The organism is Streptomyces sp. NPDC045287, from assembly GCF_056432325.1.
Genome location: NZ_JBWKJG010000011.1, coordinates 171160 through 228830, shown reverse-complemented (window position 1 = coordinate 228830; position 57671 = coordinate 171160). Strand labels below are relative to the sequence as shown.

48 protein-coding genes (2 of these 48 only partly in view) are annotated in these 57671 nt (G+C 74.7%); 33 read left to right on the top strand and 15 right to left on the bottom strand.

What is annotated here, in order from left to right; genetic code table 11:
* Positions 1–525 carry the beginning of a helix-turn-helix domain-containing protein gene (locus AC07D6_RS20030; RefSeq protein ID WP_479046114.1) on the bottom strand. It extends 690 nt beyond the left edge of the window, so 525 of the gene's 1215 nt are visible here — the first part of the coding sequence; the start codon lies at positions 523–525; the stop codon falls past the left edge of the window.
* A gap of 437 nt (positions 526–962) precedes the next feature.
* Between AC07D6_RS20030 and AC07D6_RS20025 the strand changes: the two genes are divergently transcribed.
* The 5 genes from AC07D6_RS20025 to AC07D6_RS20005 all read left to right on the top strand — a co-directional run bounded on the left by AC07D6_RS20025 (position 963) and on the right by AC07D6_RS20005 (position 8207).
* Positions 963–1235 carry a hypothetical protein gene (locus tag AC07D6_RS20025; protein ID WP_479046112.1) on the top strand — a complete coding sequence of 91 codons (273 nt, stop codon included), beginning with the start codon at positions 963–965 and terminating at the stop codon, positions 1233–1235.
* An 89-nt stretch (positions 1236–1324) separates the two neighbouring features.
* A complete protein-coding gene (locus AC07D6_RS20020) occupies positions 1325–2242 on the top strand; it encodes a helix-turn-helix transcriptional regulator (RefSeq protein WP_479046109.1) in 918 nt (305 codons plus the stop codon).
* A 109-nt stretch (positions 2243–2351) separates the two neighbouring features.
* Entirely contained in the window at positions 2352–3383 is a 1032-nt protein-coding gene (locus AC07D6_RS20015; protein WP_479046107.1) for a DUF6528 family protein, read from the top strand.
* A 945-nt stretch (positions 3384–4328) separates the two neighbouring features.
* The gene (locus AC07D6_RS20010; protein ID WP_479046104.1) at positions 4329–7730 is read left to right on the top strand and encodes an ALF repeat-containing protein; all 3402 of its coding nucleotides are present in this window, start codon (positions 4329–4331) and stop codon (positions 7728–7730) included.
* A 99-nt stretch (positions 7731–7829) separates the two neighbouring features.
* Positions 7830–8207, top strand: a complete 378-nt coding sequence (locus AC07D6_RS20005) for a hypothetical protein (RefSeq protein WP_479046102.1) — start codon at positions 7830–7832, stop codon at positions 8205–8207.
* 368 nt (positions 8208–8575) lie between these two features.
* Here AC07D6_RS20005 and AC07D6_RS20000 read toward each other — a convergent pair whose 3' ends face one another.
* On the bottom strand, positions 8576–9244 hold the full coding sequence (locus tag AC07D6_RS20000; protein ID WP_479046210.1) for a MerR family transcriptional regulator: 669 nt from the start codon (positions 9242–9244) through the stop codon (positions 8576–8578).
* A gap of 154 nt (positions 9245–9398) precedes the next feature.
* On the opposite strand from AC07D6_RS20000, the gene AC07D6_RS19995 reads away from it, so the two are divergent.
* The 4 genes from AC07D6_RS19995 to AC07D6_RS19980 all read left to right on the top strand — a co-directional run bounded on the left by AC07D6_RS19995 (position 9399) and on the right by AC07D6_RS19980 (position 13086).
* On the top strand, positions 9399–10946 hold the full coding sequence (locus AC07D6_RS19995) for a flavin-containing monooxygenase (RefSeq protein ID WP_479046100.1): 1548 nt from the start codon (positions 9399–9401) through the stop codon (positions 10944–10946).
* Positions 10943–11920, top strand: coding sequence for an alpha/beta fold hydrolase (locus tag AC07D6_RS19990; protein WP_479046098.1), 978 nt, complete (start codon positions 10943–10945; stop codon positions 11918–11920). Before AC07D6_RS19995 ends, AC07D6_RS19990 begins: the two co-directional genes overlap by 4 nt.
* Positions 11917–12798: an SDR family oxidoreductase gene (locus tag AC07D6_RS19985; RefSeq protein ID WP_479046096.1), complete on the top strand. Its 882-nt coding sequence runs from the start codon at positions 11917–11919 to the stop codon at positions 12796–12798. The genes AC07D6_RS19990 and AC07D6_RS19985 overlap by 4 nt, the downstream gene beginning before the upstream one ends.
* Before the next feature lie 96 nt (positions 12799–12894).
* Positions 12895–13086 (top strand): hypothetical protein, encoded by a 192-nt coding sequence (locus AC07D6_RS19980; RefSeq protein ID WP_479046094.1) that lies wholly within the window; start codon positions 12895–12897, stop codon positions 13084–13086.
* A 336-nt stretch (positions 13087–13422) separates the two neighbouring features.
* On the opposite strand, the gene AC07D6_RS19975 is transcribed toward AC07D6_RS19980, so the two are convergent.
* Together AC07D6_RS19975 and AC07D6_RS19970 are read right to left on the bottom strand one after the other, a co-directional pair.
* Positions 13423–13671 (bottom strand): hypothetical protein, encoded by a 249-nt coding sequence (locus AC07D6_RS19975; protein ID WP_479046091.1) that lies wholly within the window; start codon positions 13669–13671, stop codon positions 13423–13425.
* Positions 13672–13752: 81 nt separating this feature from the next.
* Positions 13753–17466 carry a S41 family peptidase gene (locus AC07D6_RS19970; protein ID WP_479046088.1) on the bottom strand — a complete coding sequence of 1238 codons (3714 nt, stop codon included), beginning with the start codon at positions 17464–17466 and terminating at the stop codon, positions 13753–13755.
* 156 nt (positions 17467–17622) lie between these two features.
* Between AC07D6_RS19970 and AC07D6_RS19965 the strand changes: the two genes are divergently transcribed.
* Both AC07D6_RS19965 and AC07D6_RS19960 read left to right on the top strand, forming a co-directional pair.
* Entirely contained in the window at positions 17623–18198 is a 576-nt protein-coding gene (locus AC07D6_RS19965; RefSeq protein ID WP_315880746.1) for a TetR/AcrR family transcriptional regulator, read from the top strand.
* Between the two features lie 169 nt (positions 18199–18367).
* Positions 18368–20668 (top strand): MMPL family transporter, encoded by a 2301-nt coding sequence (locus AC07D6_RS19960; protein WP_479046085.1) that lies wholly within the window; start codon positions 18368–18370, stop codon positions 20666–20668.
* 337 nt (positions 20669–21005) lie between these two features.
* Here the strand turns inward: AC07D6_RS19960 and AC07D6_RS19955 are convergent, their stop codons facing one another.
* Positions 21006–21467 carry an SsgA family sporulation/cell division regulator gene (locus tag AC07D6_RS19955; protein WP_315880744.1) on the bottom strand — a complete coding sequence of 154 codons (462 nt, stop codon included), beginning with the start codon at positions 21465–21467 and terminating at the stop codon, positions 21006–21008.
* A gap of 498 nt (positions 21468–21965) precedes the next feature.
* Between AC07D6_RS19955 and AC07D6_RS19950 the strand changes: the two genes are divergently transcribed.
* A complete protein-coding gene (locus AC07D6_RS19950) occupies positions 21966–23141 on the top strand; it encodes a serine hydrolase domain-containing protein (protein WP_479046082.1) in 1176 nt (391 codons plus the stop codon).
* A gap of 33 nt (positions 23142–23174) precedes the next feature.
* Here AC07D6_RS19950 and AC07D6_RS19945 read toward each other — a convergent pair whose 3' ends face one another.
* Together AC07D6_RS19945 and AC07D6_RS19940 are read right to left on the bottom strand one after the other, a co-directional pair.
* Positions 23175–24026, bottom strand: a complete 852-nt coding sequence (locus AC07D6_RS19945) for a helix-turn-helix domain-containing protein (RefSeq protein ID WP_479046080.1) — start codon at positions 24024–24026, stop codon at positions 23175–23177.
* Between the two features lie 17 nt (positions 24027–24043).
* A complete protein-coding gene (locus tag AC07D6_RS19940) occupies positions 24044–24793 on the bottom strand; it encodes a DUF6879 family protein (protein WP_479046077.1) in 750 nt (249 codons plus the stop codon).
* Between the two features lie 172 nt (positions 24794–24965).
* On the opposite strand from AC07D6_RS19940, the gene AC07D6_RS19935 reads away from it, so the two are divergent.
* The gene (locus AC07D6_RS19935; protein ID WP_315880741.1) at positions 24966–25163 is read left to right on the top strand and encodes a hypothetical protein; all 198 of its coding nucleotides are present in this window, start codon (positions 24966–24968) and stop codon (positions 25161–25163) included.
* Between the two features lie 353 nt (positions 25164–25516).
* On the opposite strand, the gene AC07D6_RS19930 is transcribed toward AC07D6_RS19935, so the two are convergent.
* A complete protein-coding gene (locus tag AC07D6_RS19930; RefSeq protein ID WP_479046074.1) occupies positions 25517–25894 on the bottom strand; it encodes a DUF4180 domain-containing protein in 378 nt (125 codons plus the stop codon).
* A gap of 84 nt (positions 25895–25978) precedes the next feature.
* Between AC07D6_RS19930 and AC07D6_RS19925 the strand changes: the two genes are divergently transcribed.
* Positions 25979–26641, top strand: coding sequence for a class I SAM-dependent methyltransferase (locus AC07D6_RS19925; protein WP_479046072.1), 663 nt, complete (start codon positions 25979–25981; stop codon positions 26639–26641).
* A gap of 107 nt (positions 26642–26748) precedes the next feature.
* Positions 26749–28482: a fibronectin type III domain-containing protein gene (locus AC07D6_RS19920; RefSeq protein ID WP_479046070.1), complete on the top strand. Its 1734-nt coding sequence runs from the start codon at positions 26749–26751 to the stop codon at positions 28480–28482.
* A gap of 338 nt (positions 28483–28820) precedes the next feature.
* On the opposite strand, the gene AC07D6_RS19915 is transcribed toward AC07D6_RS19920, so the two are convergent.
* Positions 28821–30449 (bottom strand): penicillin-binding transpeptidase domain-containing protein, encoded by a 1629-nt coding sequence (locus AC07D6_RS19915; protein ID WP_479046068.1) that lies wholly within the window; start codon positions 30447–30449, stop codon positions 28821–28823.
* Between the two features lie 121 nt (positions 30450–30570).
* On the bottom strand, positions 30571–32382 hold the full coding sequence (locus tag AC07D6_RS19910; protein WP_479046066.1) for a dolichyl-phosphate-mannose--protein mannosyltransferase: 1812 nt from the start codon (positions 32380–32382) through the stop codon (positions 30571–30573).
* Between the two features lie 72 nt (positions 32383–32454).
* Here AC07D6_RS19910 and rsmI point away from each other — a divergent pair, with 72 nt between their 5' ends.
* The 7 genes from rsmI (at position 32455) to AC07D6_RS19875 (ending at position 39757) form a co-directional block, all read left to right on the top strand.
* Complete coding sequence (rsmI, locus tag AC07D6_RS19905) at positions 32455–33333, top strand: 16S rRNA (cytidine(1402)-2'-O)-methyltransferase (protein ID WP_315881727.1); 879 nt, start codon at positions 32455–32457, stop codon at positions 33331–33333.
* A 72-nt stretch (positions 33334–33405) separates the two neighbouring features.
* Positions 33406–33870, top strand: coding sequence for a hypothetical protein (locus AC07D6_RS19900; RefSeq protein ID WP_315881728.1), 465 nt, complete (start codon positions 33406–33408; stop codon positions 33868–33870).
* Positions 33871–34018: 148 nt separating this feature from the next.
* Positions 34019–34888, top strand: a complete 870-nt coding sequence (locus tag AC07D6_RS19895; protein ID WP_479046062.1) for a TatD family hydrolase — start codon at positions 34019–34021, stop codon at positions 34886–34888.
* A 187-nt stretch (positions 34889–35075) separates the two neighbouring features.
* The gene (locus AC07D6_RS19890) at positions 35076–36644 is read left to right on the top strand and encodes a ubiquitin-like domain-containing protein (protein ID WP_479046208.1); all 1569 of its coding nucleotides are present in this window, start codon (positions 35076–35078) and stop codon (positions 36642–36644) included.
* Positions 36641–37498 (top strand): 16S rRNA (adenine(1518)-N(6)/adenine(1519)-N(6))-dimethyltransferase RsmA, encoded by an 858-nt coding sequence (gene rsmA / locus AC07D6_RS19885; RefSeq protein WP_479046060.1) that lies wholly within the window; start codon positions 36641–36643, stop codon positions 37496–37498. Before AC07D6_RS19890 ends, rsmA begins: the two co-directional genes overlap by 4 nt.
* Positions 37495–38388 carry a 4-(cytidine 5'-diphospho)-2-C-methyl-D-erythritol kinase gene (locus AC07D6_RS19880; RefSeq protein ID WP_479046058.1) on the top strand — a complete coding sequence of 298 codons (894 nt, stop codon included), beginning with the start codon at positions 37495–37497 and terminating at the stop codon, positions 38386–38388. Before rsmA ends, AC07D6_RS19880 begins: the two co-directional genes overlap by 4 nt.
* Positions 38389–38440: 52 nt before the next feature.
* Positions 38441–39757: an acyltransferase family protein gene (locus AC07D6_RS19875; protein ID WP_479046055.1), complete on the top strand. Its 1317-nt coding sequence runs from the start codon at positions 38441–38443 to the stop codon at positions 39755–39757.
* A 199-nt stretch (positions 39758–39956) separates the two neighbouring features.
* Here the strand turns inward: AC07D6_RS19875 and AC07D6_RS19870 are convergent, their stop codons facing one another.
* A complete protein-coding gene (locus AC07D6_RS19870; RefSeq protein ID WP_479046053.1) occupies positions 39957–41081 on the bottom strand; it encodes a hypothetical protein in 1125 nt (374 codons plus the stop codon).
* Positions 41082–41163: 82 nt separating this feature from the next.
* Positions 41164–41880 carry a lipoprotein gene (locus AC07D6_RS19865; protein ID WP_479046051.1) on the bottom strand — a complete coding sequence of 239 codons (717 nt, stop codon included), beginning with the start codon at positions 41878–41880 and terminating at the stop codon, positions 41164–41166.
* Positions 41881–41992: 112 nt separating this feature from the next.
* Here AC07D6_RS19865 and AC07D6_RS19860 point away from each other — a divergent pair, with 112 nt between their 5' ends.
* The 8 genes from AC07D6_RS19860 to AC07D6_RS19825 all read left to right on the top strand — a co-directional run bounded on the left by AC07D6_RS19860 (position 41993) and on the right by AC07D6_RS19825 (position 53733).
* Complete coding sequence (locus tag AC07D6_RS19860; protein WP_315880833.1) at positions 41993–43804, top strand: ABC-F family ATP-binding cassette domain-containing protein; 1812 nt, start codon at positions 41993–41995, stop codon at positions 43802–43804.
* A gap of 265 nt (positions 43805–44069) precedes the next feature.
* Positions 44070–45965: an outer membrane protein assembly factor BamB family protein gene (locus tag AC07D6_RS19855; RefSeq protein ID WP_479046047.1), complete on the top strand. Its 1896-nt coding sequence runs from the start codon at positions 44070–44072 to the stop codon at positions 45963–45965.
* Between the two features lie 47 nt (positions 45966–46012).
* Complete coding sequence (locus AC07D6_RS19850) at positions 46013–47830, top strand: outer membrane protein assembly factor BamB family protein (RefSeq protein ID WP_479046045.1); 1818 nt, start codon at positions 46013–46015, stop codon at positions 47828–47830.
* A gap of 218 nt (positions 47831–48048) precedes the next feature.
* Positions 48049–48741, top strand: coding sequence for a helix-turn-helix transcriptional regulator (locus AC07D6_RS19845; protein WP_315880836.1), 693 nt, complete (start codon positions 48049–48051; stop codon positions 48739–48741).
* 718 nt (positions 48742–49459) lie between these two features.
* Positions 49460–50509, top strand: coding sequence for a galactose-1-phosphate uridylyltransferase (gene galT / locus AC07D6_RS19840; RefSeq protein WP_315880837.1), 1050 nt, complete (start codon positions 49460–49462; stop codon positions 50507–50509).
* On the top strand, positions 50506–51480 hold the full coding sequence (galE, locus tag AC07D6_RS19835; protein ID WP_479046042.1) for a UDP-glucose 4-epimerase GalE: 975 nt from the start codon (positions 50506–50508) through the stop codon (positions 51478–51480). The genes galT and galE overlap by 4 nt, the downstream gene beginning before the upstream one ends.
* A complete protein-coding gene (galK, locus tag AC07D6_RS19830; RefSeq protein ID WP_479046039.1) occupies positions 51432–52661 on the top strand; it encodes a galactokinase in 1230 nt (409 codons plus the stop codon). Before galE ends, galK begins: the two co-directional genes overlap by 49 nt.
* 304 nt (positions 52662–52965) lie before the next feature.
* Positions 52966–53733 (top strand): LuxR C-terminal-related transcriptional regulator, encoded by a 768-nt coding sequence (locus tag AC07D6_RS19825; protein ID WP_315880839.1) that lies wholly within the window; start codon positions 52966–52968, stop codon positions 53731–53733.
* On the opposite strand, the gene AC07D6_RS19820 is transcribed toward AC07D6_RS19825, so the two are convergent.
* Positions 53692–54189, bottom strand: a complete 498-nt coding sequence (locus tag AC07D6_RS19820; protein WP_315880840.1) for a MarR family winged helix-turn-helix transcriptional regulator — start codon at positions 54187–54189, stop codon at positions 53692–53694. The genes AC07D6_RS19825 and AC07D6_RS19820 overlap by 42 nt on opposite strands.
* Before the next feature lie 131 nt (positions 54190–54320).
* On the opposite strand from AC07D6_RS19820, the gene AC07D6_RS19815 reads away from it, so the two are divergent.
* Positions 54321–55148 (top strand): trans-aconitate 2-methyltransferase, encoded by an 828-nt coding sequence (locus AC07D6_RS19815; protein ID WP_315880841.1) that lies wholly within the window; start codon positions 54321–54323, stop codon positions 55146–55148.
* Positions 55148–55510 carry a VOC family protein gene (locus AC07D6_RS19810; RefSeq protein WP_479046036.1) on the top strand — a complete coding sequence of 121 codons (363 nt, stop codon included), beginning with the start codon at positions 55148–55150 and terminating at the stop codon, positions 55508–55510. Before AC07D6_RS19815 ends, AC07D6_RS19810 begins: the two co-directional genes overlap by 1 nt.
* A 196-nt stretch (positions 55511–55706) precedes the next feature.
* Here AC07D6_RS19810 and AC07D6_RS19805 read toward each other — a convergent pair whose 3' ends face one another.
* Positions 55707–56378 (bottom strand): TetR family transcriptional regulator, encoded by a 672-nt coding sequence (locus tag AC07D6_RS19805; RefSeq protein WP_315880872.1) that lies wholly within the window; start codon positions 56376–56378, stop codon positions 55707–55709.
* Entirely contained in the window at positions 56378–57352 is a 975-nt protein-coding gene (locus tag AC07D6_RS19800) for an acyl-CoA desaturase (RefSeq protein ID WP_479046033.1), read from the bottom strand. The genes AC07D6_RS19805 and AC07D6_RS19800 overlap by 1 nt, the downstream gene beginning before the upstream one ends.
* Positions 57353–57655: 303 nt before the next feature.
* On the opposite strand from AC07D6_RS19800, the gene ppc reads away from it, so the two are divergent.
* A protein-coding gene (ppc, locus tag AC07D6_RS19795) for a phosphoenolpyruvate carboxylase (protein WP_315880844.1) crosses the window boundary here: on the top strand, positions 57656–57671 show its start. It continues 2714 nt past the right edge of the window; only the first 16 of its 2730 coding nucleotides appear in the window; the start codon lies at positions 57656–57658; its stop codon lies beyond the right edge, outside the window.

Here is a 57671-nt window from a genome sequence, read left to right as displayed (position 1 = left end):
CAGCCGGATGGCCAGGTGACCGGCGAGCTGGAGGGTCTTTCCGAGCGCGGCCTGTCCCGCCGCCCGTTGATCGACGGTTCCCACAGCCGCCAGCAGCCGGGCATCCGCGATGATGCCGGGCAGCAGTCCTGTGAGGCGGGCGAACTCGGCGGCGTGGTACAGCGTCCAGGCGTCGGCCAGCTCGGCACGCAGGAGGGGGAGCGACACCTTCTCGGGACCCGTGGGTTCGGTCGGCGGCGCGAAGATCGGTGGCATGATCGCCCGCCGGACGGCGACCAGTTGCGGCGGGTCGGCGTCGCCGCTCGACGGCACGCCCGGCGGGTCGCCCAGCAGGGCGGTCAGTTCCACACCGAGCCCCTTGGCCAGCGAGTGCAGGGTGGGCAGACGAGCGCTGTGCTTCCTGTGCTGCTCCAACTTCCGGATCACGTCCACGGAGACCCCGGACCGTTCGGCCAGGCCCTCTTGCGTGAGGTCGGCCAGGCACCGCAGCTTCCCGATGCGGTCACCCAGATGCTCAGTGGCCATGGCTCCGAAAGTACGCCCGGCCGGGTGCGGCCGGCAGCTCGTCGGCTCGATGGACGCGACGGCTGTTCAGGTCGGGTGCGGGGCGGGACGATCGGCCGAGCGGCGGTGCGGGCGGACGGCTGCCGACGCGTCGGCGCGTCAACTGATGGCGGTCACAAGGCGATGTCCACCGTAAGGTGGAACGCCGATGGTCGTGGCGATGACGTGGGGTCCCCCATCTGGAGTATCGTACTGGTGGCTGAGTGTCACCACTCCGTCACGTAAGTGATCTTGCTCGCGGGGAGTCCCGTTCCTCGCGCGGCCGGCACTGGAGGAGCGCGAACCCCCGTGGTACTTGTTCACCCCCCGCCTCGCTCTGGTGCGGGTTGTAGGTCCCTGCTCCCGTGGGGGCGGCGGATATCGCGTGGCGGCCACCCGCGAGCGGGGGCGGTGGCCGGATGGTAGGTCGCGACCTCAACCCCTCCGACCATCCGAAGAAGGAGGTCCGCCGGGTCCTGGAAAGGTGGGCCGAGCGCGGCTGGAAGCTGTGCAAGGAGGGCCACTGGGGCAAGCTGTACTGCCCGTGCGGGGCCGCGTGCACCACCATCCCGGTCTCCGGGTCGCCCCGCGACGACGGGGCCCACGCGCGCAGGATCGACCGCCTGGCCTCCCGCTGCCCGCTCCCGTCGGACGCGCCGAACCGTAGCCTCACCGGACGGTCACGCGACTAGACAAAGAATATTTGTCCATATTTAACCCCTTTTGTCTGTTGACGAATGTCAACAGCTCTGCGACTGTGGTGAAGGACTAGGGGGCCAACATGGACTACGACTTCACCTTTGTCGTCTCCGGCGTGGACGTGGACGACCAGGCTGCCGTTGACGCCTTGCTGGAGAACTGCGACGCGTTGTTGGCCCGGGCCGGGGGCGTGGACCTGCTGAGCATGACCGGTTCCGGGGGCTCCGCCCTCGAAGCGGCGTTGACCGCCGTCTCCGCCGCCCGCGCGGCGGCGCCGCAACTGCGGGTGTGCCGACTGGACCGCGACCTGGTCGGCGTCCACGAGATCGCCGAGCGGACGGGGCGCTCGCGGCAGAACGTCAGCCAGTGGATCGCCGGCGACCGCAAGGCGCACGGGGAGCCCTTCCCCGCCGCCGAGGGGACCGTGGGCAGGTCACGGGCCTGGCTGTGGAGCGAGGTCAACCGGTGGCTCGCCGCGCACGGCCTCGACGACGGGGCCGCGTACCCCACGCGCGCCGAGATGGCCGAGATCGACGCGGCGCTGGCCAACGCGGTCTCCGTGACCCTCAACTTCACGGCCGCCGGGACGCCCGGCTTCGAAGCGGGGCGCGACAAGGTGGTCGAAGAGCTCCGAAACAAGCACATCCCGGGGTTCATGGAGTTCCTGGCGGGGGTCGCCCACACGACGGACGGGCGGGGGGCCCACGCCGTGGTGGTCGCCGACCCGGACGAACCCGCCCGCGGGGTGATGGAGCACGTGTCGAGCTTCGGGCACGACGTCATCCTCATCACGGCGACGGACCAGTTCATGGCCACCGTGCTGTCCACGCGCGCGCCCCTGGGGCCGGCGCGCATCGTCACCGTGCCGCAGGAGTCCACGGTCGGCGACTGGCTCCGCCTGGTACAGGAGAACCCGCAGGCGGCGTTCGGCCTGGAGGCGTCGGAGACGCTGGAGGAGGAAGTCCCCCCGATCCAGCGCCGCCTGGCCATCGCCGCGTAGCGTCCCGGGAGCCGCGGCCCTGGGCCGTACGGGCCGATGTGGCGCGGGCGGGGGCGGCGGGCGCGCGCGTCGTGTCCGCCCGGGCGGCGGCCGGTGGCAGCGTGGCGGGGTGCTCTTCGCGACTCTCCCCGTGACTCTCGCCGCGCTCGTCGCCCTCGCCTCCGGGGCCTCCTCCGTCCCTCCGGGCGCCTCGGGTGCCCCCGGTACCGCCAGTGCCTCCAGTACCGCCGGTGCTCCCGGCGCTTTTGGTGCCTCCGACGTCGTCGTGACCGAGCAGGCGTCGCGGCGGGTCGTCGTGTTCGACGGGGGGCGGCGGGTGTGGGGCCCGGCGGCCGAGCGGTGGGCGTTCTCGCCCGTGGGGGACCCCAGGTACGCCGACCTGGCGCCCGAGCGCAGTTGGGTGCACCCCGACGAGGCGAAGCCCCGGCGCTGGCGGGGCCGCACCTACCTGCTGACCACCGCCTCGTACGGCTTCGCGGCCGTCGTCGCGTACCCGTCCGGCGACCGCTACTGGGCCGCCGCCCTCGCGCCCGGCACCACCCGGATCAACCCGCACAGCGCCGAACTGCTCCCGGACGGCTCCGTCGCGGTCGCGGGCAGCACCGGCGATGTGGTCCGGCTGTACGAGCCGCCGCCCGGCGGGCGGTACGCGGCGTTCGCGCTGGACGACGCGCACGGACTGGAGTGGGACGAGCAGCGCGGCGTCCTGTGGGCCCTCGGCGGCGACCGGCTCGTGGCGCTGCGCCCGGGCAGCCGGGGCGGGCGGCCCGTGCTGCGGCGGGTGGACGAGGTGCCGCTGCCCGACCGGGGCGGCCACGACCTGGGCCAGGTCGCGCGGCACCCGGACCGGCTGTGGGTGAGCACCGGCACGGCCGTGTACCAGTACGTCAAGAGCCGCCGCGCCTTCGTCCGGGACTACCCGGGCGCCGCCGCCGTGAGCCGCCCCCGCGTGAAGGCCGTGGGCGACGAGCCCCGGACCGGCCGGATCCTGTCGACCGCCCCGGAGCGGGGCCTGGCGGAGCCCTGGTGGACGACGACCGCGGCCGTCCACCGCCCCGCGGGCGCGTACCGCCTGCCGGGCGGCGGCATCTACAAGGCCCGCTGGTGGGACCTTCCCCCGCGTCCGCGACCCGCCCGCTGACGGTGCCCCCGCTGGCGGCGCCCCCGCCGACGCGCCGGCCGCACGGCCCCGGTTCCGGTTTCGACCCCGGCCGTACGGTCCCGGTCCCGGTTCCGGTCCCGTCCCCGGCCGTACGGTCCCGGTCCCGGTTCCGGTCCCGTCCCCGGCCGTACGGTCCCGGTTCCGGTCCCGTCCCTGACCCCGACCCCGGCCGCACGGTCCCGCCCCTGACCTCGACCCCGGCCCCAACCCCGGTCCCCGTCCCGGCATCTGCGCCGGTGACCGGGGGTCCCGCCGGGTGTGCGGTCCCCCCCCCCGGCGGTCGTCGGGCGAGCCGGAGGGCCGGAGAAGTGGACCAACTCCCTCCACTTCCCGGCCATTTCGTAATGTGATCGATAGGGAATTCCGTACAACCATTCCGCCGATGTGGCGAGGCTCACGATCTCGTTCTTCGAGTGTCGTTCATGTCGTTCATTTCCTCCTTGCCTTCACGGGCGGGGGGCTGCTGGAGTGATCTCTTGGGGAAGGCCGCAGGGGGGCCGGAATCCGGCAGGGCAGATCCGGCGTGACGAGCGGAAAGCCCGTCAACTCCCTGCCGTTTGACGCTGGAAGGGGCTGGAGTGCAGGGCGACCGCTTCGGTGGGCTGACCGCTGCCGCCGATGCCGCTCCGACCGGCTTCGGCTCCGGAACCGCGCGCAGGTCCTTCCCGCCCGGCGTCCCCGGGGACACCGGCCGCCGGGTCGCCCCGGGCGGCGACGCCCTCCCGCCCGGCGCTTCCGGCGGGTTCGCCACCGCGTACGGGCCGGGACAGGGCGGCCCGCCCACCGCGGGACCCCCGCCCGGGACCCCGCCCGGCACCGCCGTCCGGTGCCGCTTCGGCGCGCGCGCCCACGGCACCCGGGCCCGTGCCACATCGCCGTCGTGCTTACCGAATCCCTCGTCTTCGTCACGAAAGGACCCAGGTCATGCCACCCACCCTGTGGAGCAGACGACGTCTTCTCACCACCCTGGCCGCGGTGACCGCGGCTCCCGCGCTGCCCGGCGTCCTCACCCTGGCCGCCACCCCCGCGCGCGCGGCGGACGGCGTCACCGGCATACCCGACCGGCTGCCGGACACCGACCGCGCCCGGGCCGTGTGGGCCTTCCGCATCGGTGGCCGTTCCGTGCGCGAGGCCGCCGCCGCCGCGCTGGCCGGCGGTGACGCCCAGATCGCGGCGTTCCTGAACGGTGGATACGCCCAGGCCCAGGCCGAGGACAACCGTTTCGCCGTGTTCCAGGGCCTCGCCTGGGCGGGCAGGTCGGTCCAGGCGTCCGCGCAGCAGGCGTTGGCCGGCGGCGACGAGGCGATCGCCGCGTTCCTGAAGGACGGCTACCAGGCGTCGCTCCAGACCGACCTGCGGGTCGAGGTCTTCCGCGTCATGAACAGCGGCGGCAGGGCCGTGAAGCGGGAAGCCTCCGCGGCGCTGGAGACGGACACGCGGGAAGCGCTGGAGACCTTCCTCAACGAGACCCGGTACACCGCCCAGGACGAGGACGAGCGGGCCGAGGTCTTCACCATCCTCGCCACCGCCTCGCCCGAGGTGAAGAAGTACGCCGAACGCGCGCTCTCCGACGGCTCGCCGAAGGCCATCCACTGGTTCCTGACCACGGGTCAGCACATCGCCCGCGCCCGCGACGAGGAAACCGCCACCATCGACCAGCTCGTGGCGATCGTCGAACGCGAGGGCAAGCAGGCCAAGCTCAAGACGGACAAGGCCGTAGCCGCCTCCAACCAGGCCAAGGAGGCGGCGGAGAAGGCGAAGGAAGCCGCCCTCACGGCCGCCGCCGAGGCGAAGGCCGCGCAGCAGGACGTCCGCAAGTCGGCGAAGGCCGCCGACAAGGCCGCCGACGCCGCACGCGGCGCGGCCAGGGCGGCGCAGACCGCGATCAGCGCCTCCCGCGCCGCGCAGTCCGCCTCGCAGCGTGCCGCACGGGCGGCCCAGGCCGCCGCCGCGGCGGCGGCGCAGGCGGGCCGGGCGGCCTCCCGCGCCTACAACGCGGCCATCGCCGCGTCCGCCGACGCCTCGAAGGCGTCCGCGGCACGCCAGGCCGCCCAGGGCGCCCGCGACGCGGCAGCCAAGGCGCGCACCGCCGCGGCGGCCGCGCAGCAGGCGTCCATCGCCTCCTCGCAGGCCGCCACCGCCGGTGCCGCGGCGGCCTCCGCGGCGGGCAACGCCGCCGCGGCCGCCAACGCCTCCGCCGACGCGGCCGCCGCCGCCGGTGCCGCCACCGACCAGGCCCGCCGCGCCCGCGAGGCCGCCGCGGAGGCCAACGCGCAGGCGGCCCGCGCCAGCAGCGCCGCGGCCCTGTCCCAGCGCCTGGCCAACACGTCCGCAGCCGCCGCGGCCGAGGCCCACCGGGCCGCCAACTCCGCGGCCGACCACGCCGACGCGGCCGCCGCCGCGGCCGAGGAAGCGGCCAAGTACGCCGGGCAGGCCATCGAGTACGCCAAGCGGTCCACCGCCTACGCCGACGCCGCCTACAAGGCCGCCACCGCCGCCGCCGACGCGGTGAAGAAGGCGCAGGAGGTCGAGGCGGCGGCCCGCGAGGCGGAAGCCGAACGGATCCAGCAGGACACCGAGGTCGGCATCGTCGCCGCCCGGCTCAAGGCCGCCCAGGAGAAGGAGGCCCTGGAGCGGCTCACCCGGCAGCGGACCCAGAGCGAGCAGACGTCGCAGGAGACCACCGACCTCATCGAGCAGGCCCAGAGCGCCCTCGCCGCCGGAGACGACGCCCGGGCCGTGGAGCTGGGGCGCAAGGCGGCGGTCAAGCTCCTGGACAGCCACGGCACCTGGACCCGCGAGGCGGCCGAGTTCGCCCTCGCCGGCAGCGACTACGACGTCCTCAACTGGATCGACGCCGACCGGCTCGCGGCCCAGCAGCAGGACGACCAGGAGACCGTCCTCGCCGTCGCCGAGGTGGCCGCCCCGGACATCGCGGCGGCGGCGCAGCGGGCCCTGGAGAGCCAGGACACCGGCGCGGCCAGCCGCTTCCTCGCGCAGGGCATGACCGAGGCGGCCGCCACCGAGAACCGCGTCACCGTCTTCAAGATCCTGAGCCAGAACCCCGGCCCGGCGGTCAAGGCCAAGGCGGAGGCCGCTCTCAACGACGGCAGCCCGGAGGCGCTGTTCCGCTTCCTGAGCACGGAGTACGCCGAGGCGCTCAAGGAAGACGACACCGTCGAGATCTTCAAGATCCTCAACACCGGTGGCGCCTACCTCCAGTCCGCGGCGAAGGTCGTGCTGGAGGGGTCCGCCCTGATGCGGCGGTCCTTCATCGCGCACGACCAGTACAACGTCGCCCGCCTCGACCAGGACGCCGAGGCCCACGTCGCGGCGATCCGGGCCTCCATCGCGCACGCCGCCCAGATCGCGCAGAAGGCCCTGGAGGACGCCGCGTACGCCTCCAAGGCGGCGGCGGAGGCCCGGAAGGCGGCCGAGGAGGCGTCGAACTGGGCGGCCAAGGCCCAGGGGTACGCCACCGCCGCGGCGAACGCGGCCAAGGAGGCCCGGGACAACGCCGCGGCGGCCGACGCGTGGGCCGCCAAGGCCGCGGCCTCCGCGAGCCGGGCCAAGGAGGCGGCGGCCGTGGCGCGCACCGCGGCCCGCACCGCGAACTACTCCGCGAACCAGGCCTACGCCTCCGCCGCCCGGGCCCAGGCCTCGGCCGCCGCGGCGGCCCGGTCCGCGGCGCAGGCGCGCGCCGCGGCGACGCAGGCGGGCCAGGACGCCCGGGCCGCCGCGGCGGCGGCCAGCGACGCGCGCCGCATCGTGCAGCAGAAGCGGCAGCAGGAGATGGCCGCCGCGGCGGCCGAAGCGGCGCGCAGGGCCCGGGAGAACCAGCAGAACGGCACCAACCCGGCCGACACGCCCGACAACGACACGAACAAGGCCGAGAAGGACGGCGAGTTCCTCGGCCTGACCGCGGACCAGTGGGCGACCTGGTCCGGCCGCGTCAGCACCGTCGCCGGGACGATCTCCGCAGCCGCCGGTGGCGCGGCGCTGATCGCCGCGATGATCCCGGGGGGCCAGCCCGTCGCGGCGTTCCTCGGTGGGGTCTCGGTCGTCGCGGGAGGGGTCTCCCTGCTGGCCGGCGGCGTGAACGTCATCGCCACCGGGTTCTCCGCCGGCTGGGGGAGCAGCGCCTTCAACACGTCCGTGGGCACGTTCGCGCTGAGCGCCCTGTTCTTCGGCAAGGGCCGCGCCCTCAGTTGGGCCTCCAAGAGGGTCGAGGGCCTGAAGGGGGTCGCGGACGAGGTCGGCGCGAAGGTGTCCGGCTTCCTGGAGGACACCGCCACGGCGGCCATCGGATGGCTGAACTGGAGCTGACCGGGCAGTAATCCCGGAAAACCGCCGCAGGAGGGGCGGGTGGCACCGCACCGGTCGCCACCCGCCCGCGGCAGCCACCGGAAGGACGGGAGACAGGGCGTGGTCGCGGAACGCTTGACGGTCGGGCAGTGGTGGATCGTGGCGCTCGCCGTCTCCGCGCTGGTCCCGGCGGCGTTCTACTTCTGCCTCAGGAGCGGGAAGGGCGCGGCGTACTCGCTGGTGGCGCCCGCCCTCGGAGCGCTCGCCGTCCTCGGGCACGGCCGACTGCGGGGCCACGCGGAGAAGGAGGCCCTGGTCATCTTCTCCGTCGCCCTCCTCTCGGTGGCCCTCCTGCTCGTCGCCATCAGGCCGGACGTACGGACGTACGCGGAGAAGGCCCGGCGCGGCGAGGAGCACGTGATCCCCAAGTGGAAGGTCAACCTGTACGCGGTGCTGACGCTGGCCTTCGCGGTCGCGGTCATGGTCCTGCTGCTGTAGGCGTCGGCCGGCCGCCCGAACCCCGCGCGGCGGGGCCGGTACGGGGCCCGTCCGGCACCGGTACGGCTCGTCCGGCGCGGGTACGGCTCGTCCGACGCGGGCGCGGGTACGGCTCGTCCGGCACGGGCGCGTCCCGTCCGGGGCGGCGCGGATGCCGGCGGACGGCTCCACCGGCGTGGCGTACCGGCGCGTCCCGTCCGGTGCCGGCCACCCCGCCGGTCCCTTGTCGCCGGCCCGGCCCGCAGGTCCCGGCCCGCAGGCCCGCCCAGCCGGCCCCGGCCCGCCGGTCCCGCGCCGCGGCCGTCTCCCAGGGGAAACGGCACCCCGCGGGCCCTCCCGCGGCACCCCGCGGGCCCTTCCGGGGGCGCCTAAGCTCCCCGCGCCGCGCCGTCGCGCGCCTCGTGGCCCTCGCGCGCCTCGTCGCTCCCGCGCAGGCGGCGGTCCAGCGCCATCGACAGCTCCGCGTCCACCACGCTCTTGGCGAGCGGGCGCAGCCGGTGCGCGTCCTCGTCGCGCGCGTGGGTGTGGAGCAGGTCCGTGAACAGCTTCGCGAGGGCGTCCGCGTGGACGCGCACGTCGCGGGCGGCGCCGAGCACCGCCGCCAGCGGGACGCCCTCCCGCACCAACGCGGACGACACCTCCAGCAGTCGGCGGCTGACGTGGACGATCTCCTCGCCGTCCGTCGCGAGGTAGCCCAGGTCGAGGGCGGCGGCGAAGTTCTCGGCGCTGACCTGGTCGCCGAAGTGGTCGGCCAACTGCTCCGGGGTGAGCCGTACGGGCTCCTCCTCCGTGGGCTCCCCGAGGCCCAGCACCTCGCCCACGTCCCGGCCGCTCTCGAAGGCGGCGGCCAGGTCCGCGATGCCGTTGAGGGTGTGGCCGCGCTCCAGCAGCGCCGCGATGGTGCGCAGCCGGGCCAGGTGGTGGGGGCCGTACCAGGCGATGCGGCCCTCGCGGCGCGGGGGCGGTATCAGCCCGCGCTCGCGGTAGAAGCGGAGCGTCCGGGGGGTGATGCCGGCCGCTTCGGCCAGTTCCTCCATGCGGTATTCACGGTCCTCACCCTCGTTCGCCACGCCGGCAAGCCTATAGACGTACCAGGGGTAACTTCCTCGCCCCGCCCTCTACCGCCGGGTAGGGAGCTGCTCTACCCTCCGGACAGTGCCAGTGATTGCTGGCAGAGTCTTGGGAGGCGGCATGAGCGACCACGCGCGCGAACACGTACGAGTGGCGGTGATCGGATCCGGCTTCGGCGGCCTCGGTGCCGCCGTCCGGCTGCGCCGCGAGGGGATCACCGACTTCGTCGTCCTGGAGCGGTCCGACGCGGTCGGCGGCACCTGGCGCGACAACAGCTACCCCGGCTGCGCCTGCGACGTCCCGTCGCACCTGTACTCGTTCTCGTTCGCGCCCAACCCCGACTGGCCCCGCACCTTCTCCGGGCAACCGCACATCCGCGCGTACCTGGAGCGCGTCACCGACACCTTCGGGCTCCGGCCCCACCTGCGCCTGGGGCACGAGGTGCTGACGGCGCGCTGGGACGCGGACGCCGTGCACTGGGAGATCGAGACCTCGCGGGGCACCCTCACCGCCGACGTGGTCGTCTCCGCGACCGGGCCGCTGTCCGACCCCAAGATCCCCGACGTGCCGGGCCTCGACGGCTTCCGCGAGGCGGGCGGCAAGGTCTTCCACTCCGCCCGCTGGGACCACGACTACGACCTGACCGGCAAGCGCGTCGCGATGATCGGCACCGGCGCCTCCGCCATCCAGATCGTCCCCGCCATCCAGCCGGAGGTCGGCCGCCTCTCCCTCTTCCAGCGCACCCCGCCGTGGGTCATGCCGCGCGTCGACCGCGCCGTCACCGGCGCCGAGCGCTGGCTCCACCGGCAGCTCCCGTTCACCGGCAAGGCCCGCCGGGGCCTGCTGTGGGGGATCCGCGAGCTCCAGGTCGGCGCGTTCACCAAGCGGCCGGAGGCGCTGGGCCTGGTCGAGGCGCTCGCCAAGGCCAACATGCACCGCGCCGTGAAGGACCCCGCCCTGCGCGCCAAGTTGACCCCGTCGTACCGGATCGGCTGCAAGCGCATCCTGCTCTCCAACGACTACTATCCGGCCCTCGCCCGCCCCAACGTCGACGTCGTCGCCGCCGGACTGACCGAGGTGCGCGGCCGGACCGCCGTCGGCGCGGACGGCTCCGAGGCCGAGGTCGACGCGATCGTCTTCGGCACGGGCTTCCACGTCACGGACATGCCGATCGCCGACCGCGTCGTCGGCGCCGAGGGCGTCACGCTCGCGGAGGCGTGGAAGGACGGCATGGAGGCGCTGCGCGGCGCGACCGCCGCCGGGTTCCCCAACTGGATGACGATCATCGGCCCCAACACCGGGCTCGGGAACTCCTCGATGATCCTCATGATCGAGTCCCAACTGAACTACATGGCCGACTTCCTGCGCCGGCTGGACCTCCTCGGCGCGGGCCGGGCCCTCGCTCCCCGCCCGTCCGCCGTCGCCGCGTGGAACCGGCGCGTCCAGGCGCGGATGGAGCGCACCGTGTGGAAGTCCGGCGGCTGCGACAGCTGGTACCTCGACGCCAACGGCCGCAACACCACGCTGTGGCCGGGCACCACGGCCGAGTTCCGGCGCGCGACGCGGAGCGTGGACCTCGGCGAGTACGAGGTGGTGCGGGCGCCCGGGAGGGCCGGCACGGCCCCCTCGGAGCGGGCCCCGCGCGGCCGTGAGGAGGCCGCGGCGTGAACCCCACCCCGTACGCGGCGGCCACCCCGCGCACCCTGACCGCCACCTCCGCCGACGGCCAGGCCCTGCACGTCGAGGTGTACGGCCCCGAGGGCGCCCCCGCCGTCGTCCTGGCCCACGGCTGGACCTGCTCCACCGACTTCTGGACCGCCCAGGTGCGGGACCTCGCCACCGACCACCGCGTCGTCGTCTACGACCAGCGCGGCCACGGCGCCACCCCGCCCGCCGCCGGCCCCTCCGGCTACTCGACGCGCGCCCTCGCCGACGACCTGGAGGCGGTCCTCACCGCCACGCTCGCCCCCGGCGAGAAGGCCGTCCTGGCCGGGCACTCCATGGGCGGCATGACGCTGATGGCCGCCGCCGGGCGCCCCGCCCTGCGCGCCCACGCCGCCGCCGTCCTGCTGTGCAGCACCGGCGCGTCCCGGCTGGTCCCCGAGTCCCTCGTCGTACCGCTGCGCGCCGGCGCCCTGCGCACCCGGATCACCGGCGCGGTCCTCGGCGCCCGCGCCCCCCTCGGGCCGGTCACGCCCGTGTCGAAGGCGATCCTCAAGTACGCCACGATGGGCCCCGGTTCGGCGCCCGACCGGGTCGCGGAGTGCGCCCGCATCGTGCACGCCTGCCCGCGCGCCGTGCGCGTCGCCTGGTCGCACGTGCTCGCCGGGCTGGACCTGGAGGCCGACGTGCGCGCCTTGGACGTGCCCACCGCGGTCGTCGCGGGCGCCGCCGACCGGCTCACCCCGCCGGTCCACGCCCGCGCGCTCGCCGCCGCCCTGCCGCGGTGCGTCGGCCTCGACGTGCTGCCCGGCATCGGGCACATGACACCCGTCGAGGCGCCCGAGGCCGTCACGGCGCGCCTGCGCGAACTGTCCGCGACGTACCTCGGCGACGGCACCGGAGGTGACGACGCCGGACGCGGTGACGCCGGGCGTGACGACACCGGGCGTGACGACGAGAGGGAAGAGGAAGCCGTATGAGCAAGGTCAGCCTGGAAGGTCAGGTCGCCGTCGTCACGGGGGGCGCGCGCGGCGTCGGCGAACTGCTGGCGCGCAAGCTCTCCGCGCGCGGAGCGCGGGTCGCGCTCGTGGGGCTCGAACCGGACGAGCTGAAGCGGGTCTCGGAGCGGCTGCACACCGAGAGCGACTGGTGGCACGCGGACGTCACCGACCACGAGACGATGGCGCGGGTCGCGTACGAGGTGAAGGAGCGCTTCGGCAAGGTGGACGTCGTCGTCGCCAACGCCGGCGTGGCGACGGGCGGCCCGTTCGCGGACTCCGACCCGGTCGCGTGGCGGCGCGTCATCGAGGTCAACCTCGTCGGCGGCGCCGTCACCGGGCGGGCCTTCCTGCCCGTCCTGCTGGAGAGCCGCGGGTACTTCCTCCAGATCGCGTCGCTCGCCGCCGTCACACCGGCGCCGATGATGACGGCGTACTGCGCGTCCAAGTCGGGTGTGGAGGCGTTCGCGCACTGCCTGCGCACCGAGGTCGCCCACCGGGGCGTGCGGGTCGGGGTGGGCTACCTGTCGTGGACGGACACCGACATGGTGCGCGGCGCCGACCAGGACGACGTCATGCGGGAGCTGCGGCAGCGGCTGCCGTGGCCGGCGAACCGCACGTACCCGCTGGGCCCGGCCGTCGACCGGATCGTCGCGGGCATAGAGCGGCGCTCGGCCCACGTGTACGCCCAGTGGTGGCTGCGCGGCATGCAGTCCGTACGGGGCTACCTGCCGGGGGTCATCACGGCGGTGGGCCGGCGCGAGATGCGGCGCTTCGAGCCCCGGCTGGCCGGCGTGCCGAAGGGGCTGGTGGGCGCGGGCGGCGCCGCCGACGAGCGGGCGCGTGCGGAGCGTAACTGATCGAAATGCGCGGCGTGTCCGCTCGTGCCAGGCTGGTCGACGCGGGGCCGGTCACGGCTCCGCGTCCCCCCACCCCGTGTAGGAGTGAAACCCGGTATGGGCATCTCTGACCAGTTCAAGGAAAAGGCCGAGCAGTTGCAGCAGCAGGGCAAGCAGCGCGCGCAGGGCGTGAAGGACGAGGCGCAGCAGCGCATGCAGCAGCGCAAGGGCAAGCAGCAGGGCAAGCAGCGCACGCAGGACGACACGACGCGCGACAGGCAGGGCGCGGTGGACGACGACGACATCTGACCCCGCCACCCCTTCCGCTGTGCCCCGGACGGCCCCACCCGCCCGGGGCACACGCGCGTACGAGCCACCCGGACCCGGCGCGGGGCCCGCTCGGGAAGCGCCGGACGGGCAGGCGACCGCCCCACGCGGACGGCGCCCGGACCCCGCCCCCCGCGAAGCCGCCCGGCCCGGGACCCCCGGCCCCCCGGAGGACCCGCCCCGCGCCGCGCCCGCCCCACGCCGCGCCCGTCACGCACCGTGCCGTCGTCGTGCCGTCCCGAACTCCCGGCCGTACGGGGTGAACAGGCCGCCGTCGCGCCGGTGACACCGGTCGTGCGGCTCCGGTGGAGGGCCCGGTCACGGGATGCCCCTCCACATCCAGGGCCGCGGGCCGTGGCGTCCGCGCAGGCAGTCGACCCGGTGTCGGGCCTGACCGGCCCAGTCCGGGTTGCCCGCCGCGTGCCGCACCGCGCAACTCGCCGTGCGCAGTTCGCGGATGCCGGCGAGGGCCGCGTAGCCGGGCCACTCCGTCACGTCGAAGCCGTGGGCGTCGCAGAACCGGCGGTGCTCCGCCGAGGTGACCGCCCCCGTGGTCGGACTGCGCACGGCGGTGGGGACCAGGTCCCAGTAGGTGCGGCGGGCGCCCGGGCGGGCAGGGCGGGGGCCGCGGCGGGTGCCGGGCGCCTCCTACGGTCGCGGCGGCAGCGGCGGGCGGGAGAGGTTCGGGGTGGCCGAATAGTCCGGGGGGCTCGACGGGGGGTGCTTCTTCAGGAGCCCCAGCGCCAGGTCGACCGCGTCCGCGAGCTGGCGGTGGCGGCCCTCCGCCCAGTCCAGCGGGGTGCGTTCGATCTCGATGTCCGGCTCCACGCCGTGGTTCTCCACGTCCCACCCGTACGCCTCGAACCAGGCCGCGTTCATCGGGACCGTGATCACCGTGCCGTCGCCCAGCCGGTGGCGGCCCGTCATGCCGACGACGCCGCCCCAGGTGCGCTGCCCGACGACCGGGCCGAGGCCCTGCAGCTTGAACACCGCCGTGATCATGTCGCCGTCCGACGACGTGGCCTCGTCCGCGAGCGCGACGACCGGCCCGCGCGGCGAGTTCGACGCGTACGACACCGGCTGGGCGTTCCGCGTGAGGTCCCAGCCCAGGATCCGGCGCGTCAGCTTCTCGACGACCAGCTCGCTGATGTGCCCGCCCGCGTTGCCGCGCACGTCCACGATGAGCGCCGGCCGCGACACCTCCAGCCGCAGGTCCCGGTTGAACTGCGCCCACCCGGAGCCGCCCATGTCGGGGATGTGCAGGTACCCGCACCGGCCGTCGCTCAACTCCCGCACGACCTCGCGGCGCTTGGCCACCCAGTCCTGGTACCGCAGCGGACGCTCGTCGACCAGCGGCACGACCGCCACGCGCCGCGGCCGGCCCGTCTCCCCGTCCGCCGGGCCGAACGTCAGCTCCACCGTCGTCCCGCCCGCCGCCGAGAGCAGCGGGTACGGCCCGGTCACCGGGTCCACCGGCCGCCCGTCCACGTGCGTGAGGACCGCGCCCTCCCGGATGCCCGTACCGGCCAGCGGCGAACGCGCCTTGGAGTCCGACGAGTCGCCCGGCAGGATCCGCTTGACGACCCACTTCCCGTCCCGGCACACCAGGTTCGCGCCGAGCAGCCCCATCGCGCGCTGGTAGTGCGGCGGGCCCTCGTTGCGTCGCGCGGGCGTGACGTACGCGTGCGAGGTGCCCAGCTCGCCGAGGACCTCCCGCAGCAGGTCGGCGAACTCGTCGGGCGACGCGACCCGCTCGACGAGCGGCCGGTACTGGTCCAGGACGCCGTCCCAGTCGATGCCGGCCATGCCCGGCTCCCAGAAGTGCGCGCGCGTGATGCGGCCCGCCTCGTCGTACGCCTGCCGCCACTCGGCGCCCGGGTCCACCTCGTGCCGGATGCGCCGGGCGTCCACGTACACCGTCGTGTCGGGGTCGCCCGTCTCGTTCGCGGGCTGGGCCCGCAGCTCGCCCTCGTCGACCACGACGAGCCGCGTCCCGTCGCCGCTCACCGCGAACCAGTCCAGGTGCGCGACCAGCTCCGTCTTGCGCGCCTTGGTGAGGTTGAAGTGCTCCAGCGTCGGCCGCTCCGACGGGTCCGACGGGTTGACGAACGTCTCGCCGAGCGCGCCCGAGATGGGCCAGCGCAACCACACCAGCCCGCCCCCGCTCACCGGGTGCAGCGACGAGTACTTCGACGCGGCCACCGGGAACGGCGTCACCCGGCTCTCCAGGCCCTCCACCTCGACCAGCACGGTCCCGTCGCCCGCCTGCTCCTCCTCGCCCTGGTCCAGTCCGCCCGCCGCCGGGCGGCCCTCCGGGGAGAGCGCGAACGGCGACGGCGTCGTCGACGCCAACGGCACGAGGTACGGGCGGCAGCCCAGCGGGAACGACAGGTCGCCGGTGTGCACGTCGTACACCGGGTCGAAGCCGCGCCACGACAGGAACGCCAGGTAGCGGCCGTCCCGCGTGAACACGGGGCTCTCGTCCTCGAAGCGGCCGTTGGTCACGTCGACGACCAGGCGGTCCTTGATGCGGGCCATCTTGATCTGCCGCAGCGACCGGCCGATGAACGGGTGCGACCAGGTCAGCCACGCCCCGTCCGGGGAGAACGCCAGGTCGCGCACGGGGCCGTTCTCCGAGCGGATCAGCTCCGTCACCACCCCGGCCGAGTCCGCCGGGTCGGCCGGGGCCGCCGAAGTTGCCGTGTCGGCCGGGGCCGCTGTGCCGGTTGAGGCTGTGGGGGTGTCTGAGTCTGCTGGGCTCGCCGGGCCGCTTGAGGCTGTCGGGCCCGCCGAGTCGGCTGAGGCTTCCGGGCTGTTTGAGGCTGCCGGGTCCTCCGGGTCGGCTGAACCGGTGGGGTCCGCTGAGGCCGCCGGTCCCGCCAGGCCGCCCCCCGGTTCCTCCGGGTCCGCCGAGGCCGCCGAGGCCGCCGGGTCCGCCAGGCCGCCCGGTTCCTCCGGGTCCGCCGAAGCCGCCGGGCCGCCCGGCGCCGAAGGGCCACCGGCCTCCGCCGAGCCCTCCGCCGCTCCCGAGCTCCCCGGCTCCGCCGGGCCGCCCGAGCCCTCCGGCCGCACCGGGTCGGTGATCCGCCGCAGGCGCCCGGTCCGCACCGGGCCCGCCGCCTCCACCGCCTCCTCCGACACGTCCAGCAGCAGCAGCCGCCCGTCGTGCGACGCGATGGCGAGCCGCTCCCCGTCCGGGTCGGAGACCATCTCCAGGACGCGCCCCAGCCGCCCCGCGGCGAGCCGGCGCGGCTCCCGCTGGCCGCTGGCGCGCGGCAGGTACGCGATCTCGACGGCGTCCTCGCCCTCCGCGTCCGTCACGTACGCGACGCGCCCGCCGTCCAGCATCTCCGGCAGCCGCACCCGCACCCCCGGCGTGTCGGCGATCGACCGGGCCGGCCCGTCGCGGTGCGTGAGCCAGTACAGGCTGCCGCGCACGCAGACGGCGCTGGCCCGCCCGGTCTCGTCGACGGCCACCGACTGGAGGTGCAGGGCGGCCGGCACCTGGTAGGTGCGCCGCCCGGCGCGCGGCCCGCCGAGCCGCACCGCCAGCTTGTGCGGCCGGGAGTCGGGCGCCAGGGAGTCCACCATCCACAGGTCGCCGGCGCACTGGTAGACGACCCGGCGCCCGTCGGAGGAGGCGTGCCGGGCGTAGAACGCGTCGTGGTCGGTGTGGCGCCGCAGGTCGGAGCCGTCGGGCAGGCACGAGTAGAGGTTGCCGACGCCCTCGTGGTCGGAGAGGAACGCGATCCGCCCGCCCACGAACATCGCACAGTCCAGGTGGCCGCCGAGGTCCGGCAGCAGCCGTTCGCCGTGCAGCCACAGCCGCCCGGTCGCCCCGCCCCGGTACCGCTTCCAGGCGGCCGGCTCGTGCGGCGGCTTCCCGGTCAGCAGCAGCGTGCGGTGCTCCCCGTCGACGTCGGCGACCTGGATGTCGGCGCACGGCCCCCACGGGAGGCGGCGGCCCGGGCTGCCGTCGACGGACACCTTGTACGCCCACGAGAAGTGCGAGAACGGCTGCCCGTGCGACGCGACGGCCAGGATGTTGCCGTCGGGGTCCCAGCCGCACACGCGGGTGTCCAGCGACCCCCAGTACGACAGCCGCCGCGCCGGGCCGCCGTCGACCGGCAGGAGGTGGATCTCCGGGTCGAGGCTGCGCCAGCTCGTGTACGCGATGTGCCGCCCGTCCGGCGAGAAGCGGGGGTGCCCCACTCTCGTCCGGTCGACGGTGAGCCGCCAGGCACGGCCGGGGGATCCGCCCCCGGCGACGAGCGGGGCGAGCCACAGGTCGTCCTCGGCCGCGAAGCAGAGGAGGTCGTCGTGGACGTGGGGATACCGGAGGTACGCGCCGTCACTGCTCACACGTTCATGCTTTCCGCGCGGCGGGAACGCGGCAACTCGACCGGCGCATCGACCTGGTGTTCGTGACGAAGCCCACGTACGAAACGGTTTCGTTTCGCTCGCGGCCCGCCTTACGCTTGAGGTGTACGAAACCGTTTCGTTCGGATGGAATCGCCCATGGCCCGCAGCAGACTCACCCCGGAACGCGAGTCGGAGCTGTACGAGACCGTCATCGACCTCCTCGGGGAGGTCGGCTACGACGGGCTCACCATGGACGCCATCGCCGCCCGCACGCGCTCCAGCAAGGCCACCCTCTACCGCCAGTGGGGGAGCAAGCCCGAGCTGGTCGCCCAGTCCCTGCGGCACCACAAGCCCGTACGCATCGCGGAGATCGACACCGGGTCGCTCCGGGGGGACTTCCACGAGATCATCGGGAGCTCCGACGACTGCCGCATGGCGAAGGACTCCGCGATGATGCGGGGCCTGGCCCACGCCGTCGGCGAGAACCCCGAACTCCACGAGGCGCTGCGCGAGCTGCTGATCGAACCCGAGGTGACCGGGCTCGACCAGATCCTGCGCCGCGCCGTGGAACGGGGCGAGGTCGCCGCCGACAACCCGGCGCTCGGCCTGGTCCCGCACATGATGATCGGCGCCGTCGTCGCCCGTTCCTTCATCGAGGACCGCCCGGTCGACCAGGCGTTCCTCACCGCCTACGTGGACGCCGTCGTGCTCCCCGCCCTCGGCGCCCCCTGACCCGCCCGCCCCGCCGGGGGCGGACCACCCGGGTCGGCCGGCCCCGGCGCTCCCCACGCCGGACCGCGCCACCGCCCCGGAACCGCACTACCTGACACGTACCGCTCACGCTGTCGGGCCGACTCCCCAACGTCCTGCCCCGTCCCACACACCTCGGGAGTACGCCCCAGTGGCCACGTTCCTCTACAAACTCGGCCGGTTCGCCTTCCGGCGCCGCCATCTCGTGACCCTCCTGTGGGTCGCGCTCCTGGCCCTCGCCGGAGTGGGCGCCGCGTCCGCGCCGGCAGCCACCTCCAGCTCCTTCTCCATGCCCGGTACGGAGGCACAGAGGGCCTTCGACCTGCTGGAGGAACGATTCCCCGGCGGCAGCGCCGACGGCGCCACCGCCCGGGTCGTCTTCAAGGCGCCCGACGGGCAGAAGATGACCGACCCGGCGAACAAGGCCCGCGTCGACAAGGCCGTCGCGGACCTCCGCGCCGGCTCCGACCAGGTCGCCAACGTCACCGACCCGTACGCCGCGCAGGCCGTCTCGCGTGACGGCACCACCGCGTACATCCACGTCTCGTACGAGGTCAACGGCATGGAGCTGACCGACGCGACGCGCGACGCGCTCCAGGAGACCGGCGCCGAGGCGCAGGACGGCGGCCTGACCGTCGAGATCGGCGGCGACGCCCTCCAGACGATGCCCGAGACCGGCACGGGGGAGATCATCGGCGTGATCGTCGCCGGGATCGTCCTCGTCATCACCTTCGGCTCGCTCATCGCGGCCGGCCTGCCGCTGCTCACCGCGATCATCGGCGTCGGCATCGGCGTCTCGTCGATCACCGCCCTCGCCAGCGCCCTGGACCTCGGCTCCACCACCGCCACCCTCGCCACGATGATCGGCCTCGCCGTCGGCATCGACTACGCCCTGTTCATCGTCTCCCGCTACCGCGCCGAGCTCGCCGAGGGCCACGACCGCGAGGAGGCCGCCGGCCGCGCGGTCGGCACCGCCGGCTCGGCCGTCGTCTTCGCCGGCCTGACCGTCGTCATCGCCCTGGTCGGCCTCGCCGTCGTCAACATCCCGATGCTGACGAAGATGGGCGTCGCCGCCGCCGGCACGGTCGCCATCGCCGTACTGATCGCGCTGACCCTCATACCGGCGCTGCTCGGCTACGCGGGCGGGCGCATCCTCGGCCGCAAGGCCCGCAGGGCCGACAAGGCCCGCAGGACCGGCGAGACCGGCGAGGCCCGTGAGACGGTCGCCGGCCGGGAGGCCGCGACCGCCACCGGTCCCGGTGAGGCCGGCGGAACCGAGGGAACCGGCGGTACGGGCGGGGCCGAGGGGGCCGCGCCGAACGCCGGGACCCGCTGGGCCCGCTTCATCCTGCGCCGCCCCGTCGCCGTCCTGCTCGTCGGCGTCGTCGGCCTCGGCGCGCTCGCCGTGCCGGCCGCCTCCCTGGAGATGGGCCTGCCCGACGACGGCGCCCAGCCGACCTCCACCACCCAGCGCCGCGCGTACGACCTGCTGTCCGACGGTTTCGGCCCCGGCTTCAACGGCCCGCTGATGGTCGTCGTGGACGGCGACAAGGACGCCGCCGCCCGGGCCGCCGACACGATCAAGGGCCTCGACGGCGTCGCCGCCGTCACCCCGCCCACCCCGAACAAGGCCGGCGACACGGCGATGATCACCGTCGTGCCGAAGGACCGCCCGTCGTCCACGGCCACCGAGGACCTCGTCCACGACATCCGCGACGCGACCGGCGACAACGTCCTCGTCAGCGGCCAGACCGCGATGAACATCGACTTCTCGCAGAAGATGAACGACGCGCTGCTGCCCTACCTGGCGCTCGTCGTCGGCCTCGCCTTCCTGCTGCTGATGGTCGTCTTCCGGTCCGTGCTCGTACCGCTCAAGGCCGCCCTCGGCTTCCTCCTGTCGGTGGTCGCCGCCCTCGGCGCCGTCGTCGCCGTCTTCCAGTGGGGCTGGCTCGGCTCGGTCTTCGGCGTGGAACAGACCGGCCCGATCATGAGCATGATGCCGATCTTCATGGTGGGCGTCGTCTTCGGCCTCGCCATGGACTACGAGGTCTTCCTCGTCACCCGCATGCGCGAGGCGTACGTCCACGGCGAGCGGCCCGGCGAGGCGATCGTCACCGGCTTCCGCCACGGCGCCCGCGTCGTCACCGCCGCCGCCGTCATCATGATCGCCGTTTTCGCGGGCTTCATCGGGGCCAGCGAGCAGATGGTGAAGATGATCGGCTTTGGTCTCGCGGCGGCCGTCCTGTTCGACGCGTTCGTCGTCCGCATGGCCATCGTCCCGGCCGTCCTCGCCCTGCTCGGCCACAAGGCGTGGTGGCTGCCGCGCTGGCTGGACCGCGTCCTGCCGAACGTCGACGTCGAGGGCGAGGGCCTGCGCAAGGAGCTCGCCGGCGGCACCGGCCACCCCGGCGACCCGGACGCCGACCAGGAACGGGAACTCGTACGGGCCTGACGCCCCGGGGCGAAGCCCTTCGGGCGGGGCGCCCCCGAGCGGGGCGCCCCGGGCTGACGCTCCGGGGTGGGGTTCCTCGGGCGGGCCCCTCTGACGGGTCCCCTCGGCCGGGGCGCCCCGGGCCTGACGCTCCGGGTGGGGTCCCTCGGGTGGGGCTCCTCGGGCGGAGTCCCCAGGCGGGGCCCTGCTGACGGGGTCCCTCGGGTGGGGCTCCGCGGGCGGGGGCCCTCGTGCGGCGGACGGGAGCCGGACAGGAACCGTACGGCCGCCGGTGCGCCGTCCGGGTGAGGCCCCGTCCCGCCTCAGCCCCGTGCCGCCACTCCGCCGGCGCGCGCGATCAGCGCGCGGCCGGCGCGGTGGCGGCGGCGTACGTCCGCCGCAGGAAGCCGCGCAGCGCCGACGAGTCGAACTGGACGACCTCCGTGCCCTCCGGCGAGTGGAACTCGACCACCGTCTGCACCCGCCCGCACGGCCACACGTCGACGTCCCCGTCGTGCGCGGGCGCCCGCAGCCCCGTCTCCAGCAGCGTGCGCGGGCACGACCAACTGCCGCCGGGCAGGACGAACCGCACCGCTCCCGGCTCCGTGCCGGGGTCGTAGCGCAGCGCCACCGGCACCGGCCGGGACAGCGGGCCGTCCGTCACGACCATGCCCCGCGCCCGCACCTCCACCGGCGGGCCGGCCCGTACGGACCCCACCGCCCCGGCCGGTTCCGCGGCCCGCACGGCCGCGCGCGGACCGTCGGAGCGGGTCTCCCCGCCCGGACGGGCCTCTTCGGGGTGTACGTCGGCGGGGCACATCACGGGCTCCTCACACTTGCCAGTACCTGCTCATACCGCGTACCCCCCACTGTCCCACCCATCCACCGACCCCGCCCGGCGCCGCTTCCGCGCCTCCGCCGCCCCTGCACGGGGTGCGCGGGAGCGGCCGTCGCCGACCGGCCGGACACCGCCGAACACCCGGGAGCGGACGCCGCGCGCGTACGCGACGGATCCGGACACGCCCGTGTCCGCGCCCACCGGTCCCGTCCCGGTCACCGCCCATCGGGCCCGTCACCGTGGTCGTCGGTCCTGCCACCGTCCGCCGGGCCCGTCACCGTGGCCGCCGTCGCGGCGCACGCCCCGCCCGGCGAGCCGTTCGCGCCCGGCGAGCCGTTCGCGTCCGGGGAGCCGGTGCGCGGGCACCGCCCGGAGTCGCCGTTCGGCGCCGGCCCGGCCGCGAGGCGGACCCGGAATCCGGGCGGGATCCGGGCCGTTGCACCATGGGGTGAGCGACCCCGAGAGAAAGTGCGGGCAGAGGTGGACGTCCAGGGCACCGTGGACCCCGGCTTCGAGCCGGTGAAGGACGCGTTCACGCGCAACTTCGAGCAGCGCGGGGAGCGCGGCGCGGCGGTCGCCGTGTACCGGGACGGCCGGAAGGTCGTCGACCTGTGGGCCGGCACGCGGGACGTCGACGGCGGTGCGCCGTGGGCGGTGGACACCGCCCAGGTCGTACGGTCCGTCACGAAGGGCGTCGCGGCGGCGGTGCCGCTGCTGCTGCACCAGCGCGGCCAACTCGACCTGGACGCGCCGGTCGGGACGTACTGGCCGGAGTACAAGGCGGCGGGCAAGGAACGGACGCGCGTACGGCACCTGCTGGCGCACCGGGCCGGTGTCCCCGTGTTGGACGCGCCCCTGTCGCCCGAGGACGCGCTGGACGCGGGGAGCCGCTTCGAGCGGGCGACGGCGGCGGTCGCGGCCCAGGCCCCGGCCTGGGAGCCCGGCACCGACCACGGCTACCACGCGCACACGTACAGCTGGCTCCTCGCCGGCCTGGTGCAGCGCGTCACGGGCCGGTCCATCGGGCGGTGGGTCGCGGAGGAGGTGGCCCGCCCGCTCGGCCTCGACCTGTGGCTGGGCCTGCCCGACGACGAGGCGCACCGCGTCGGCCGCGTCGGCCGGCTCGACGAGCCGCCCGCGTCGGCCTCCGGCGGCCTCGTGCTGCGCCCGAAGCGGTCGGTGGCGGAGGCGTACCGGGACGCGGGGTCGCTGACGCGGCGGGCCTTCGCGGTGATCGACCCGGCACCGGACGAGAACGCGCCCGAGTACCGCGCGGCGGGGCTGCCCGGCTCGGGCGGCATCGCCACGGCACGCGCCCTGGCCCGGTTCTACGCGGCGCTGCTCGGCCCCGTGGACGGCCACCGCCTGTTCGCCCCGGCGACCCTGGCGCTGGCCCGCACGGAGGAGTCGGCGGGCCCCGACCGCGTCCTGGTCGTCGGCACCCGCTTCGGCCTCGGCTACATGCTGCACGGCCCGGCGTCCCCGCTCCTCGCCCCCGGCTCCTTCGGCCACCCCGGCAGGGGCGGCTCCCTCGCCTTCGCCGACCCGGAGTCGGGCATCGCCTTCGCCTACGTCACCAACGGCATGCGCAAGGGCGTCACCGCGGACCCCCGCGCCCAGGCCCTGGTGCGGGCGGTGCGGAAGGCGAACGGGTAACCGGCCGGGGAGCGCCGCGCCCGACGCGCCGCCCTACTGGCCGTCCAACTCCCGGCGGGCCTCGTGGATCACCCGCTGGGCCTCGGTTCCGAAGACGGCGGACTCGCGCAGGGTCCGCCAGACCCGCTGGTGCGTGACGACGCTGGCCTCGTCGTCGAGCCACAGTTCGGCGTGCCAGGTCTCGACGACCACCTGTTTGTCGTCGTAGATCCAGAACCCCGTGCCGGGTGGGAGCTTCAGGGCGGAGCCGAAGGGGACGATGCCCAGCTCCACGGTGTCGAGCCCGATCACACCGCTGAGCCGGTCGAGCTGCGCGGCCAGCACGGAAGTCGGGCAGATCCGGGAGCGGAGGACGCCTTCCCAGAGCAGGATGTGGTACCGCCTGCGCGCGTCGTACAGCCCTTCCTGCCGCTTCATGCGGCTGCGCACCGCCTCCTCGACGTCCCGCTTCGAGCGGTGCAGCTCAGCGAAGCGGGACAGGACGGCACGTGCGTAGTCGGGGGTCTGCAGGACGCCCACGACCCACGACGACTCCCACGCGCGCAGCACCGACGCGTCGGCGTGCGCATGGTTGTGGGCTTCCTGCACGGGACGGTGCCCACCGGCCAGTTGCCGACGCCATGAACGCTGCCGGGACTCCAGTCCGTTGAGTCGCGCACGCAACTCGTCCAGCGCGTCGGGCGCACCGACGGCCTCGCACCAGGCCCGCAGGTCCTCGGCCGTCGCCGTCTGACGGCCGTTCTCCAACTTGTACACCTTGGAGTGCGGCCAGCCCAGCCGCTTCGCGAGGGCGATACCGGTGAGCCGGCCGCCGGGCCCGGACAGACGCAGCTCCTTGAGCCTCGCGCCGAGAGCCTCACGTGCCTGCTGGAAGTCCGTGCTCACTGGTACACGGTAACCCCCTACTCGATGGCGGCGACCTCCGTGGCGAACGCCTCGCGCCGCACGGCGTAATGCCATGCCCGATCGCGGAGTTGGGCGTAGCGGACGACTTCTGCGGGTTCGGTGATCAGTTCGACGTCGACCAGGTTGTCGTCGTCGTCGAAGTTGAGCAGCGCGACGAGCCGGGAGTCGAAGATCCAGAAGTCCTCGGCCGGTAGGTCCAGGCGTTCGGCGTCGTCCCGCCACATGTTCCGGATGTCCTCGCCGATTGCGGTGTTCTTCTCCGCGTGGGCGAGGAGGTAGCGCTGCCCGGGCGTCGGCTGCCGGTCCACCACGCGCACCCGGCCCACCGTCGCTCCCTCGGACGTCTTCTTCCGGATGGTGGTCGCCCAAGGGCTGTTGAGGTCCCAGGACGGAGTCTGCCCGCGGAGGAACTGGGCGTACGTCTCCGTCGCCTCGTCCGACGCGTACCGTCGCCGTGTCTCCAACCGCCACGCCGTGTGCTCGAACACTTCGAAGAGTTTGCCGAACGCTTTGAGGTCGATGATGCGAGGCACGCGGTTCACTTCCTTGGGGCCGAAGTCGACGAGCAGCTCCCGGGGTACGACGATCGGCACCTCGCCCGGCGACAGGTGCCGCAGCCGCCCGACGTCCTCGGGGTCCAGGGGCGGCCCGTGCACGATGATCTCGCCGCTGTCCAGGTCCTCGTGAATGCTGGGGCAGCCGCCCTCGCCGCTACCAGTGCCGTTGAAGCGTAAACGCCGTGCCATGAACACATCCTTCCGGTAGGCCGACTCCGCTCAGCCTTCCGGATGTGACCCATCGTGCGGTACTGGTTTCCGCGGAACACGGGGGACCGTGGGGGAACATTGCCCCGTTGGTCGAGAACAATTGAGAACATTCCGTAGCGCTCCTCAACTTCCCCTCCCTAGCGTCCCGTCCATGCGGACGACGACGGCCATGGACGGCCCCGTACACCTCGCCCTGCCCGTGCCGGAGCCGAAGGGCACGCCCGGCTGCCGGGTGTGTGCCGCCCTCGTGGCGGAGCGCGCCGCCGCGCGGCGGCGGGGCGACCTGTCCAAGGTGTCCGACTGCAACGTCGAGCTGCGCAACCACGAGCACCGGACGGCGCCGCGGTGAACACCGGTGCGGAAGGCGCGGCGGGCACGGAAGGCGCGGCGGGCACGTCGGGCACGGAAGGCGAGCCCCTGCGGTCGCTCACCCTGCGGGTCTCCCGGGACGGGGGACGCACCTGGGGCGCCCCGCGCGCCTACCGCGTCACGGACCGCCCGGGCCCGCTGGGGTCGAGCGTCTGGCCGCCCTGCCTCTGCCCCCGCTGCGCGCGCGATCCGCGCTGAGCGGTCGGCCGCCCCCGTCCCGGCCTCACCCCCGGCCCCGACCGTCCCCGACCCCGACCGCTCCCGCCCCGGTCCCGGCCACAGCACCGGCCGCCCCCGCCCCAGCCGTCCCGGTCTCGCCCCCGTCCCGGTCGCTCAGGGCTCCAGGCGGTCCGTCAGGTCCCGCAGGGTCGGGACGAACCACGTCTGCGTGCCCCTGTTGCACTCGCGGACGAAGTCCCGCAGCGCCGGACTCCCCTCCGTGTGGCGGGAGACGTCACCGAGGACGACCAGCCCCATGCGGTAGTTCACGAACTTCTGGACGACGTCGCCCGCCACGCGCGTGCGCAGGCGGAAGAACGCCTCGTCGAAGCGCGCGACCGGAACGACGACCCACCGGGCGCCCCAGTAGCCGGCGTCGCCGATCAGGTCCAGGGCGTCCTGTTCGCCCGCCACGGGCGGGCCCTCGGCGGGGCACATCCAGACGGGGGTGCCGTGGATCGTCCGCAGGGCGGGGGGAGGAGGGGTGGTCATGGGACGGAAGGCTAGTGCCGTGCGGCGGAGGAGTACGAGGTGTTTTCCGGGGGCGTTGTCGGTGGGCGGTGCGACGATGCCCCGATGACCGGACTGAACGCCGCCATCGCCGCCCACTGGGACTCCGCCTCCGCCTCGTTCGACGACGAGCCCGACCACGGGCTCCTCGACCCCCGTACCCGCGGCGCCTGGCGGGACCGGCTGCGGCGGTGGCTGCCGGAGGGGGCGTGCGACGTGCTCGACGCGGGGTGCGGTACGGGCTCCCTCGCGCTGGTCCTCGCCGAGGACGGGCACCGCGTCACCGGGGTCGACCTCGCACCGGGCATGGTGGCGCGGGCCGGGGCGAAGTTCGCGGCGGCGGGGCTGTCGGGGCGGTTCCTGGTGGGGGACGCCGCGCGGCCCCCCGTGGGGGAGCGGCGGTTCGACGTCGTCCTCGTGCGGCACCTCGTGTGGACCCTCCCCGAGCCCGAGGCCGCCCTCCGCGCGTGGACCGGGCTGCTGCGGAGCGGCGGGCGGCTCGTCCTGGTCGAGGGGCGGTGGGGCGAGGCGGGGCGGGAGCCCGAGCCGTACGTCCCCGGCGGTGAGGCGCTGCCCTGGGGCGGGGGCGTGTCCGCCGGGGTACTGGCCGGCGTCGTCGCGCCGCTCGTCCGCGACCTGCGCGTCGAGCGGCTCGACGGGGACGCCGCGCTGTGGGGGCGGCCCGTCGACGACGAGCGGTACGCCCTCCTGGCGTGGGCACGGGCATGACACGGCTGTAGCATTCGCGCCCTGGCGGAAACACCGGCCCCACCCGTACCGCCGCCCCCCCACGTATGCCGTCCCTACTGACGTGGGCTTGAAAGGTCGACCCTTCTGTGATCACTCGCACCAGGGCGGGAGCGCTGGCCACCACGGCCGTGCTCGCCGTCACCGGCGGTCTGCTGACCGCCACCCCGGCCGCCGCGGCCTCCGTCTGTTCCTCGCCCAAGTGGCGGGTGCAGTTCTACGCCAACACGACGCTGAGCGGCACGCCGAAGGCGACCTTCTGCGAAAGCGCGCTCAACCAGAACTACGGCCTCGGCGACCCTCCCGGCGTCACGCTGCCGAAGGACAACTTCTCCGCCCGCTGGACCCTCACCCGCGACTTCGGTTCCGGCGGCCCCTTCACCTTCACCGCCGAGTCGCAGGACGGCGTCCGCGTGTACGTCGACGGCGTCCGCAAGATCGACGCGTGGCGGAACGTCACCGCCACCCAGCGGCGCACGCTCAACCTCTCCCTCCCGGCCGGCTCCCACACGATCCGCGTCGACTTCGCCGCCTGGACCGGCGCCGCGAACGTCAAGTTCACCTACGCGCCCCGCACCGCCTCCACCGTCGACAAGGTCCGCCCGCTCGCCCCCACGGGCCTGGCCGTCAGCCACGACCGGACCATCAACAGGGCCACCCTGGTGTGGCTCCGCAACAAGGAGATGGACATCGCCGGGTACCGCGTGTACCGGCGCCCCGCCACCTCCACCGCCTGGTCGCGGGTCAGCGGCACCGGCCTCGTCACGTCCGACACGTACGCGAACCTCCCGCCCGCCACCGGCGAGACGTACTTGTACGAGGTCCGCGCCGTCGACAAGGCCGGCAACGAGTCGACGGGCAGCGCCGACCGGTCCGTCGTCAGCGTCGACCGCACCCGGCCCGCCTCCCCGACCGGCCTCACCGGCGCCGACGCGCGGGGCGGGGTGACGCTCCGGTGGACGGCGGTGCCCGACGCGGCGCGGTACACCGTGTTCCGGCAGAAACGCCCCGTGAACGGGGAGACCCAGCCCGTCGTCGAGGCCGCCACCGTCACGTCCCCCACCTGGACGGACACGACCGCCCCCGAACGGGCCGACTACACCTACTCGGTGAGCGCCGTCGACGCCGCCGGAAACGCCTCCATCCGGTCCGCCGACCTGACCGTCACCCGCGGCGACCACCCGCCCGCCCCGCCGACCGGCGTGACCACCGCCGACAGCCGCTACGGCGTCTACCTGCAGTGGTCCGGGTCCACCAGCGACGACGTGGCCGGATATCGCCTCTACCGCGACGGGGAGCTGGCCGTGGACCGCATCGGCAGGGTCGTGGACAACACCACCCGGCCGTACACGTTCGCGTACGAGGACAGCAATGCCGAGTACGGTGCCACGTACGAGTACGTCCTGGCCGCCGTCGACCGCTCGGGCAACGAGACCCGCGCCGCCGCCGTCACGCACACCACCCCCGGCGACCGCGTGCCCCCGGCCGTTGTCACCGGCCTGACCGCGACGCCCCGCGAGGACGGCGTACTGCTGGAGTGGAAGCCCAACGAGGAGCCGGACCTCAAGCGGTACGACGTGTACAGGGCCACCTGGTTGGGCGACGGCCCCATCGGCAGTGAGGACGGGGCGTGGGCCATCGGCCAGATCGCCTGGCTGAACGAGACCGACACGAGCTACCTGCACAAGGCGACGCAGGACGGTGAGACGGTGCTGTACGCGGTCGTCGCCACCGACGACTGGGGCAACAGCCGCGCCCCGCGCACCGGGCAGGAGTTCGCCTGGGTCACGGTGACCGAACTGGGCACTCCCACCGAGGGGTGAGCCGCGCCGCCGCGCCGCCGCACGCGCGGCGCGGCGGCCGTACGCGGCGTCGGTGGCCCACCCGGCGCGGTGGCCCACCCGGTGTGCGGCACCAGCCCGCTCCCGGCTCGATGCCCGCCGCCATCGGCCCGGCCGCCGCGATGCGCGCCGTGCCGGGCTCTCCGCCGAGCTGGGCCCCGCCGTGCCGGGTGCGCTGCCGAGCCGGACGCGCCGGGTGCCCCGTGGAGCCGGACGTGCCGGATGCACCGGGCGTGCCCCGCCGGGCTCCCCATCGGGCCGGGCCCCCGCCGGGCCGGCCGGCGTGGGGCCGGGCGCGGCGGTGACGTTCGGCGGGGCGGTTACCGCGCGTTCAGTACGGACGCCACCAGCGGGCCCGCCGCGTCGCCGCCGTGCCCGGCCGCCTGGACCACCGCCGCGGCGGCCAGGTCGTCGGCGAACGCAGCGAACCAACTGTTCGCCTGCCCCTGGTCGTCGACCTCCGCCGAACCGGTCTTCGCGCCCTTGTCGCCGCTCACGCCCGCCATCGCGTCCGCGCCCGTGCCGTAGCCGCGGGCGGTCGCGCGCATCATGTCGCGCAGTTGGCGGGCGGCCGAGCCGTCCATGCCGCGGGGCGCCACGGCGATCTCCCGGCCGTCGAGGGCGGCCGAGACGATGACCGGCTGCTTGAAGGCGCCGTTCTTCGCGGTCGCCGCGATGGAGGCGATGTTCAGGGCGTTCATCTGGACGGTGCCCTGCCCGATGTACTGGGTGGCGGCCACCCCGCCCGTCTCGGCGGGCACGGACCCGTCCGAGGTGGGCACGCCCGTCTGCCAGTTCATCCCGATGCCGAAGACGTCCCGCGCCTCCTTGCCGAGGGCGGCGTCGTCGTCCACGTCGTCGATGAGCTTGACGAACGCGGTGTTGCAGGAGCGCGCGAAGCTCTCCGTGAACGTCCTGCCGGCGAGGGAGAAACCGTCCAGGTTCCTGATCGTGGTGCCCTGGTACATCGCCTCGGACGGGCACTCCGCGACCCGGTCCGCGGCCACGAGGCCCTTCTCCAGCAACAGCGCCGCCGTGACGATCTTCATCGTGGATCCGGGGGCCTGCTTGCCGAGGAACGCCGCGTTCCAGCCGTCCTTCCGGTTGTTGGCGACCGCGCGTATCTCGCCCGTACTCGGCTTGATCGCGACCACGGAGGACTCGGCGTACCGCTTCACCGCCTTCTCGGCGGCGGCCTGCACCCCGGCGTCCAGCGTCGTGCGGACCTCGCCCGGCTTGCCCCCGCGCAGCGTCAGCAGCGTGCGGTCCGCGGCCTCGCCCTCGCCACTGACGACGAGTTCGACGCCGGACGTGCCGCCCGCCCGGGCGCCGTACCGCTTGCGCAGCTCGTCCAGGACCGGCCGGAGCGACGGGTACCGCTCCGCCGTCAACTCGGCGCCGTTGCGGTCGACGGCCTTGATGGCGGGCGCCCCGGACGAGGTCACCCGCAGCGCCTGGCCGTCCTTCAGCTCCGGGTGCAGGACGGCCGGCGACCAGTCGACGCGCGGCTGCCCGGTGGAGAGCCCCCGCACGACGGTGAGCCGCGACGCGTACGTCCACGGAACGCGGGCCCCGCCGTACGAGACGACGGCGCTGACCGTGAACGGCACCGTCGTCCCGCTGGGCGCGCCCGCCGTGGCCTTCACGCCCCCGACGTGGGTCTCCGTCAGGTAGGCGGACAGCGCGGTCTGCGCCGTGGCCGGGTCGTTGGTGAACCGGGCGGCCTCGGCCGCGTCGCCCGCCGCCCACGCGGCGAGGAAGCCCTTCGCCGTGGCCTCGGTCTCCTCCGCCGTGACGGGACCGGTCCTCCTGGGCGAGCCGTCGGCCGACGCGGTGGTGGTCGTGCCGCCCGTCAGGCCGTCCCACAGGTTGTACGCCCCGTACCCGACGCCCCCGGCGACGACGGCGAACAACCCGCCGACGACCGCCACCTTCGCTCCGCTGCGCATTCCGCGGTCCCCCTCCGTCGGCACGTCCCCCTGAACGTGTTCAAGATCCGCTGGGGAAACCCTATGCCGCAAAGTCGAACACGTGCGCGCCCGTTACCCGAACGGAATCAACCGGAAGCCCTCACACCCACGTATCCAGCCACATCCGCGCCCGCCACTGGTCCATCGGGATCGTCTCGCCGGTGAACAGGGGCCAGAAGTAGATGAAGTTCCACACGATCAGCAGGACCAGGACGCCCGCGCCGACCGCGCCGATCGTGCGGCGGCGCTCGGCGCGCGCGGCGTCCGCGTCCGGGGCGCCGTCCGGGGCGCCGTCCGGGCCGGGCCGGGGCGCGGCCGGGCCGAGCATCGCGCCGATCATCATCGTGACCGCCAGGCACAGGAACGGGACGAACACCACCGCGTAGAAGAGGAAGATCGTCCGCTCCTGGTAGTGGAACCACGGTGCCCACCCCGCCGCGACCGCGCAGGCGATCGCCCCGGCGCGCCAGTCGCGGCGGAAGAACCAGCGCCACAGCACGTACAGCAGCGCGAAGCACGCCGCCCACCACAGCAGCGGCGTCCCGATCGCCAGCACCTCGCGCGCGCACTTCTCCGCCGCGTCCGCCGGGCAGCCGTCCCGGCCCTGCGCGGGCGACTCGTAGAAGTACGAGACGGGGCGGCCCAGGACGATCCAGCTCCACGGGTTCGACTCGTACGTGTGCCCCGAGGTGAGGTTGACGTGGAACGTGTACACCTCCGACTCGTAGTGCCACAGGCTCCGCCACCAGTCGGGGAACAGCCACGACCACGAGCTGTCCCGGCCCTCGCCGGTCGACGCCCAGGTGCGGAAGTAGCCCTTGTCGGACAGGATCCACCCGGTCCAGGAGGCGACGTACGCGACCAGCGCCACCGGCACCGTCGACGTGAACGCCGGCAGCACGTCCCGCTTCAGCACCGCCGCGTACGGGCGCCGCGCGCCGGCGACCCGCCGCGCGCCCACGTCCCACGCCACGGTCAGCAGCCCGAACGCGGCCATGACGTACAGGCCGTTCCACTTGGTCGCCGCGGCCAGGCCCAGCGCCACACCGGCCGCCAGCCGCCACGGCCGCCACCCCAGCCGCAGGGTCTCCGCGATCCGCGCGTCCGGCCGCAGGACCCCGTCCCCGTCGACCGGAAGGGCCGCCGCGAGCCGCCGCCGCGCCCAGTCCCGGTCCACCAGCAGGCAGCCGAACGCGGCCAGCACGAAGAACATCAGCACCTGGTCGAGGAGGGCCGTGCGGCTCATCACGAAGTGCAGCCCGTCGACGGCGAGCAGACCGCCCGCCAGGCAGCCCAGGAACGTCGACCGGAACAGCCGCCGCCCGATCCGGCACAGCATCAGCACCGACAGCGTGCCGCACACCGCCACCATGAAGCGCCAGCCGAACGGGTCGAACCCGAACAGCCACTCGCCGAGCCCGATGACCCACTTGCCGACCGGCGGGTGGACCACGTAGCCCGGGTCCACCGGGACCTGGACGGCGCCGGGGTCCGCCAGGATCGTTTTGTCGACGTCCTTCGGCCACGACCCCTCGTAGCCGTTGTGGATCAGCGCCCAGGCGTCCTTGGCGTAGTACGTCTCGTCGAATATCACCGCGTGCGGCGAGCCCAGGTTCCAGAACCGCAGCACGCCCGCGACCAGCGCCACCAGCAGCGGCCCGCCCCACGGGGCGAGGCGCAGCAGGACCCGCGCCGCCCGCGGCGGCAGCCCGAGCCCGGCCCACGGGCGGAGCGACGCCCGCGCGTACGGCGGCACCAGCCGCTCCCGCAGCCCCGGCACCCCGCGCGGGGCGTACCCGAACCGGCGCAGGCGCCGCTCCCACGAGGGCGGCTCGTGTCCCCCGAGGGGGCCGGCGGCGGGCCCGCCCGGGCCGTCCTGTCCGTGCAGGGCCTCTGGCGCAGTACTGGTCACCGCGCCATCGTAGGGAACGCGCCCGCGCGACTCGCCCGGCCGGGCCGCCCGCGCGGCTGCGAGGATGGCCCCGTGACAGGAACGCTCGTACTCGCAGGTACCCCGATCGGCGACGTCGCCGACGCCCCGCCCCGCCTCGCCGCCGAGCTGGCGGAGGCCGACGTCGTCGCCGCCGAGGACACCCGCCGGCTGCGCCGCCTCACCCAGGCCCTCGGCGTGCAGCCGCGCGGCCGGGTCGTGTCGTACTTCGAGGGCAACGAGGCCGCGCGGACGCCCGAGCTGGTCGAGGCCCTCGCGGGCGGCTCCCGGGTGCTGCTGGTCACCGACGCGGGCATGCCGTCCGTTTCCGACCCCGGCTACCGGCTGGTGGCCGCCGCCGTCGAACGGGACATCAAGGTCACGGCTGTGCCCGGCCCGTCCGCCGTGCTCACCGCGCTCGCCCTGTCGGGCCTGCCCGTCGACCGGTTCTGCTTCGAGGGCTTCCCGCCCCGCAAGGCCGGCGAGCGGCTCGCCCGGCTGCGGGAGGTCGCCGCCGAGCGCCGCACGCTCGTCTACTTCGAGGCCCCGCACCGCCTCGACGACACGCTCGCCGCGATGGCCGAGGTGTTCGGCGCGGACCGGCGCGCCGCCGTGTGCCGGGAGCTGACCAAGACGTACGAGGAGGTCAAGCGCGGCGGCCTCGGGGAGCTGGCCGCGTGGGCCGCCGAGGGCGTACGGGGAGAGATCACCGTCGTCGTCGAGGGCGCCCCCGCGTCCGGGCCCGCCGACCTCGACCCGGCCGAGCTGGTCCGCCGGGTCCGGGTGCGGGAGGAGGCGGGGGAGCGGCGCAAGGAGGCGATCGCCGCCGTCGCCGCCGAGGCGGGGTTGCCCAAGCGGGAGGTGTTCGACGCCGTCGTCGCGGCGAAGAACGCCGGAGGAAACAGCCCGAACGCGGGCAAAGAGCTATCGTGAAAAGCACAGCTCTCACCCGTTGAGGCACGCCGCCAGCGAAGGCGTCCACCGCGGCGGTGGGAAGGAACCGGCATGAGCGAGACCTCCAGCATCCCGGTCGGCCACGAGGCGTACGCCTTCGCCTGCATGAGGTGTGGTTACGGCTGGGAGCAGGCGTACGACATCGAGCACCACACGGACATCACCGGTCACGACTTCGTCGTCTACCGCAGCGAGGGCCGGCGCGTGCCCTCGCCCCTGTCGAAACCGACGTGCCCCAACTGCGGGCGGCACGTGGTGCGCATCATGGGCCCCGGCCGGATCTCGACGGTGCTCGACCACGGCGAGCACCCGGCCGCCGGGTCCGGCGCGACGCTCCGGAGGGCCGCCATCCCGGTGGCGACGGCCGGGCCGATCGGCCAGGAGCTGGAGGAGAAGCCGCCGCCCGGCGCGGACGCCGCGGCGGGACCGGAGGCGGCCGGTCCGTCCGGGGCGACCCGCGTGGGGGAGCCGGAGCCGCGCCGCAGGCACCTGCCGCACCTGTTCCACCGGAGGTGACGCCGCCGGTGGGGGCCGAGGCCGGTCGGTGCCGGTCGGTGCCGGCGCCGGTGGGGGCCGCCGGTGCCGGTGAGGGCCGGTGGAGCCGACGGGGGCCGGTGCCGGCGGGGGCCGGGGCGGGGGCTTCCGCACGATCTACGATCGGGGCATGAGTGCCAAGGACGCCCCGCCGCCGCTGCCCGAGCCCCTGCCCGTCGCGGTGGCCGACTCGCACACCCACCTCGACATGCAGTCCGGCACGGTCGAGGAGGCCCTGACCAAGGCCGGGCTCGTCGGCGTCGAGACCGTCGTCCAGGTCGGCTGCGACCTGAAGGGCTCGCGGTGGGCGGCGGAGACGGCCGCCCAGTACGCCAACGTCCACGCCGCCGTCGCCCTCCACCCCAACGAGGCGCCGCGCATCGTGCTCGGCGACCCCGACGGATGGTCGCGCCAGGGCGCGCGGGAGGCCGGCGGGGACGCGGCGCTCGACGACGCGCTCGCGGAGATCGACCGGCTGGCCGCCCTCGACCACGTGAAGGCCGTGGGCGAGACGGGCCTCGACCACTTCCGTACGGGACCCGAGGGCAAGGAGGCGCAGGAGCGCTCGTTCCGCGCCCACATCGAGATCGCCAAGCGGCACGGCAAGACCCTCGTCATCCACGACCGCGAGGCCCACGACGACGTGCTGCGGGTCCTCGCCGAGGAGGGCGCCCCGGAGCGGACCGTCTTCCACTGCTACTCCGGCGACGCCGACATGGCCCGCGTCTGCGCCGAGCGCGGCTACTACATGTCCTTCGCCGGGAACGTCACCTTCAAGAACGCCCAGCCGCTGCGCGACGCCCTCGCCGTCGCCCCGCTGGAGCTGGTCCTCGTCGAGACGGACGCGCCGTTCCTCACCCCCGCTCCCTACCGGGGCAGGCCCAACGCGCCGTACCTGATCCCGGTCACCGTCCGCGCCATGGCGGACGTGCGGGGGGTCGGGGAGGAGGCCATGGCGACGGCGATCGCCGAGAACACCGCGCGGGCGTTCGATTACTGAGCGGCGGCGGGCGGGCGTAGCGACACGGCGACACGACGCTGAGTAGCCGAGTGGCTTTGGAGAGTGACGGCTGTTCGACTAGGGTCCCGGCCTCGTGAAGACCTCACGAGGCAGTCACCGGACCCCCGCCGGCTCCCGCCGCGCCGCCCGCCACCGCACCACCGAACCGTCCGCCGCCCCGCACCCCATCCCGCCCACCCCCGAGTGCCCTGCTGGGAACTCCGTCCGGCGGCCCGCCCAGGACTCCGCCCCGCCGGCCGAATCACCCGCCGAACCGCCCGGCGCCGAGCCCTCCGCCCCGCGCTCCACCAAGGCCGCCCCGCGCTCCACCAAGGCCGCCCCGCGCTCCACCAAGGCCGCCCCCCGCCCCGCTAAGCCCCCCACCCCACCAGCCGAACCCCCCACCTCGCCCGCCGAACCGCCCGCCGCCAAACCCCCCGCCAAGGGCCCCGCCCCGCGCCGCTCCAAGGACCCCGCCCCGCGCTCCGCCGCCCCGCGCCGCGCCAAGGCCGCCTCGCGCTCCACCAAGGCCGCCCCGCGCCGCGCCAAGGCCCCCACCCCGCCAGCCGAGCCCCCCACCTCGCCCACCGAACCGCCCGCCGCCAAGCCCCCCATCCAGCCCCCCATCCAGCCCCCCGCCAAGCCCCCCGCCGGGCCGCGTCCCGGGGACGGGCTGCGGCGGCTCGTCCCGCAAGCCCTCGTCCTCGCCGTGCTCGCCGGCGGCACCAGCGCCTTCGTCGCGGACGACAAGGCGATCCGGCTCAGCGTCGACGGCGCCCCCCGCACCCTGCACACCTTCGCCGACGACGTCGGCGAGCTCCTCGCCGCCGAGGGCATCGCCGTCGGCGCGCACGACCTCGTGTCCCCCGCCCCCGGCGCCGCCCTGGCCAGCGGCGACGAGGTCGTCGTCCGCTGGGGCCGCCCCCTCGACCTGGACCTCGACGGCCGCGTCCGCCGCCTGTGGACCACCGCCCGCACCGTCGACGAGGCCCTGCGCCGGTTCGGCGTCCGCGCCGAGGGCGCCCACCTCTCCCGCTCCCGCTCCGCCCCCATCGACCGCGACGGCCTCGCCCTGGCCGTCCGCACCGAACGCGCCGTGACGTTCCTCGCGGACGGCCGGGAGCGCACCGTCCGCACCAACGCCGCCACCGTCACCGAGGCCCTCACCCGCGCCGGGATCGCCCTGCGCGGCCAGGACACGACCTCCGTACCGGCCGACGCGTTCCCCCGCGACGGCCAGACCATCACCGTCCTGCGGGTCAGGGACGACCGGGAGACCCGCGACGAGGCCATCCCGTACGCCGTGCGCCGCGTCGACGACCCGGACCTGTACCGGGGCACCGAGGTCGTCGACCGGCAGGGCCGCCCGGGCCTGCGCCGCGTCACGTACGAGACCCGCACCGTCAACGGCGTCCGCCGGCACACCCGCCGGACCGGCGCCGCCGTGGTCCGCGAGCCGGTCGCCCGGATCGTCCGCGTCGGCACCAAGCAGCGGCCCGGCTCCGTCGCCGGCGCCGACGGCCTGAACTGGGCCGCCCTCGCCCGGTGCGAGTCCGGCGGACGCCCCGGCGCCGTCGACCCCTCCGGCACGTACGGCGGCCTCTACCAGTTCGACACCCGCACCTGGCGCTCCCTCGGCGGCACCGGCCGCCCCCAGGACGCCCCCGCCGCCGAACAGACATACCGGGCGAAGAAGCTCTACGTGCAGCGGGGGGCGAGTCCGTGGCCGCACTGCGGCCGTAGGCTGTATCGGTGAGCACCACTGAGCCCGACGCCCTCCTCGGCCCCGCCGACATCCGCGAACTGGCCGCAGCCCTCGGGGTACGCCCCACCAAGCAGCGCGGCCAGAACTTCGTCATCGACGCCAACACCGTCCGGCGCATCGTCCGCACCGCGGAGGTGCGCCCCGACGACGTCGTCGTGGAGGTCGGCCCCGGACTCGGCTCCCTCACCCTCGCCCTGCTGGAGGCGGCCGACCGCGTCGTGGCCGTCGAGATCGACGACACGCTCGCCGCGGCGCTGCCCGCCACGATCACCGCCCGCGCGCCCGAGCGGGCCACCCGCTTCTCCCTGGTCCACTCCGACGCCATGGACGTCCGGGAGCTGCCCGGCCCGCCGCCCACCGCGCTCGTCGCGAACCTGCCGTACAACGTCGCGGTGCCCGTCCTGCTGCACATGCTCGACCGCTTCCCGACCATCGAGCGCACGCTCGTCATGGTCCAGGCCGAGGTCGCCGACCGGCTCGCCGCCCGCCCCGGCAACAAGGTGTACGGCGTCCCCTCGGTGAAGGCCAACTGGTACGCGGAGGTCCGGCGCGCCGGCGCCATCGGCCGCAACGTCTTCTGGCCCGCGCCCAACGTCGACTCCGGCCTCGTCTCCCTCGTGCGCCGCGACCCGCCGAAGACCACCGCTTCCAAGCGCGAGGTCTTCGCCGTCGTCGACGCCGCCTTCGCACAGCGCCGCAAGACCCTGCGCGCCGCCCTGGCCGGCTGGGCCGGGTCGCCCGCCGCCGCCGAGGCCGCGCTCGTCGCGGCCGGAGTGTCCCCCCAGGCCCGGGGGGAGTCCCTGACCGTCGAAGAGTTCGCCCGTATCGCGGAGGCCCGAGCGTGAGCATCACCGTACGAGTCCCGGCCAAGGTCAACGTCCAGCTGGCGGTCGGCCCCGCCCGCCCCGACGGGTTCCACGACCTGGCGAACGTGTTCCTCGCCGTCTCCCTGTACGACGAGGTGACCGCCACACCGGCCGAGTCCCTCCGCGTCACCTGCGAGGGGCCCGACGCGGACCGGGTCCCCCTGGACCGTACGAACCTCGCCGCGCGCGCCGCGGAACTCCTCGCCGCCCGGCACGGCATCACCCCCGACGTGCACCTCCACATCGCCAAGGACATCCCCGTCGCGGGTGGCATGGCCGGCGGCAGCGCGGACGGCGCGGGCGCCCTCCTCGCCTGCGACGCGCTGTGGGGCACGGGCGCCAGTCGCGCCGAACTCCTCGACATCTGCGCCGAGTTGGGCAGTGACGTGCCGTTCTCCCTCGTCGGCGGCGCGGCCCTGGGCACCGGTCGCGGCGAGCACCTCACCGAGCTCCCCGTCGGCGGCACCTTCCACTGGGTGTTCGCCGTCGCCGACGGCGGCCTGTCCACGCCCGCCGTGTACGCCGAGTTCGACCGGCTGGCACCGGACGTCCCCGCGCCCGCCGCGTCCCCCGCCCTCCTCGACGCGCTGCGCGCCGGCGACCCCGCCGCCCTCGCCGGTGCCCTCGCCAACGACCTCCAGCCCGCCGCCCTCTCCCTGCGGCCGTCCCTCGCCGACACCCTCGCCGCCGGGACCGCCGCCGGGGCCCTAGCCGGGATCGTCTCCGGCTCCGGCCCCACCACGGCGTTCCTCGTCAAGGACGCCGAGGCCGCCGGGTCCGTCGCCGCCGCGCTCGTCGCGTCCGGCACGTGCCGCACGGCCCGCACGGCCACCTCGCCGGCGCCCGGCGCCCGGGTACTCACCGCGTGACTGAGTAGGCGTACTCTCCCGGCCCCCGCGGCCGGGAGGCGACCCTTCCCGCATGCCACACACGGGAACGGGACTCGACGCGCGGTACCTCGCCGCCCACACGCCCGCCACCAGGGACCGCTACGTCGACCTCCTGCGGGTCGCGTCCCTGGCGGCGGTCGTCCTCGGGCACTGGCTGATGGCCGCGGTGACGGCCGACGGGAAGGTCGGCAACCTCCTCGCGGTCGTGCCCGCCCTCCAGGTCCTCACCTGGGGGCTCCAGGTGATGCCGGTGTTCTTCTTCGTCGGCGGCTTCGCGCACGCCCTGTCGTACCGGTCCCGGCCCGCGTACGCCGCGTTCGTCCGGAGCCGGGTGCGGCGGCTGCTCCGCCCGACCGCCGTCTTCGCCGCCGTGTGGGGCGCGGCGGCCCTCGCCGTCCAGCTCCTCGGCGGCGGGGACGGCCTGACCGGCACGGCGCTGCGGCTGGTGGCGCAGCCGCTGTGGTTCGTCGGCGTCTACCTGGCGATGGTCGCGTTCACCCCGCCGCTGCTGCGGCTCCACCGGCGGTGGGGCTGGGGTGCGTTCGCCGCGCTGGCGGGCGGGGCCGCCGCGGTGGACGCGCTGCGGTTCGCCGGGGACGTGCCGTACGTCGGGTTCCTGAACTTCGCACTCGTGTGGCTCGCCGTCCACCAGTTGGGCTTCCTCCGCGCGGACGGCCGCCTCCGGGCGCCCCGGGTCCCGCGGGCGCTGGCCGCGGCGGGGCTGGCGGGTGCGGTGGCGCTGGTCGCCCTCGGGCCGTACCCGCTGTCGATGGTGGGCATGCCCGGCGAGGAGGTGTCCAACATGGCGCCCCCGACGCTGGCCCTGCTGTGCCACGGGGTGTGGCTGGTCGGCGCGGCGGAGCTGCTGCGCGGCCCCGGGACGCGGCTCGCCGCCCGCGCCCGCGTGTGGCGGGCGGTCGTCGCGGCGAACGGGATCGCCATGACCGCGTTCCTGTGGCACCTGACGGCGATGCTCGGCGTGTACGGCGCGATGCTCGCGCTGGACGTGCCGCTGCCGGAACCGGCGTCCGGCGCGTGGTGGGCGCAGCTCCCGGCGCGGGTGGCGGTGGCGGCGGTGGTGACGGGGCTGCTGGTGCGGGTCTTCCGCGCGGCGGAACACCCGGGGACGGCGCCGCCGTCCGGGGCCGCCGCCCCGGGCCCCCGCTCCGCGGCGCCGGCCGTCCTGGGAGTCACCTTGAGCCTGCTGGGGGTGCTGGGCCTGTCGGCGGTGGGCTTCGGCGGGCTGCTGGAGGGGCACAGCGCGGTCCTGGTCGCGGTCCCCGTCACGGCCCCCCAGGCGCTGGCCCTCACCCTGGCGGGCTGGCTGCTGGTCGAACTCCGCCGCTGACCCCGCCGCCCGGCCCGCGGACGGCCCTCTCGGACGGGGGACCGGGACGGGGCGGGGCGGGGCACGGCGGGCGCCCCGCCCGGAAGGGCGCCCACCTGGAGGGGTGCCCGCCTGGAGGAGCGTCCGTCCGGAGGGGCGCCCGCCTGGAGGGGCGCCCGACCGGTCAGGACGGGACCCGTCCGGAGGGGCGCCCGCCCCGTCAGGACGGGGCCTGGCAGTGGTGGAGGGTGGCGGACGCCGCCGCGAAGGACTTCAGCGCCGCCCGCAGCGACGCGTGGTCCAGCGCCAGCCCGTCGTCCGGGACGATCTCGTAGACCCCCGTCCCGTCCGCCCCGGGGCACGTCGCCGACATCCGGTAGTGCCCCGACGGCGAGTCCGCCGCGCCGCCCGCGGGCAGGGCGCCGCCCCCGCCCGACAGCGCCGCCTCCCCGTAGGGCCCGTACGACGCCGTGAAGGTGTACAGCGGCGTCCCGAGCCCGCTGCCCAGCACGCACCGCTCCACGGGCGCCGGCTCCGCCGGGGTCTCGGCGGCCGTCCCGGCGCCCCACCGGCGCGCGGTGGCCGCGTCCACGATCCCCCGGCAGGTGCCGGACGCCTCCGCCAGCGGTCGCCGCGCGTCCACGACCGGCGCGGCCACCTCCCGCACCCGCTCGGTGCCGCCCGCCGCGTCGCAGCCGGTGCGCCGCGCGTACGACAGGGCCGTGTCCGTCAGGGCGGAGACGAGCCGGGCCCGGGCCGCCCCGTCCTCGAAGGACCGCCCGCCGGCGAGCCGCCCGTCCGCCGCCGCGAGCAGCCCGTCGCCGGACTCGTCGCCGCAGTCCAGCAGCAGTACGACCCGCCCGCGCGCGCCGTCCGTGCGGTTCGCGCCGTCCGCAGGGGTCGCGCCGTCCGCGCGGTTCGCGCCGCCGACGCCGTACGAGAAGGAGCCCGTCCACCCGCCGCCCAGCGGCACGGCGCCCTCGCCCGGGTCGATCGCGGCGTCCGGCCCGAACGGCTCCTCGGCGTTGCGCATCCGCACCTCGAACCCGGCGCCGTCCGCGCCGCCCGGGGCCGAGACGGAGCAGTACCAGCCGTCCTGCCGCAGCCCGCTCGACGCGGTCAGCCCGGTGTCCGGCAGGAGCGCCCGTACGCGGTCGGCCGCCAGGTCCCCCTCGCAGGCGCCGTCCAGCGCGCTCCCGGTGCCGCTCCAGGCGTCGTACCCACCGGACAGCCAGAACGCCCCTCCGGCCACGACCGCGACCGCCGCCGACGCGACGGCCGCCAGCCGCACCCCGCGGCGTCGCCGGGGCGCCCGGCCGGTCCGGTCCCTGCTGTCCTCGTTCATGTCGCACCTCTCACAGACGGACGTCGTACGGACACGGACACGCGGTACGACCTCCTCCGGTTCTTCCGTCCCCCGTCCCCCGTCAGCCGCCCGTCGCGGCCAGGGAGCCCTTCGCCAGTTCGTACGCGGGCAGCATCGCGTCGTGCTCCTCGCTGTCCATGCCGCCCAACTCCAGCACGAGCGGGCCGCGCGGCGTCGCCACGGCCAGGGCGCGGGCCTTCTTCGGCTCGTCGAGGAGCTCGCTCACCACGGTGTACGTCACCTCGGTCGCCGCGAGCGCGCCGCCCCGGCCCACCCGGACGTCGCGGTAGACGACCGACGAGGGGGAGTCGTCGGCGGCGACGAAGGACTCCAGCACCGTGCGGGGCGCGGCGCCCTTCGCGTCGTCGGTCCACACGCGCAGGAAGCCGATGTTCCCGGCGGGCTTGGCGTCGATCTCGCAGGCCATGGTGACGGTGCCCTGCTCCAGCAGGTCGTTCAGCTCCGCCAGGTCCGGGTCGTCGAGCGGCTCGACCTTCTTCGGCTTCCAGCCGGCGGCCACGTCGAACGTCACCGGCAGCGGGCACGCCGACCCGGCCGCGCCGACCGTCCCGCCCTTCGCCGCGGCGGTCACGCCCGGCGACGCGGACGCCCCGGCCTTCGCGCCCGCCTCCGCCGACGGGCTCACCCCGGCCTTCGCCGACGGGCCCGCGGACCCGGCGCCCGCACCCGCCGACGGCTCCGACGCCCCCGACGCGCACCCGGCCAGCAGCGCCGCGACCGCCACCGCCGTCGCGCCCCGCCCCACGTTCCGCACCATGACCCCGGTCCCTCCCTCGAACGATCGCCGCACGCTACCGCACGGCTCGCCGGGCACCCTCCGGCGCCCACTACCCTGGAAGGTCGATCCGTCCCGCCACCCCAGGAGTGAAATGGCCGCCAATCTGGTCAATGTCGAGGCCGTCAGCAAGGTGTACGGCACCCGTGCCCTGCTCGACGGTGTCTCCCTCGGCGTCTCCGAAGGCGACCGGATCGGCGTCGTGGGGCGCAACGGCGACGGCAAGACGACGCTGATCCGCGTCCTCGCCAAGCTGGAGGAGGCCGACAGCGGCCGCGTCACGCACAACGGCGGCCTGCGCCTCGGGGTGCTCACGCAGCACGACTCGCTCGACCCGGCCGCGACCGTGCGGCACGAGGTGATCGGTGACCTCGCGGACCACGAGTGGGCGGGCAACGCCAAGATCCGCGACGTGCTCACCGGCCTCTTCGGCGGCCTGGACCTGCCCGGTTTCCCGCAGGGCCTGGACACGGTCATCGGGCCGCTGTCCGGCGGCGAGCGGCGCCGCATCGCGCTCGCCAAGCTGCTGATCGCGGAGCAGGACCTGATCGTCCTCGACGAGCCCACCAACCACCTCGACGTGGAGGGCATCGCCTGGCTCGCCCGGCACCTCCAGGCCCGCCGCTCGGCGCTGGTCTGCGTCACCCACGACCGCTGGTTCCTCGACCAGGTGTGCACGCGCATGTGGGACGTCCAGCGCGGCGCCGTCCACGAGTACGAGGGCGGCTACTCCGACTACGTCTTCGCGCGGGCCGAGCGGGAGCGGATCGCCGCCACGGAGGAGACCAAGCGGCAGAACCTGGTCCGCAAGGAGCTGGCGTGGCTGCGGCGCGGCGCCCCGGCCCGCACGTCGAAGCCCCGCTACCGCATCGAGGCGGCGAACGAGCTGATCGCGGACGTGCCGCCGCCGCGCGACAGCAGCGAGCTGATGCGGTTCGCGTCGGCGCGGCTCGGCAAGACCGTGTTCGACCTGGAGGACGTGACGGTCCAGGCCGGTCCGAAGGTGCTGCTGAAGCACCTGACGTGGCAGCTCGGCCCGGGCGACCGGATCGGCCTCGTCGGGGTGAACGGCGCGGGCAAGACGTCGCTGCTGCGGGCGCTCGCGGAGGCGGCCGCGACCCAGGGCGAGGAGCAGCCCGCCGCGGGCCGGATCGCCGTCGGCCGGACCGTGCGCCTCGCCTACCTCTCGCAGGACGTGGCGGAGCTGCCGCCGACGCTGCGCGTCCTGGAGGCCGTGCAGCAGGTCAGGGACCGCGTCGACCTCGGCAAGGGCCGGGAGATGACGGCGGGGCAGCTCTGTGAGCAGTTCGGCTTCACCAAGGAGAAGCAGTGGACGCCGGTCGGGGACCTGTCCGGCGGTGAGCGCCGCCGCCTCCAACTGCTGCGGCTGCTGATGGACGAGCCGAACGTGCTCTTCCTCGACGAGCCGACCAACGACCTGGACATCGAGACGCTGACGCAGTTGGAGGACCTGCTCGACGGCTGGCCCGGCTCGATGATCGTCATCTCCCACGACCGGTTCTTCCTGGAGCGGACCACGGACCGGACGTTCGCGCTGCTCGGCGACGCGACGCTGCGGATGCTGCCGCGCGGGATCGACGAGTACCTGGAGCGCCGGGAGAGGATGGTCGAGGCGGCGTCCGCGCCGTCCGCCGCCCCGGCCTCCGCGGCGAAGGCCGCGAGGACGGCCTCCGCGGCCGACGCCCGCGCCGCGAAGAAGGAACTCGTGCGGATCGAGCGGCAGCTCGACAAGATCTCCGGCCGGGAGGCCGCCCTCCACGCCGAGATCGCCGAAAACGCCACGGACTTCGAGAAGGTGGCGAAACTGGACGCGGAGCTGAGGGAACTGGCCGGCGAGCGCGAGGACTTGGAGACGCGCTGGCTGGAACTGGCCGAGGACGCGTAGCGGTCGGACGCGCGAAGCGCGTGCGGGGGCGCGTAGAGAAGGCGTGGAGAGCGGATAACGGGGGCGTCACGGGCCGGTCCTCCCTTGGGAACAGGGAGGTCCGGCCCCTCTGCGCGCGTGGGGCGGGTGGTAGAAAGAAGCCCCGCTCGACTCACGCAACAGTGCGACATCCCTGTCCGAATCGCTCCATTCCGGCGACGAGCCTCGTGCCGGAATCGCGGGGGAGGCCGGTCGGCCAGCGGATCGCACGAAGGGGGAAGCGCTGATGTCTCAGCCGCCCAGCCAGCAACCGCCGCAGGGGGGCTTCGGGTCTCCGCAGGACCCGCGGGGGGTTCCCCAGCCGCCCGCCCAGCCGCCCGCCGCACCGGCCCAGCCGCCGACCGCCCCGCCCGCGCAGCCGCCCGCCGCACCCCCGGCGCAGCCGCCGGCCCAGCCCGCGCCCGGGTACGGCTTCCCGCAGGCGCCCGGCCAGCCCCCGGCGCCCGGCTACGGCTACCCGCAGGCCCCCGGCCAGCCCCCGGCGCCCGGCCAGCAGCCCGGCCCGTACGCACAGCAGCCCGGCCCGTACGGCCAGCCCGGACCGTACGGTCAGCAGCCCGGCCCGTACGCACAGCCCGGCCCGTACGGCCAGCAGCCCGGCCCGTACGGCGGTCCCCCCGCCCCGCCCCAGTACCCCGGCGGCCCCGTGCCGCCCGGCGGCGGCTCCGGCGGCGGCCCCTTCAAGGGCAAGACCGTCGCGGTCGTCGCCGGCGCGGTCGCCGTGGTGCTCGCCGTGGGCGGCGTCACCTGGTGGGCGGTCAGCGGCGACGAGTCGGAGAGGACCACCAACACCCAGCCGACCGGCCCCGCACCGGAGCCGACCGCGTCCGCGTCCGTCGACAAGGGCGACGGCACCGGCGGCGGCCGCGAGGGGAACGACGACCTGAACGCGGGCCGCCAGCCCGGCGAGGCCAAGGTCGAGTGGCTCCTCAAGAACGACGTGGACCTGCCGCGCAACGGCGCCAACGTGTACGGCCCGTGGGTCGTCGGCGACACGATCGTCAAGGCCATGTACCGCGGCATCGAGGGCTTCTCCACCGCCGACGGCAAGAAGAAGTGGAGCGTCCCCTTCACCACGGACGTCTGCGAGGCCGCGAACGCCCCCACCGCGAACGGCACCCTCGTCATCGGCCTCAAGGACGGCACCGGCGACCGCGCCGACTGCCGCGTCCTCCAGCAGATCGACCTGAAGACCGGCAAGGCGGGCTGGAAGACGGAGGTCCCCAAGAGCACCGGGTTCAGCTCCCTCTCCGACCCGACGCTCGCCATGGCCGGCAACACGGTCGTGGCCGCCGGCACCGGCAACTCGTACGGCTTCTCCCTCACCGACGGCAAGCAGATCTTCGGCAAGCCCTCCGACGGCTGCCAGCCCTACGCCTTCGCCGGCGCCGGGAACCGCCTGGTCGCCGCCGCCAGTTGCCGGGTCTCCGACTACAAGAACCCCCAGCAGGAGATCTGGGAGGTCGACCCGGCCACCGGCAAGCCGAAGTGGAAGTACCAGCTCGCGCGCGGCTGGGAGGTCGACAAGGTCTACTCGGTCAGCCCGCTCGTCGTGAACGCGGTCCAGGAGGAGAAGAAGCAGCGCACCGTCCTGGCCCTCACCGACGCGGGCAAGCTGCGCTCCCAGCTCTCCGGCGGCAACGACAAGTACCGCGCCCAGTGCGGCGGCGGCGGCCTCATCGTCTTCGGCCAGCGCCTCCAGGGCTGCGTCGGCGTCGCGGCCGACGCCGACACCTTCTACATGTCGACGGAGCCCACCAGCCTCACCCGCGGCACCAACGACGTCGTCGCGTTCGACCTGAACACCGGCAAGCCCAAGTGGCGCGCCAAGGCGGGCGCGGACAAGACGATGCTCCCGCTGCGGATGGAGGGCGGCAAGCTCCTCGTCTACGTCGAGGGCTCCTGGGACCGCGGCGGCGCCGTCGCCACCCTGGCCCCGACCGGCGGCCAGCCGACCGTGCTGCTCCAGCACCCGGCGTCCGTCGCCCGGATCGAACGGGACTTCTGGCAGCCGCGGTACGAGTACGCCGGCGGCCGGTTCTTCATCGCCAGCGGCCGGGTCAGCGCCCAGAACGACAAGGCCGAGCTGGAGACCAAGACCATGATCGCCTTCGGCGAGTAGCCCTGGCCCGGCGCCGACGACTTCCTTATCCCCCCGAGGTACACACGATGACGCAACCGCCCCCACCGCCCAGCCAGCCCCCGGGCCCGCCCCCCGGCGGTTTCGGCGCCCCGCAGGACCCGCCGCCCGGCGGATTCGGCGCGCCCGCCCCGCCCCCGCAGGGCGACCCGGCGTACGGCTACCCGCAGGCCCCGGCCACCCCGCCGCCCGGCCAGCCCGTACCCCCGCCGTACGGCCAGCCCGCGCCCCCGCCGTACGGCTACCCGGGCCAGCCGCCCGTCCAGCCGCCGCCCGGGGCCCCGAACCAGCCGCCCGCGTACGGCTACCCGACCGCGCCCATGCACCAGGCGATGCCCCCGCAGCCGGGCGTGCCCGGCGCCCCGGCCGGACCGGGCGCCCCCGGCGGACGCGGGAAGCTCTCCGCACAGATGAAGATCGTCATCGCGGCGGCCGTCGCGGTCGCCCTGATCGTCGGCAGCGGCGTCTGGTACGCCTCCACCAAGGGCGACGACCCGGCGACGCCGACCGCGAACAGCGACAGCGGCACCGGCGGGAGCGACGGGAAGGACGACGGCCCCAAGGCCCCCGACGGCGCCGGCACCGAGAAGGCGCCCGCCGACCCCCAGGCGAAGGTGGCCTTCCAGATCCCGGCGCCGGTCGTCACCGACACGGTGACCACCGCGGGCTCGTGGCTGACCGACAAGACGTACGTGAAGTCGGGCGTCAACGAGGTCGTCGGCTACGACGCGCTGAAGGGCACCAAGCTGTGGAGCCTGCCGCTGCCCGGCGAGATCTGCTCCGCCTCCCGGCACGTCAAGGACAACAAGACCGCCCTGGTCTTCCAGCCGTCCAAGCCGACGCCGCAACTGAAGTACCCGGCCTGCTCCGAGGTCGGCGTGATCGACCTGGACGCCGGCAAGATGCTGTGGACCAAGTCCGTCACGGGCGCCTCCCGCGGTGACCGCAAGGTCGCCTGGGACGAGGTCACCATCGGGGCGAACACGGTCGCCGCGGGCGGCACCCACGGCGGCGCCGCCTGGGACCTGGCCAGCGGCAAGGAACTCTGGCGCCCCCAGGAGAACGCCGAAGGCTGCTACGACATGGGCTACGGCGGCGGCGCGGGCCTCGTCGCCGCCCGCAAGTGCGGCGACACCGACAACCAGTACGTGACGATCCAGAACCTCGACCCCGTCACCGGCGCGCCGCTCTCCTCGTACAAGATGCCGACGGGCGTCGAGTACGCGTCGATCGTCTCCACCCGGCCGCTGGTCGTCGCGGCCGACGTGGGGGACACGGCGGGCGACGGCTCCGGCATCTCGGACTTCTTCTCCCTCGACGAGAAGACCGGCAAGCTGAAGGCGAAGATCACCGCGGACGCCGAGCGGTACGCGGGCAAGTGCCGCTCCACCGACGTGGAGAACTGCGAGAAGCTCGTCGTCGGCAACGGCCGCCTGTACGTCCCCACCGAAGCCCACGAAGGCTCCGGCGAGGACTACAACCGCGTCAACGAGATCGTCGCCTTCGACCTGGCCACCGGCAAGCTCACCGGCCAGAAACTGGACTCGGGCACCAACACGCAGGTGTTCCCCGTACGGATGGACGGCGGCAACCTCATCGCCTACAAGACGCCCGGCTACGAACGCGGCGGCCAGATCGTCAGCGTCGACGGCGGGACGTTCAAGGAGACCGTGCTGCTGAAGACCCCGGTGGACCGGGCGATCAGCAACGCCGAGCGCAGCCTCGCCGAGCGCGAGGACATGCTCTACCGCGACGGACGGCTGTACCTGGCCGACTACTTCGTCTCCAAGCCGTCGACGGTGGTGAAGGAAACGCGTTACCTGGCACTGGTGTTCACCACCCGGTGATCCCGTGAGCCCCCCCGCGGCCCGGCGCGTCCACCCGACGCGCCGGGCCGCGCGCTTCCCCGGCGTCACCCCACCGCACCTCAAGTAGCCCTGATAGGCGAAGAATTCGACATTGCGGGGGTCTCCTGGCCGGTAGGGGGCGCACGACGTCGAACAAGCGTGTAGCTTGCCGGGTCATGGACGGCCGGGGGGCCGCACCAGGGGGTTGGGGGTTCTCGATGGGCGTGCGCCTGATGGTGGTCGACGACCACCGCCTGCTCGCCGAGGCGCTCGCCTCGGCCCTGAAGCTGCGCGGGCACCGCGTGCTCGCCGCCGCCGCACCGGCCGCGGGCGCGGCCGAACTGGTGGTGAACCGCGCCCCCGAAGTGTGCCTCCTCGGCACGGCGACCCCGGCGGAACCGGGCACCTTCGACCCGGTCGTACGGATCAAACGGGACCGCCCACAAGTGGCGGTGCTGGTCCTGGGCCCGGTACCCAGCCCGCGCGGCATCGCAGCGGCCTTCGCGGCCGGCGCCTCCGGATACGTACGACACGACGAACGCATCGAAGGCGTCGAACGCGCCATCATGAAGGCCCGCGCGGGCGAGGCCGCCGTCGCCCCGCAACTCCTGCAAGGAGCCTTCACGGAACTGCTCAACCCGGCCGCCACCCCGGACGACGAAGGCCAACGGTTACTGCGGATGCTGACCCCCCGCGAAGTGGAAGTCCTGGTACGGGTCGCCGAGGGCGAAGACACCCGGCTGATCGCCGCCGGCATGGGCATCGCCCCGAGCACGGCCCGCACCCACGTGCAGCGCGTCCTGATGAAACTCGGCGTCGGCTCCCGACTGGAGGCCGCCGCCCTGGCGGCCCGCACGGGCCTCCTCGACCACGCCGCAGCGGGCCTCCCCCGCATCCCGAAGCAGCGGTGATCTTTTTTGAGGCTCGTTCCGCCTCCGGGGCGCTGTGAGCGGGTGTCGAGGCGGCGAACGTGCTCAGCGCTTCGCGCCTCCGCGCGATCGCCGCCTCGACACCCGCGCGCCCCTTCGGCTCCACGAGCGGTCCATGGGGGCACCCTCCCCCTCCCGGCCCGCAGGGTCTTCCGGCTCCATGAGTGGCACCCGACCGGCCTCTCGTCACCCGCGCCCCTCCCGTCCTGTACGGCCCACGGGCGCGCCCTTCCCCCGGCCCGCAGGGTCTTCCGGCTCCATGAGTGGCACCCGACCGGCCTCTCGTCACCCGCGCCCCTCCCGTCCTGTACGGCCCACGGGCGCGTCCTCCCCCCGGCCCGCAGGGGTCTCCCGGTCCCACTCCTGGCCCCGTGTGCCCCTGCACCGCCATGAGCGGTCCACGGGGGCGTCCTCCCACCCTCCCGGCCCGCACGGGCCTCCAGGGTCACGAGGGGCGCCCGACCACCCCCTGCCCCCCCAACCGCCACTCCGGCCTCACGACACGAGCGGCCCCAGAGGTGCCCCGCCCCGGCTTCCTCGGCTCCCCGACGCCCTCGGCGCTCCCCGCCCCCGGCCGTACCGCCGGCGCGCTGGCGGGGAGGTGGGGGTTTTCGCTGTCCCGCCTCATTGACGCCTGTGTGTGTTTGTGATTCCTTGTGTGTGGTTCTGTTTGATCTGGTTGTGGTGCGAGGAGCCCTGAGTGAAGAAGACGTCCACCCGGCTCGCCGACGGGCGCGAGCTGGTGTACTACGACTCCCGGGACGACGTGGTGCGGGACGCCGTCGACCGGCGGCCCCTCGACCCGATCTCCACCACCTCCGAGATCCGCGAGGACGTGCTCCTCGGCGACCGCGTCGCCATCGCCTCCCACCGGCAGGGCCGCACGTACCACCCGCCGGCCGACGAGTGCCCGCTGTGCCCCTCCGGGGACGGCCGGCACAGCGAGATCCCCGACTCCGACTACGACGTCGTCGTCTTCGAGAACCGCTTCCCCTCCCTCGCCGGCGACTCCGGCCGCTGCGAGGTCGTCTGCTTCACCTCCGACCACGACGCGTCCTTCGCCGACCTCACCGAGGAGCAGGCCGGGCTCGTCCTGGAGGCGTGGACCGACCGCACCGCCGAGCTGGCCGAGGTCCCCGGCGTGGAGCAGGTGTTCTGCTTCGAGAACCGGGGAGCCGAGATCGGCGTCACCCTCGGCCACCCGCACGGCCAGATCTACGGCTATCCCTTCACCACGCCCCGCACGGCGCTGATGCTGCGCTCCCTGGAGGAGCACGCGGCCCGCACCGGCGGCGGCAACCTCTTCGACGACCTCGTCGAGCGGGAGCGCGCCGACGGCGAGCGGGTGGTCCTCGCCACCGACCACTGGACCGCCTTCGTGCCGTACGCCGCCCACTGGCCGTACGAGGTGCACCTCTACCCCAACCGCCGCGTCCCGGACCTGCGCGGACTCGACGAGGCGGCGCGCACAGAGTTCCCACAGGTGTACCTGGAACTGTTGAGGCGCTTCGACCGGATCTTCGGGGAGGGCGAACCGCCCACGCCGTACATCGCCGCCTGGCACCAGGCGCCGTTCGGTGACCCGCGGCGCGACGCGTTCGCCCTGCATCTCGAGCTTTTCACCATCCGCCGCACGTCCGGCAAGCTGAAGTTCCTCGCGGGCTCCGAATCGGGCATGAGCGTGTTCATCAACGACGTGCCGCCGGAGGCGGCGGCCCGCCGACTGCGAGAGGTAGCGAGCGCATCATGAAGTACCTGGTAACGGGCGGGGCCGGCTACGTCGGCAGCGTCGTCGCCGCCCACCTGCTGGAGGCCGGCCACGAGGTGACGGTCCTCGACGACCTGTCGACCGGCTTCCGCGAGGCCGTCCCGGACGGCGCCGCCTTCGTCGAGGGCCGCGTCCAGGACGCCGCCCGCTTCCTCGACGCCTCGTACGACGGGGTGCTGCACTTCGCGGCGTTCTCGCAGGTCGGCGAGTCCGTCGCCAAGCCGGAGAAGTACTGGGACAACAACGTCGGCGGCACGATGGCGCTGCTCGACGCGATGCGCGCGGCCGGCGTGCGCCGCCTGGTGTTCTCCTCGACCGCCGCGACGTACGGCGAGCCGGTCTCCACGCCCCTCACGGAGACCGACCCCACGGCCCCCACCAGCCCGTACGGCGCCTCGAAGCTCGCCGTCGACCACATGATCAGCGGGGAGGCCACCGCGCACGGCCTGGCCGCCGCGTCCCTGCGGTACTTCAACGTCGCCGGCGCGTACGGCGGCCACGGCGAGCTCCACGACCCCGAGTCGCACCTCATCCCGCTCGTCCTCCAGGTCGCCCTCGGCCGGCGCGATTCCATCTCCGTGTACGGGGACGACTACGCGACCCCGGACGGCACCTGCGTCCGCGACTACATCCACGTCGCGGACCTGGCCGAGGCCCACCTCCTCGCCATGGACGCCGTCACCCCCGGCGAGCACCTGATCTGCAACCTCGGCAACGGCAACGGCTTCTCGGTCCGCGAGGTCATCGAGACCGTCCGCGAGGTCACCGGCCACCCGGTGCCCGAGGTCACGGCCGCGCGCCGCCCCGGCGACCCGGCCGTCCTGGTCGCCTCGGCGGCCGTCGCGCGGGAGCGGCTCGGCTGGCGGCCGTCGCGCACGGACCTCGCGGGCATCGTCCGCGACGCATGGGACTTCGCGCGGCGGCGCGAGACGGAGAGGGGAACGGCACAGTGAACGGTACGGAGACCGTGTCCGCGGCGGAGAAGGTCGCCGCGCAGTTCCGGGAGCTGTACGGCACCGCGCCGGACGGCGTGTGGGCCGCGCCGGGCCGGGTGAACCTGATCGGCGAGTACACCGACTTCAACGACGGGTTCGTGATGCCGCTGGCCCTGCCGCACACCGCGGTCGCCGCCGTCGCGCGCCGCACGGACGGGCGGCTGAGGATCCACTCCGCGGAGGCGGACACCGCCTCGGGCCAGGGGATCGTCCAGCTCGACGCGGCCGGGCTGCGGCCCGGCGCCGACACCGGCTGGGCCGCCTACCCGGCCGGGGTCGTGTGGGCGCTGCGCGAGGCCGGCCACCCGGTCGCCGGCGCGGACATCCACCTGTCGTCGACGGTGCCCACGGGCGCCGGGCTGTCGTCCTCGGCCGCCCTGGAGGTCGTCACCGCCCTCGCCCTCGACGAGCTGTACGGGCTGGGACTGCCCGCCCCCGAGCTGGCCGTCCTCGCCCAGCGCGCCGAGAACGCCTTCGTCGGCGTGCCCTGCGGCGTCATGGACCAGATGGCGTCCGCCTGCTGCACGGAGGGGCACGTCCTGCACCTGGACACCCGCGACCTGACGCAGCGTCAAGTCCCGTTCGACCTCCCGGCGCACGGGCTGCGGCTGCTCGTCGTCGACACGCGCGTGAAGCACGCGCTCGGCGACGGCGCGTACGCCGAGCGGCGCGCCGGGTGCGAGGCGGGCGCGCGGGCGCTCGGGGTGCGCACCCTGCGGGAGGTCCCCTACGAGGTGCTCCCGGAGGCGCTGGAGCGGCTGGACGACCCGACCGTACGCGCCTACGTGCGCCACGTCGTGTCCGACAACCACCGCGTCGAGCGGACGATGGCGCTGCTCGACGCCGGTGACGTACGGGCCGTCGGCCCCGTCCTGTCCGAGGGACACGCCTCCCTCCGGGACGACCTGCGGGTCTCCTGTCCCGAGCTGGACCTCGTCGTCTCGGCGGCGGTCGCCGCGGGGGCGCTGGGCGCCCGGATGACCGGCGGCGGCTTCGGCGGCTCGGCGGTCGTCCTGACCGAGGCGGACGCGGCGGACGCCGTGGCCGCGGCGGTGGAGGCGGCGTTCGCGGCGGAGGGCCACCCGGCGCCGCGGATCTTCCCGGCCGTACCGTCGGCGGGAGCGCGCCGCGTGCTGTGAACCGCGCCGGCACCGCGCCGACCGGACGGAGAACTGTCGATTTCCGCCTCGTAACGGCACAGCTGACACACGGGAAACACCCTGGTCGGTCAGTTCTGCAAATCGGCTTCCGGTCCGGGCCTCCGCCCGTACGCTGATGCACAGCATCGGTGGGGGCCGATGCCCATCAGGGGGCGAGACAGCCGGGTACGACGCCTGGAGCGGGGTAACACTCGGGCACGGCGGCGGCCGTACGCCCGCGTGCGCGCCCCGGCTCCGGGCGCCGGCCCGCTCCGGCCCGCTTCCTCGACGCATAGGGGTGCCAGTGGTCCGTATCCGGGTTCTGGTGGTGGACGACCACCGCATCTTCGCCGAGTCGCTCGCCGCAGCACTGGCGGCCGAGCCCGACGTGGACGTCGCCGCGGCGGGCAGCGGCCCCGCCGCGATGCGCTGCCTGGACCGCGCGGCCGCCGAGGGCCGCCGGTTCGACGTCCTCCTCGTCGACGCCGACCTCGGCACGGCCGCCGGGCAGGCCGTGGCGCGCGTCGTCCCGGACGGCGGGGCGGCGGACGGCATCGTCGACGGGATCTCCCTGGTCGCCGGGGTGCGCGAGGCCCACCCCTCCGTGCGGACCGTGGTGCTCGCCGAGAAGGACGACCCGCGCCGCGCCGCGCTGGCCCTCCAGGCCGGGGCGAACGGCTGGGTCGCCAAGGACTGCTCCCTCCAGCGGCTGCTCGGCGTGGTCCGGGGCGTCCTGCGCGACGAGACCCACCTGGCGCCCGCGCTGCTCACGGGGGTGCTGCGGGAGCTGACGGCGGCCCGCAAGCACCGCTCCGAGAGCGAGCGGCTCGTCGAGTCCCTCACGCCGCGCGAACGGGAGGTGCTGCGCTGCATGGTCGCGGGGCTGGGCCGCAAGGCCGTCGCGGAGCGCCTCTTCCTCTCCCCGCACACGGTCCGCACGCACATGCAGAACGTGCTGGGGAAACTGGGCGTGCACTCCACGCTCGCGGCGGTCGCGCTGGCCCGCAGGGCCGGGGTCGGCCCCGCCGAGTCAGCCGGGAACGTTGTCGAACGGGGCGGTCAGCTGGCGTAGCAGCGCCGCGAGGTCGGCGCGCTGGGCGCGGGAGAGCCGGGCGAGGATGGCCCGCTCCTGGTCCAGCAGCCCGGCGAGGGCCTGGTCGGCGCGGTCGCGCCCCTCGGCGGTGAGGCGGACGAGGACGCCGCGCCGGTCGGTGGGGTCGGGCAGCCGCTCGACGAGGCCCTTCTTCGCGAGCCGGTCGATGCGGTTGGTCATCGTGCCCGACGTGACGAGCGTCTGCGTGAGGAGCTGACCGGGGGAAAGCTGGTAGGGGGCGCCGGCGCGGCGCAGCGACGTGAGGACGTCGAACTCCCACGGCTCCAGCTGGTGCTCCGCGAAGGCGAGGCGGCGCGCCCGGTCGAGGTGGCGGGCCAGCCGGGAGACCCGGCTCAGCACCTCGAGCGGCTCCACGTCGAGGTCCGGGCGCTCCCGGCGCCATGCAGCGACCAGACGGTCGACCTCGTCCTCCATGACGATCAGTGTAGGCGATCTGTCGACGTGAAGTCTCTTGATATCAAGAAATGTGCTTCCGTACGATTGAGAGGGTCGCGAGTGGAGCAACGTTCCGCTGAGATATCTCGCACCAGCAAGGGGAATTGACCATGCATTCCGCACCGATTTGGGATCCTCGGCAGTATCTGCGCCACTCCGGCCACCGCGCCCGGCCGTTCCTCGACCTGCTCGCCCGGATCCCCGAGCTGCCCGCCGCCAAGGAGGGGCGGCCCGCCAGGATCGCCGACATCGGTTGCGGGCCCGGCAACGTCACCGCGCTCCTCGCGGACCGCTGGCCCGACGCGCACATCACCGGTTTCGACCTCTCCCGCGAGATGCTCGACCAGGCCGAGAAGGAGTACGCCGGGGCCACGCCGGGCGGCGGCCGGCTCGACTTCCGGCACGCCGACGCGGCCCGGTGGACGCCCGACGAGCCGTACGACCTGATCGTCTCCAACGCGGCGCTCCAGTGGGTCCCCGGCCACGCCGAGTCCTTCGGCGACTGGCTGGACGGGATCGCCCCCGGCGGCACCCTCGCCTTCCAGGTGCCCGCCAACTTCACCTCCCCCAGCCACGCCCTGCTGAGCGAGTTGTGCGAGTCCCCCCGGTGGCGCGACCGGCTCGGCGAGCACGGGCGGCGGTACGTCCACATCCTCGACGCGACGGAGTACCTGGAGCGGCTGACGGACCTCGGCTGCGCGACCGACGCGTGGGAGACCGTGTACGCCCAGCTCCTCCAGGGCGAGGACCCGATCCTCGACTGGACCAAGGGCACGGCCCTGCGCCCGGTCCTCACGGTACTCGCGGACGACGGGGAGGCGACGGAGGAGTTCCTCTCCCAGTACCGCGACCTCCTGCGCAAGGCATACCCGCCGGGTCCCCACGGCACGGTCTACCCCTACCGCCGCATATTCGCCGTCGCCCACAAGGAGTACTGATGCTGGTCGCCGTCGACCACGTCCAGATGGCGGCACCGGTCGGCTCGGAGGAGCGGCTGCGCGCGTACTACGCGGGCGTCCTCGGGATGACGGAGGTCCCCAAGCCGCCGGCGCTCGCCGCGAACGGAGGGTGCTGGTTCCAGGCGGGTGCCGTGCGGCTGCACCTGGGGGTCGAAGCGGGCTTCCGGCCGGCGAGGAGGGCGCACCCCGGGCTGCTGGTCAGCGGGATCGAGGCGTACGCGGCGCGGCTGGCGGCGTACGGGGCGCCGGTCGTCTGGGACGACAAGCTGCCCGGGCACCGCCGCTTCTACTCGGAGGACCCGGTGGGCAACCGCCTCGAATTCCTGGAGCCCCGCGCCTGACGCGCCGCGGGGGGCCGGGGCCCCGCGGCCCCGCCCTCCCCGGCCGTGAGCGGCCGGTCCGCCCGGCGGCGGGGCGGGCGGCCGTTCCTCCTCCCCGGGCGGGGCCGGGGGAGGAGCGCCCGCCCCGGGGCGGACCGGTCCGGCGGGGCGGCGGACGCCCCGGGGGCGGAAGGCGCGGCGGACCGCCCGCAGGGGGTCAGGACTTGCGGTGGCCTATCAGGCGGGGCTTCTGCTCCAGGCCGTCCAGCCCGTGCCACGCCAGGTTCACCAGGTGCGCCGCCACCTCGGCCTTCTTCGGCTTCCGGGCGTCCAGCCACCACTGCCCCGTCAGCGCGACCATCCCCACCAGCGCCTGCGCGTACAGCGGCGCCAGTTTCGGGTCGAATCCCCGGGCCTTGAACTCCAGGCCCAGGATGTCCTCCACCTGGGTGGCGATGTCCGAGATCAGCGACGCGAACGTACCCGTCGACTGCGCCACCGGCGAGTCCCGCACCAGGATCCGGAAGCCGTCCGTGTACGTCTCGATGTAGTCCAGCAGAGCGAACGCCGCCTGTTCCAGGAGCTCACGCGGGTGCCCCGCCGTGAGCGCGCCGGTCACCATGTCCAGGAGCTGGCGCATCTCCCGGTCGACCACGACCGCGTACAGCCCCTCCTTGCCGCCGAAGTGTTCGTACACGACCGGCTTCGACACCCCGGCCTTCGCCGCGATCTCCTCCACCGACGTGCCTTCGAAACCGCGTTCGGCGAACAGCGTCCGGCCGATGTCGAGCAGCTGCTGGCGCCGTTCGGCGCCGGTCATCCGGACCCGGCGGCCCCGCCGGGGCTTGTCGCTGCTGGTACTGCTGCCGTCGATCGCCACACCGTCCATCATGCCGCGTTCGCGGAACGCGGCTGGCGGCGGGCTTCGATCCGGGCCTCGGAGGGCCAGCGCACGTCGTACGCCCACCCCAGCTTCTCGAACCAGCGGATCAGCCGTGCGCTGGAGTCCACCTGGCCCCTCATCACGCCGTGCCGGGCGCTCGTCGGGTCCGCGTGGTGCAGGTTGTGCCAGGACTCGCCGCACGACAGGACCGCCAGCCACCACACGTTGCCCGAGCGGTCACGCGACTTGAACGGGCGCTTGCCCACCGCGTGGCAGATCGAGTTGATCGACCACGTGACGTGGTGCAGCAGGGCCACCCGCACCAGGGAGCCCCAGAAGAACGCGGTGAAGGCGCCCCACCACGACATCGTCACCAATCCGCCCACCAGCGGCGGGAGGGCCAGCGACACGACCGTCCACAGGACGAACTGGCGGGAGATCCGCCGCAGCGCCGGGTCCTTGATCAGGTCCGGGGCGTACTTGTGCTGCGGCGTCTGCTCCTCGTCGAACATCCATCCGATGTGCGCCCACCACAGGCCCTTCATCAGCGCCGGGACCGTCTCCCCGAACCGCCACGGCGAGTGCGGGTCGCCCTCCCCGTCCGAGAACTTGTGGTGCTTGCGGTGGTCCGCCACCCAGCGCACCAGCGGCCCCTCCACCGCCAGCGAGCCCATGATCGCCAGTGCGATCCGCAGCGGGCGCTTCGCCTTGAACGACCCGTGGGTGAAGTAGCGGTGGAAGCCGATCGTGATGCCGTGGCAGCCGATGAAGTACATCGCCACCAGCAGCCCGAGGTCGAGCCAGCTCACTCCCCACCCCCAGGCCAGCGGCACGGCCGCCACCAGGGCGAGGAACGGCACGGTGATGAAGAGGAGCAGGGTGACCTGCTCGATGGAGCGCTTGCTGTCGCCGCCCAGCGTGGCGGACGGCGTGTCCTGTTGCCGCTCGGTGCGGTCGAGTACGTCCGGGGTCATGGTCATGGGCGTCCCCTTGGGGGTGAGAGGGAGGGTGGGAGAGGGAGTGGACGGAGGTCGGACCGGCCTTGCTACGGTCCCGTAACCTACGGAGACGTAAGTATGGCAGCGCCCGGGCCCGCGGCAAGAGGGCTGCGATCGGCGCGGCCCGGACGGACACCTATCCTGGGTGTCGTCGGACAGCGCGGTCCGCAGCGTCCCGCTGGGACCGCCTCGCGCAAACCGGCCGGTAGTGCGAAGGGGCGATCCCGGGGGACACCTCAGCAGTACCCCCTCCAGACGTGCTCATCACTGCAAGGAGCCGCACCTGTGAGCAGTGCCGACC

What these genes read in the sequence shown, in the direction of transcription:
- AC07D6_RS19855 (WP_479046047.1), top strand. Translation starts at nt 44,070, where the DNA reads ATGTCTCAGCCGCCCAGCCAGCAACCGCCGCAGGGGGGCTTCGGGTCT.
- AC07D6_RS19820 (WP_315880840.1), bottom strand. Translation starts at nt 54,189, where the DNA reads ATGGAGGACGAGGTCGACCGTCTGGTCGCTGCATGGCGCCGGGAGCGC.
- AC07D6_RS19955 (WP_315880744.1), bottom strand. Translation starts at nt 21,467, where the DNA reads ATGTGCCCCGCCGACGTACACCCCGAAGAGGCCCGTCCGGGCGGGGAG.
- AC07D6_RS19805 (WP_315880872.1), bottom strand. Translation starts at nt 56,378, where the DNA reads ATGGACGGTGTGGCGATCGACGGCAGCAGTACCAGCAGCGACAAGCCC.
- AC07D6_RS19900 (WP_315881728.1), top strand. Translation starts at nt 33,406, where the DNA reads ATGAGCGAGACCTCCAGCATCCCGGTCGGCCACGAGGCGTACGCCTTC.
- AC07D6_RS19850 (WP_479046045.1), top strand. Translation starts at nt 46,013, where the DNA reads ATGACGCAACCGCCCCCACCGCCCAGCCAGCCCCCGGGCCCGCCCCCC.
- AC07D6_RS19965 (WP_315880746.1), top strand. Translation starts at nt 17,623, where the DNA reads ATGGCCCGCAGCAGACTCACCCCGGAACGCGAGTCGGAGCTGTACGAG.
- AC07D6_RS19930 (WP_479046074.1), bottom strand. Translation starts at nt 25,894, where the DNA reads ATGACCACCCCTCCTCCCCCCGCCCTGCGGACGATCCACGGCACCCCC.
- AC07D6_RS19980 (WP_479046094.1), top strand. Translation starts at nt 12,895, where the DNA reads ATGGGCATCTCTGACCAGTTCAAGGAAAAGGCCGAGCAGTTGCAGCAG.
- AC07D6_RS20020 (WP_479046109.1), top strand. Translation starts at nt 1,325, where the DNA reads ATGGACTACGACTTCACCTTTGTCGTCTCCGGCGTGGACGTGGACGAC.
- AC07D6_RS19860 (WP_315880833.1), top strand. Translation starts at nt 41,993, where the DNA reads ATGGCCGCCAATCTGGTCAATGTCGAGGCCGTCAGCAAGGTGTACGGC.
- galE (WP_479046042.1), top strand. Translation starts at nt 50,506, where the DNA reads ATGAAGTACCTGGTAACGGGCGGGGCCGGCTACGTCGGCAGCGTCGTC.
- AC07D6_RS19925 (WP_479046072.1), top strand. Translation starts at nt 25,979, where the DNA reads ATGACCGGACTGAACGCCGCCATCGCCGCCCACTGGGACTCCGCCTCC.
- AC07D6_RS19915 (WP_479046068.1), bottom strand. Translation starts at nt 30,449, where the DNA reads ATGCGCAGCGGAGCGAAGGTGGCGGTCGTCGGCGGGTTGTTCGCCGTC.
- AC07D6_RS19845 (WP_315880836.1), top strand. Translation starts at nt 48,049, where the DNA reads ATGGGCGTGCGCCTGATGGTGGTCGACGACCACCGCCTGCTCGCCGAG.
- AC07D6_RS19985 (WP_479046096.1), top strand. Translation starts at nt 11,917, where the DNA reads ATGAGCAAGGTCAGCCTGGAAGGTCAGGTCGCCGTCGTCACGGGGGGC.
- AC07D6_RS20000 (WP_479046210.1), bottom strand. Translation starts at nt 9,244, where the DNA reads ATGGAGGAACTGGCCGAAGCGGCCGGCATCACCCCCCGGACGCTCCGC.
- AC07D6_RS19935 (WP_315880741.1), top strand. Translation starts at nt 24,966, where the DNA reads ATGCGGACGACGACGGCCATGGACGGCCCCGTACACCTCGCCCTGCCC.
- AC07D6_RS19865 (WP_479046051.1), bottom strand. Translation starts at nt 41,880, where the DNA reads ATGGTGCGGAACGTGGGGCGGGGCGCGACGGCGGTGGCGGTCGCGGCG.
- AC07D6_RS19800 (WP_479046033.1), bottom strand. Translation starts at nt 57,352, where the DNA reads ATGACCATGACCCCGGACGTACTCGACCGCACCGAGCGGCAACAGGAC.
- AC07D6_RS19995 (WP_479046100.1), top strand. Translation starts at nt 9,399, where the DNA reads ATGAGCGACCACGCGCGCGAACACGTACGAGTGGCGGTGATCGGATCC.
- AC07D6_RS19940 (WP_479046077.1), bottom strand. Translation starts at nt 24,793, where the DNA reads ATGGCACGGCGTTTACGCTTCAACGGCACTGGTAGCGGCGAGGGCGGC.
- AC07D6_RS19875 (WP_479046055.1), top strand. Translation starts at nt 38,441, where the DNA reads ATGCCACACACGGGAACGGGACTCGACGCGCGGTACCTCGCCGCCCAC.
- AC07D6_RS20010 (WP_479046104.1), top strand. Translation starts at nt 4,329, where the DNA reads ATGCCACCCACCCTGTGGAGCAGACGACGTCTTCTCACCACCCTGGCC.
- AC07D6_RS19815 (WP_315880841.1), top strand. Translation starts at nt 54,321, where the DNA reads ATGCATTCCGCACCGATTTGGGATCCTCGGCAGTATCTGCGCCACTCC.
- AC07D6_RS19870 (WP_479046053.1), bottom strand. Translation starts at nt 41,081, where the DNA reads ATGAACGAGGACAGCAGGGACCGGACCGGCCGGGCGCCCCGGCGACGC.
- AC07D6_RS19810 (WP_479046036.1), top strand. Translation starts at nt 55,148, where the DNA reads ATGCTGGTCGCCGTCGACCACGTCCAGATGGCGGCACCGGTCGGCTCG.
- galK (WP_479046039.1), top strand. Translation starts at nt 51,432, where the DNA reads ATGGGACTTCGCGCGGCGGCGCGAGACGGAGAGGGGAACGGCACAGTG.
- AC07D6_RS19895 (WP_479046062.1), top strand. Translation starts at nt 34,019, where the DNA reads ATGAGTGCCAAGGACGCCCCGCCGCCGCTGCCCGAGCCCCTGCCCGTC.
- AC07D6_RS20025 (WP_479046112.1), top strand. Translation starts at nt 963, where the DNA reads ATGGTAGGTCGCGACCTCAACCCCTCCGACCATCCGAAGAAGGAGGTC.